Origin of the sequence: Streptomyces sp. 2P-4 (assembly GCF_030167965.1) — a bacterium.
In the GTDB taxonomy this organism is placed as follows: Bacteria; Actinomycetota; Actinomycetes; order Streptomycetales; family Streptomycetaceae; genus Streptomyces; species Streptomyces globosus_A.
The window spans coordinates 168,217-223,407 of sequence record NZ_CP095011.1 but is presented as its reverse complement, the minus strand read 5'-3'; the positions used below and the strand labels follow the sequence as shown (position 1 = coordinate 223,407).

Sequence of the window (55,191 nt, the reverse complement as noted above, 5' to 3'; positions counted from 1 at the left end):
GGCGCGCTCGTCGTCTACCCCGTCTTCTTCTCCTTCGGCCGCAGCCTCTTCGACGCCAGCGGCGACCGGTTCGTCGGGGCCGGGAACTACACGGCGATCCTCCAGGACCCCGCCACCCTCAAGGCCATCCGCAACAGCACCATCTGGGTCGTCGTCGCCCCCACCCTGCTCACCGGGCTCGGCCTGGTGCTGGCGGTCCTCACCGAGAAGGTGCGCTGGGCGACCGCCTTCAAGCTGGTGCTGTTCCTCCCGATGGCCGTCTCCTTCCTCGCCGCCGGGATCATCTTCCGCCTCGCCTACGAGCAGAACCCGGACCGGGGCGTCCTCAACGCCGTCGCCGTCGGCATCCACGACACCTTCGCGGACACCGCCGCCTACCCCACGGCCCGCGCCCGCGAGGGCCTCGGCCTGGCCGGCGCGCCCGGCGGCCCGTACAGCACCGAGCGGACGGTCCGCCCCGGCGGCTCCGTCGGCCTCGGACTCGTCGGGGTCGGCCCGGACGCCCTGCCCGCGGCCGCGCAGCCGGCCTCGGCACCCGCGGACACCCCGGGCGGCGCGGACGCGATCACCGGCACCGTCTACCTCGACTTCGCGCCCGGCGGCGCCGGCACCCCCGGCACCGTCGACCCCGGCGAGAAGGGCCTGCCGGGCATGAAGGTCGAGGCCGTACGCGACGGCGAGGTCGCGGCGACCGCCACCGCCGCCGCCGACGGCACGTTCCGCCTGGCCGGACTCGCCCCCGGCGACTACACCGTCCGCCTCCCCGCGGCCAACTTCGCCGCCCCCTACCAGGGCGTCGACTGGCTGGGCCCGGCCCTGATCACCCCTGCCGTCATCGGCGCCTACCTGTGGGTGTGGACCGGCTTCGCGATGGTCCTCATCGGCGCCGGACTCGCCGCCATCCCCCGGGACGCGCTGGAAGCCGCGCGGATGGACGGCGCCAGTGAGGGACAGATCTTCCGCAAGATCACCGTGCCGCTGCTCGCGCCCGTCCTCACCGTCGTCTTCGTCACCCTCGTGATCAACGTGATGAAGGTCTTCGACCTCGTCTACATCATCGCCCCCGGACCCGTACAGGAAGAGGCGAACGTCCTGGCCACCCGTATGTGGCTGGTCTCCTTCGGCGGCGGCAACGACCAGGGCCTCGGCAGCGCCCTCAGCATCGTCCTCCTCCTGCTGGTCGTCCCCGCAATGGTCTTCAACATCCGGCGGTTCCGAAGGAGTGGAGCATGACCAGCCACGGCACCATCGAGCGACGCCCCTCCCCTCGGGAGGCGGCGGCCGCCCGCCCCGCCCCGGCCCCGGGCCCCTCCCGGCCGCCCCGCCGGAACCGCGTCTCCCGCCTCCTCGGCAGCGGCCTCGTCCAGGGGCTGCTCGTCCTGGTCGCCCTCGTGTGGATCACCCCGCTCGCCGGCCTGTTCCTGTCCTCGATGCGCTCCGAGGAGGACAACGCCTCCGGCGGCTGGTGGACGGCGCTCGCCGACCCGGCCCAGCTGTCCTTCGACAACTACACCGCCCTGCTCGCCGACTCGGGCATCGCGACCGCCTTCGGGAACACCGTGCTGATCTCGGTACCCGCGACCGCCCTGGTCGTCGGCATCGCGGCACTGGCCGGATACGCCTTCGCCTGGCTGGAGTTCCCCGGCCGGGACGGCATCTTCCTCGTGGTCGTCGGCCTGCTCGTCGTCCCCGTACAGGTCGGACTGCTGCCGGTCGCCAAACTCATGGGCGCGGTCGGGCTGTTCGGCACCGTCGCCGGCGTGGTCCTGTTCCACGTCGCCTACGGACTGCCCTTCGCCATCTTCCTGCTGCGCAACTACTTCGCCGAGATCCCGCGCGAGATGCTGGAGGCCGCCAGGATGGACGGCGGCAGCGAGTGGCGGATCTTCTTCCGCCTCGTGCTGCCCCTGGGCCGCCCCGCCCTCGCGAGCCTCGCCATCTTCCAGTTCCTGTGGGTCTGGAACGACATGCTCGTGGCGCTGCTCTTCGCGGACAGCGGATCCCAGCCGCTCACCGTCGCGCTCCAGTCTCAGATCCGCCAGTTCGGCAGCAACATCGGCGTCCTCGCGCCGGGAGCCTTCCTGTCCCTGGTGGTCCCGCTCGTGGTGTTCTTCGCCTTCCAGCGGCACTTCGTCCAAGGGGTGATGGCCGGCTCGGTGAAGTGACGCCCCCGCGGGGCAGGCCGGGCCGTCCGCCCCATACGCAAGGACCGCAACGCCGTGCGTTGCGGTCCTTGCGTATGCGGTGCGCCCGGGCCGGGGCCTGCCGACCCGGGCGGTGCGGGCCCCGGTGGTCAGCCGGCGCCGCCGCTGCCCCCGTTGCCGCCGCGGCCGCTGGTCTGGCAGCCGGCGCCGACGCAGACGCCGCCGTTGCCGCCCTTGCCGCCGTTCCCGCCGTCGCCGCCGGGCGGGGCCGCCCCGCCGTTGCCGCCGTTGCCTCCGTTCACGCTGCCGTGGCAGGAGCCGACGCAGACGCCGCCGTTGCCGCCGTTCGTCCCGTTGGCGCCCGTACCGCCGTCGGTGCCGTTGCCGCCGTTGGCGCTGCCGTTGCAGCGGCCGACGCAGACGCCGCCGTTGCCGCCGTTGGTCCCGTTGACGGTCCCGTTGCAGTTGCCGACGCACACGCCGTCACCGACCCGGACGGTCCCGTTGCCGAGCTTGACGCTGCCGGTGCCCGTCTTGCCCTTGCCGATGACCTGGCCGAGGCCGAGACCGCGGTTGCCCGTCGAGCGGCTGTCACCGGGGGCGGGGGCCGTCGTCCCGGCCTCGGGCGCCTTCACCGGGGCTGCCGAGGCGGCGGGCGCCACGGCGCCGGCACCGATCAGGGCGGTGGAGACGACGAGTCCGAGTCGGAACTTCCAAGAGCGCATGTGCATGGGATTTCTCCTGCCGGTCCTCAGTGCTGTCCGGGCGGCTGTCGGTCGGGGTTCGGTCGGGGGGCGGATTTCCGGGATGTCAGGGGCAGAAGGGAGTGGCGCCGTTCATCAGGGCGATCCAGTTGCCTTCGAGGTAGTGCTTCTTCCAGGTGTCGAGCTGCTGGACGGGGATGTCGTACTGCCGGGCGATGTCCTTCTTGCGGGTGTCGGTGCCGTCGGCGAGGAGGGCCATGACGATGTGGACCTTGTCGGCGGGGTTGAGCTGGTCGGCGGGCTTGTCGGGGAGGGCTTCGAAGCGGAAGCAGCCGGGCTGTCCGGGCTTGCCGGGCTCGCCGGGCCGTCCGGGGGCGCCGCCCTTGCCGCCTTCGCCCCCCTTGCCGCCTTCGCCGCCGGCGGCGCAGTACGGGGGGAGCTGTCCGGCGGTGGCGGGCGTGGCGGGGGGCGGGGCGGCGTGGGCGGAGCAGGCCGTGCCGGTGAGGAAGGCCAGGGAGGCCGCCGCGAGGATGAGGGGGCGGTGCCAGGAGCTGGTGGACATGGGGTTCTCCGCCTCGGGGAAACGGGTGGGTGGGTGGGGGTGGGGCGGGGTGGAGGCCGGGAGGCCTGCACCCCGCGGATCGGGTCGGGCTCGGTTCGGGCGGGGGTCAGAAGATGCTGCCGCCTCCCTTGCCGCCGGCGCCGCCGAGGCCGCCGAAGATGCCGAAGCCGCCGTTGCCGCCCTTGCCGCCCTTGCCGCCCTGGAAGATGCCGAAGCCTCCGGAGCCGCCCTTGCCGCCGTCGCCGCCCTTGAGGACGCCGTCGCCGCCGCCACCGCCGCCGCCGCCGTTGCCGCCGACGGCTCCGGACCCGCCGTTGCCGCCGTTGCCGCCCTTGCCGCCGATGACGCCTTCGCCGCCGCCGCCACCGCCGCCGCCCCCGCCGCCGGAGAGGACGCCGTTGCCGCCGTTGCCGCCGTTGCCGCCCGCGCCGCCGACGCCGGTGACGCTGCCGCCGCCGGAGCCGCCGGAGCCGCCCCCGCCGCCGACCAGGCCGCCGCCGCCGTCCCCGCCGTCGCCTCCGGCGCCTCCGGCGGCCGGCAGTACGGACGCCACCTGGGCGGGCATCGGGGCGGCCGAAGCGGTGGCCGCGGGCAGGAGGACCCCGCCGGTGACGACCGCGGCCGAGGCGACCAGCGTCGCGAGGCGGAGGCCGCGCCGCTTGGGACGCATGCTGCTGGTGTGCGTGGTGTTGCTGTGCGTGGTGCGGTTCATGGGATTCTCCTGCGGTTCGATCCGAAAAATCGGATGGCGTGGGATGCCTTCTCGGTGCGGCCCTTGCGGGGAAGGGGGTGTTTCCCGGCCTTGCGGGGTATTTCCCTTGCTCCGGTGGGGGGGGCGCACAACCAGTAGGCCCGAGACGGCCCGCCCCGGACACGTTCCGGAAACTCGGGGCTTGACACTGCCGCGACGCCGGGCAGAATCCCGCCGCCCCCTCGCCGCCCGGGCCCTCGGCTTGCGGGTGCTTCCACCGAGCCGACGCGGCAGCCTCGGGCGGCAACTCCCCTTGCCGAATGCGCCCGTTGCCGAACAGACTGCCCGGGTCAGGAGATCGGCAAGGACTGGCGGAAGCGGCTGCACGCGATGCTCCACCCCGGGACCCCGGACACCCGGGCCGGCGCCGGGCAGCCTGCGGCGGCGCCTCGAGGCCGGCGGAGGCGAGCGGCCCTTCCGGGACGTCGGGGATGTGCCGGCGGCGGGCGGTCCGGCTTCCGTCCGAGCTGCTCCGGGGCCGCCTGGTCCGGGGTTGCGCCGCAGCCGGGCCGTCCGGCCGCGGGCAGGCAGCACGCCCGCGCAGTGCACGGGGCGGAGGCGCGGCGGATCGCCGCGGCTCTGCTCAGGCGGTGGGGGTCGTGGCCGTGCCGAGGGAGTCGGCGGCCAGGAACTTCGGGGCGCTCTCCTCGTAGAAGACGTCGACCGGGCCGAGCGCGAACCCGGCCGCCCCGACCATCTCCGCCGGGCGGCGGGTCAGGTGGCAGCCCCCGAACAGGCGCTGCTGGAGCGGGTCCAGCCGGCGCTGGCGGCGGCGCACGTGCTCGTCCGCGGCGGGTGCCAGGCCGTGCTCAAGGAAGTGGAGGGTGCCGCCGGGCTTCAGGACGCGCAGCACCTCCCGCAGGGCGGCGTCGGCGTCGGGGATCGTGCACAGCGTCCACGTCGACAGGGCGGAGTCGAAGGTGCCGTCGTCGAAGGGCAGGGACTGCCCGTCCAGGCCGGCCCGCCGCACCGGCACCCGGGAGTTCCCGACGCGCTTGCGGGCCAGCCGCCAGGCGGTGTCCGACGGCTCGACGGCCGCCACCTCGGTCACGGACGGGGGATAGAACGGCACGTTGAGGCCGCTGCCGAAGCCGATCTCCAGTACGCGGCCCGTCAGCCCGGCGCACACCCGGGCGCGCAGCGGCCGGGACGCCTTCGCCCCGCACGCCGCGTTGACGATGCGCGGCAGTACGTGGCCGGTGTAGAAACCCATGGCAACCTCCGCTCCCGCCCCAGGATGGCACCGCGGCCGGCCCGCCGCCGCCGCGACACGGCGGTGCGGCGGCCCGGCCGCGGCTCCTGCTGCTACCGGCCGTCCTGCGGAGCGTCCTGCTGCTGCGGCGGCTCCGGCGCGGTGGCCGGTGCCGCCGGGGGTACCGCGTGGCCGGCGAGGAGGGCCTCCGCGAGGCCTTCGCGGCGGATCCGCTGGTCCGTGTAGAGCAGGCCCGCGACCAGCTGCATGAAGCCGATCTGGAACAGCTGCCCGGCGATCCCGCCGGCCAGGGTCACCAGGACGGCGACGACCAGCACGGTGATCGCGCCTGCCGCGGAGACGCCGTCCTCGGCGAGGGCGATGGCCGGCACGATCACGAACGACCCGATGAGATTGAACGGCAGCTGGATCGCGTAGCCGATGGCGCCCGCCAGCAGGGCGCCGACGAGGGTGATGCCGAAGACCCGCCACCAGTCGCCGCGGACCAGGGCGGTCGAGCGGCGCAGCGCGGCGACCGGGCCGGCGTCCTCCATGACGACGGCGGCCGGTGCCAGCCCGAACCGCACGCTGAGCCAGACGGCCACCGGGAAGGCGGCCAGCATCCCGAGGACGAGGGGCACCAGCAGGGCGCCCGGGGCGGCCTCGGAGGCGGTGGCGACGGCCAGCGGCGCCCACACCGCCACGACGGCCAGCACCGGGAGCCCCGCGATCAGGTAGCCGAGGAACATCGCGCCGGCCATCGCCGGGGCCCGCCGGAAAGCGACCCGCCGCACGGCGGCGAACGTGGTGGGACCGCCGGACACCGCCTCCTTCAGCACGGCCAGACAGGCGGCGGAGATCACCGCCATGCCCAGCATGCCCAGCACGGCGAGCGCCACGAACAGGACGGCGGCGGCCACGAGCAGCGGCATGACGTGCTCACGCGTGGGGGCCTCGCCGTACGGCGCGTCGAAGACGGGCTCCAGGTGCGGGAAGACGGCGGCCACGGAGGCGGCCGCGACGAGGCCCATCGCGAGGAGGAGCACTGCCTGGACGAGCAGTGCGACGCCGGCCATCCGCTTCCAGTGGAGGCGGAGGGTGGAGAACGACCCGGTGACGATGTCGCCGAGGGCGAGCGGCCGCAGGGGTACCACGCCCGGCTGCGGCGGCGGGGGCGGTCCCCAGCCTCCCCAGTGCGGGGTGCCGCCCCCGCTGCCCCCGTATGCTCCCGGCCAACTGCTCTGCGTCATGCACGTGCTCCGTAGCTCGTCCCCGTTGTCAGTGGGGACAACCTATCTCGCAGGTCAGGGGCATGACACCCGGGAATGGGTCGGGGGCGGGCGCACCGGCGGCGCGCGCGGCCGGAACGGCGCGGATGTCCCGGCTGTGCCCGGCCGCCTCCGGCGACCGCCCCCCACGGGGTATACGTCCCTGGGGGCGTCCGGGATCCGCCCGCGACGCCCGCGGAGGGAGTGGTGGCCCGTGGAGCGGACGACCTGCTGCGTGGTGGGCGGCGGCCCGGCCGGGATGGTGCTGGCCCTGCTGCTGGCCCGGGCCGGGGTGGAGGTGACGGTGCTGGAGAAGCACGGGGACTTCCTCAGGGACTTCCGCGGCGACACCGTGCACCCCACGACGCTGTCCCTGCTGGAGGACATCGGGCTCGCCGAGCGGTTCGCCCGGCTCCCGCAGCGGCGCGTGACGACCGTCCAGCTGCCCCTCGGACCGGACCGCACGCTGGTCACCGTGGGCAACATCGGGGCGCTGCACGGAAAGTACAACTACATCGCGATGGTGCCCCAGTGGGACCTGCTCGACCTGCTCGCGGACGAGGCCCGAAAGGAGCCGTCGTTCCGCCTGTGGATGGACACGGAGGCGGAGTCGTTCCTGGTCGAGGGCGGCCGGGTCACGGGCGTCCGCTACCGCACCGCGGACGGCGCGGCCGGCGAACTGCGCGCCCATCTGACGGTGGCCTGCGACGGCCGCGGTTCGCTCGCCCGGACCCTGCCGGAGCTCGGCCTGCAGGACTTCCCCTGCCCCATGGACGCCTGGTGGTTCCGGCTGCCGCGCCGCGAGGACGACCCCAGCGGGCTCGTCGGCGGGCTGGGGGAGCGGTTCTTCAGCGCGCTCATCGACCGCGGCGACTACTGGCAGTGCGCGGCCCTCATCCCGAAGGGCGCCGATGCCCGACTGCGCGCCGAGGGCCTGGACCCGTTCATGGAGCGGTTCACGGGGGCGGTGCCCTGGCTCGCGGACCGGGCGCACGCGGTCGCCTCCTGGGACGGCGTCAAACTCCTCGACGTCCGCCTCGACCGGCTGCGCCGCTGGCACCGCCCGGGGCTGCTGTGCATCGGGGACGCCGCCCACGCCATGTCGCCCGTGTTCGGCATCGGCATCAACCTGGCCGTGCAGGACGCCGTGGCGGCCGCCCGCCACCTGGTGGGGCCGCTGCGCGAGCACCGGGTGGGCCTGTACGACGTACGCCGCGTGCAGCAGCGCCGCCGGCCCACCACCGTGGCCGCGCAGGGCCTCCAGCGTGCCGCCCACGCCAAGGTCATCGGGCCGCTGCTGGCCGGCCGGTCCGCGTTCGACGACCCGCAGCGCGCCGCCCGGCTGGCCTCCCTGCTGACCGAGAGCCGGCTGAACCGGCTCCCGGCGTACTTCCTCGCCTACGGGGCCCTGCGCGAGCGGCCGCCGCGGGAGGCGCTCCGCTGAACGGGGCGCGCCGGAGCCCCTGCCGTCCCCACCGGGCGGTCAGGGGTTCCGGAGGCGCCCGGTCATGCGCCGGTGCGGCCCGCGTTGAGGTCGATCTGGCCGAAGAGGAGGGCGTACCCGGCAGGGAGGCTCCGCAGGATGCGGGCGAGGAGGTCCGGGCCGGCGAGGCGGGCGACGACGGACAGGACGGCGCCGGTGTCCCAGCGGGCGGTGGCGGGGCTGGTGCCGGAGCGGGCGGCGATGTCCTTGACGAAGCCCCATCCGCTCAGCTCCTCGTACGAGGGGACCTGCGCGGTGAAGGCCAGCGCGGCCTGCAGGGGCAGCCGGGCGGCGAGGTCCGCCCGTTCACCGCCGGTCAGCCTGCGGCCGAGCGCGGCCAGCACGCGCTCGACGGTCTCGGCGGCGCGCTCGGTGCCGGAGTAGGCGCCCTCGTACCGCACGGCTTCCAGCATCTGCTCGTAGGTCATGTCCGGGGCCGGCCGGCGGAGGACTGCGGGCTGGTCGAACACGGTGTATGCCTTCCTTTCGGGTCGCGGTGGCTACGGTCCGGAAAGCCGGCCGACACAGGCGCGGGGAGGGTCGGCCGGTCGGGGGAGGGCGGGCGGCGCCGCAGGATTCAGCTGCTCAGCTGCTCAGCTGCTCAGCTGCTTGTGCTCGCCGCCGCCGATCGTGATCTTCCGCGGCTTGGCGCGCTCGGCGATCGGGATGCGCAGGGTCAGGACGCCGGCCTCGTACGCGGCTTCGATGCGCTCGGTGTCCAGGGTGTCCGCCAGCATGATCTGCCGGGTGAAGACGCCGAGGGGCCGCTCGGAGAGTTCCATCTGGGCCCGGTCCGACCGCGGTGCGGGCCGCCGCTCGGCCTTGACCGTCAGCATGTTCCGCTCGACGTCGATGTCGATCGCGTCCCTGGCGACGCCCGGGATGTCGAAGGCGACCACGTACGCGTCGCCGTCCCGGTAGGCGTCCATCGGCATCACGGACGGCTTGGACCACGTGCCCGGACCCGCGAGCTGCTGGGTGAGGCGGTCGATCTCACGGAAGGGGTCGGTGCGCATCAGCATGGGGACACCTCCTGGTTGCTCGGAAACGGCTGCCAGTGCGCTGCGGCCCTGTTGTAGCATGTCGTCGAAACGATGACAACACGGCACTTCGCCGAATGGATGACATGAAAGATGTCAGCGGCCGGATGACGCATGGGGCTGGTGGGGAGCTGGTGCCAGAGGGGCCGGAGCGGCGCGGCCGTGCACGCGGTCGGCGGCATCCGCCGGCCGCGTGCACGTCCCTGCTGAGGGGAGGCCCGGTCAGTGCCGGTGCCTGAGGGCGTCCTTCCCCTTCTCCTTCGCCAGCCGGGCCTTCCCCCGGAGCTGCAGGGCGCCGCCCTTCATGGTGGTGGACCTGTCGCCGATCGCATGCCCGACCTTCCGCATGGTCTTGCCGACGACCTGTTCCGTCTTCGCCTTCATCTTCTCGCGGGCGCTCATGCCGGCCCCCTTCTCCTCGGGTCCCGTGCTCATCCCCGGTCCGCCCCGCGGGTCCGGCCGGCTTCCAGGCGGGGCCAGTCCGCGAGGTCCCGGAGCAGCTGCCGGTCGTGCGTCGCGGCGACGACCGCGGCGCCCGTGCTGCGGACCGCCTCGGTGAGCTCTTCGACCAGTGTTGCCGACAGGTGGTTCGTCGGCTCGTCGAGCAGCAGCACGTGCGGCCGCCCGGCCAGGGCCAGTGCGAGGTCGAGGCGCCGCTGCTGCCCCTGCGACAGCCGCCCGGCCGGGGTGCGCGCCGCATCGGCGTCGAGCAGTCCGAGTGCGGCGAGGGGGACGGCTTCGGCGTCGCGCAGCACCCCGCCCGCCACGAGCCGGCCCACGCGGCGCGCGTACAGCTCGCGGGCGGTGAGCCGCGGGTCCGCCACCGCCGTCTCCTGGGCGACCAGGGCGGTCCGGGTGCCCGCGGCCCTCACGACGCGGCCCCGCGTCGGCTCGACCGCGCCGGCCAGGACGGCCAGCAGCGTCGACTTCCCGGCGCCGTTCGGCCCGGTGACGAGCAGCCGGTCCCCGCCGTCGAGCACGACGTCGACCGGGCCCGCCAGCCGTCCGGCGACGGCCACGCCGTGCGCCCGCAGCCGCGGCGTCCCCCTCCGGCCGCCGAGGTGCGGCCATCGGAGCACCGGCGGGGGCGGCGGCACGTCCACGCGGTGCGCGTCGAGCGCCTCCTGCTGCCGGTTCAGGGCCTGGACGACGCCCGGGGCCCGGGACTGCCGCTGGTGCCGGCCCGTGCCCTTGTCCGGACGCCACCCGGTGGACAGCCGGTCGCGGGCCCGGGAGACGGCCTCCTGCAGCCTGCGGTGCTCGGCCTGCTGCTCCTCGTGGTCCTGCTCCCACCGCTGCCGCTCGCGGCCGCGGGCCTCCTGCCAGGCGTCGTACCCGCCGGCGTACAGGCGGGGCCTGCCGTCGCGCGCCGGGTCGAGGTCGAGAAACCGGTCGGCGACGTCCCGCAGCAGCGCCCGGTCGTGGGTGACGAGTGCGAGGGCGCCGTCGTGCGCGCGGAGCCTGCGGGTGAGGAAGTCCAGCCCGTCGGCGTCGAGGTGGTTCGTGGGCTCGTCGAGGAGCAGGACGTCGTACCGGGCTCCGAGCAGGCAGGCGAGACGGACCCGGTAGCGCTGCCCGACCGACAGCGCCGCGAGCGGCCGTTCGCGGTCGGTGCACGCGCCGAGGGCCTCCAGGGCGGTGTCGACGCGGCGTTCGGCGCCCCAGGCGTCGAGCCGGGTCGCCGCGTCGAGCGCGGCGGCGTACCGGTCCTCCGCGCCGGGGCCGCCGTCGCCGAGGGCGAGGGCAGCCGCGTCCAGGGCCGCGAGCGCGGCGAGAGGCGCGGCCAGCGCCTCGGCGGTCAGCGTCCCGACGGTGTCCGCGCGGCCTGCGGTGAGCTCCTGGCGGGCCAGGCCGATGGTGCCGGCGCGGTGCACGGTGCCCGCGTCGGGCGGGAGCAGTCCGGCCAGGACGTGCAGCAGGGTGGTCTTGCCGCGGCCGTTCTCGCCGACGACGGCGACCCGCGACCGGGCGGAGACGGTGACCGAGACGCCGTCCAGCACGCGGCGGTGCCCGCGCGTGACGGTGACGCCCTCGGCGCGGACGTGCGCACTCCCGCCGGAGCCGGCGGGCAGGGGCAGGGCCAGGGGAAGGGCATGGGGCAGGGGGGTGCGGTGGTTCAACGGATGCTCCGCGGCTCGCGAGGTGGAGCCGGGCAGCGGGCTGCGGCCGCCCGGCGGGAACCGGTACGGCGAGCGCGGGGGTCCGCAAGGGATCAGGGCGCCGCCGTCAGCGGGCGGATCGCACCTTCTGGGACCAGATGCCTGAAGCCATGCCGCCACGGTAGCAACGCCGCGGACCGGATGCCCACGCGTTTTCCCGCCGGGCGGACCGGGGCCGGCCACCGGCGGCCGGGGGTCAGCGCGGCCGGCGGCCGAGGGCGCCGCGCAGGGTGGTCCCGTACCGGGTGCGCAGCCGGCGCAGCTCCCACGCGGACAGGGCGGTGACCGAGAGCGGCGCGCCCGCGAGGAACGCGAACCAGACGGCCTGCGGGGCGTTGACCGGAGGCCCGTCGACGGCCTGGAGCACGGACATCACCAGGACGACCACGGGGGAGAGCAGCGGCGGCAGCACCTCGTGGACGTCGGCGGTGCGGAAGGCGTGGTGGACGCACAGCACCGAGGAGGCGAGGAGGAACGGCAGCAGGAAGAGGCTGCCCAGCTGGAACAGCAGGCCGAGGAGGAAGCCGGTGTCGCCCGCACCGGCGAAGAGGGTGTTCCGCAGGTCGGGGCGGAGCGCGAACCACTGGAGGCCGGCCGTGGCGATCAGGCAGCCCCACGCGGTGAGCGGGCCGCCGAGCCGCCGGCGGTACCGGGCGCGCAGCGGCGGGCGGGCGGCCGCCAGGAAGGCCGCCACCGCGAGCGGGCCCACGACAGCCAGCACGGCCGCACTGATCAGCAGGTCGGTGAGCCTGTCGTCGACGACGGCCTTGGCCTCCTCGCGCAGGGTGAACGCGTAGAACAGCCAGGCGGTGGCGGCGAGTCCGACACCGGTCCGGGCGAGCGCGACCCCGCGGACCACGGGGTCGGCGAGCCGGTCCGCCCGTCCGGGCCGGTGCACGCGGGCGGCGAGGACGAAGGGGGCCGCCAGGACGGTCACGCAGCCGTGGCGGCGGTCGCCCGCCCCGTCGGAGGGCACCCCCGGCCCCGCCGCCCCCGGCCGCACGCCCGTCCGCTGTCCGTACCCGCCCTGCCGTGCCACGTCCTTCTCCCCGCCCCGCCACAGTCAAGATCAACAGCAGCAGACTGTACCTCCCCGTCCGTACGGCGGCCCGAACCGGCCTGTGGCGCACGGGAATTGGCGGGGGTGCGCAGTGACCGGTTTCGGTGCTGCGGGCGACCCGCCCCGTCCGCAACACTGGTCGCGGAAGACTCGGACACCCCGCACGCCCCGTGGCGACGGCGGGCGGAAGGCGGGGATCGCTGCGTGCAGCCTTCACTCAGGAGCGACGTGCGGGCCGCCGTCCCGGACGCCGCGGCCGGCTTCGGCGTCACGGCCGCCGTGTTCGCCGTCCTGTGGTTCAGGATGCGGTCCGGCACCTCCGCCACCACCGCCGTCATGCCGTTCATGGCCGACCCCGGCACCTTCTGGATGTACCTGCTCAGCCAGGCGTTCGGCTGGTCCGCGCTCCTGTGGTCCTGGGGCACGGTCATGCTCGGGCTGCTGCTGTCCGGGCCCGGACCGGGCCGGCTGCCGGTGTCCCGCCGGACGCTGGAGCGGTGGCACCGGACGACCAGCCTCACCACCATGGCGCTGATGGCGGCGCACGCGCTGCTCTTCGCCGCGGAACTCGTCCGCTACGAGACCCGGCTCGGTTGGGCGGCCCGCCTCTGGTCGGCCTTCGCCGACACCTTCGTCCCCGGCTGGTACGACTCGGGGACCGGCCGCACCGCCATCCCGATCGGGCAGGGCGCGCTGTACCTCGCCATCCCCCTGGGCTTGCTCTTCTACGTGCGGCACCGCTTCGGCGCGACCGCCTGGCGGCGCCTGCACCGCCTGACGGTCGCCGTGTACGCGCTGGGCGTCTGGCACACCCTGCTGTACGGGACCAGCGTCTGGTACGGGGAGTGGCCGCGGACGGTGCTCTGGCTGCTGCAACTGCCCGTCGCCGCCCTGCTGCTGGTCCGGCTGCTGCGGCCCGCGCGGCGCGGCGAGCGCCCCGCGCCGCCCGGCCCGGGCGCCCCGGCCGGGCCGCACGGCGCGGCGGGCGGTGCGGGCCGGCGGCCTGGTTGCGGCCGCCGCCGCGGCCGCCGGGATCGCCGCCGCGGCCACCGGCCACGACGGCGGGCGGACCCGGCCGCCCGCGCCGCCGGCCGGGCCGCAGCCCGCGCCGACGGCGCCGCACGTTCACGAACCGGGCTGAGCCGGCAGGAACGTGACCTGCGGCGCCCCCGTCCGCGGATGGACGGCGACCTCGCCCGCCACCCCGTACACCTCGGCCAGCAGCTCCGCGGTGAGCACCTCCGCCGGGGCGCCCGAGGCGGTCACCTCGCCGCCGCACAGGACGTACAGCCGGTCGCAGTAGTAGGCGGCGAGGTTCAGGTCGTGCAGGGCGACGAGCACCGTCGCCGGCAGCCGCCGCAGCAGCCCGAGCACCTCCAACTGGTGCCGGATGTCGAGGTGGTTGGTCGGCTCGTCGAGGACCAGCAGGGACGGCTGCTGGGTCAGCGCCCGGGCGATGAGCACCCGCTGGCGCTCGCCCCCCGACAGCTGCGCGAACGGGCGCTCCGCCAGCCCGGCGGCGTCCACCGCCTCCAGCGACCGGGCGATCAGCCGGGCGTCCTCGGCGGTGTCCCCGTCCAGCAGACGCTTGTGCGGGGTGCGGCCCATGGCGACCACCTCCCGCACCGTCAGGTCGAAGTCGCCGCCCGGCTCCTGGACGACCGCCGCGGTGGTGCGGGCCAGTTCCCGCACCGGCAGCGCCCAGGCGTCGGCGCCGTCCACCAGGACCTGCCCGGACTGCGGGCGCAGCACCCGGTAGACGGCCCGCAGCAGGCTGGACTTGCCGCTGCCGTTCGGCCCGACCAGGCCGACGACCTCGCCGGGCCGGGCGGCGAGGGACACCTCCTGCACCAGCCGGTGGGCGCCGGCGGCGAGGGTGAGCCGCTCCACGGCCAGATCGGCGGCGCTCATGCCGCCCCCCGGTCGCCCCGGCGGCGGGCGTCCCGCCGCATCAGCCACAGGAAGAACGGGCCCCCGCACAGGGCCGTCAGCACGCCGACGGGGATCTCCATCGGAGCGGCGACGGTGCGGGCGGCGATGTCCGCCCAGACCAGGAACACGGCCCCGGCCAGCGCCGCCGTCGGCAGGACCCTGCGGTGGTCGCTGCCGACGAACAGCCGCACGGTGTGCGGCAGGATCAGCCCGACGAACCCGATCGGGCCGGCGGCCGCCACCAGCACCCCGGTGACCAGCGAGAGCAGGATGAACATGCGGGCCCGGAAGCGGGCCACGTCCAGCCCCAGCGTGGTCGCCGACTCCTCGCCGGCCAGCAGCAGGTTCAGCGGCCTGGCCTGGACGAGGAGCACGGTGGTGCCGAGCAGCAGGGCGGCGGCGGGCAGCCACAGGGTGCCCCACTGCACGCCGCCGAGCCCGCCCAGCGTCCACGCGAGGACCGTACGGGCCTGGTTGCCGCGGTCGGCGGTCAGCAGCAGCAGGTCCAGCAGCGCGGTGAGCACCGACGCGAAGGCCACGCCCGAGAGCACCAGCCGCAGCGGCGTGATCCGGCCGCCGGAGCGCGCCGTGGTGTACACGAGCAGCAGCGTCACGAGCGCGCCCGCGAACGCGGCCGCCGACAGCGACACCGCCCCGAACAGCGTGAAGCCGAAGACGATCACGGCGACGGCGCCGAGGGACGCCCCGGAGGACACGCCCAGCAGGTACGGCTCCGCGAGCGGGTTCCGTACGAGGGCCTGCAGCGCGGTGCCCACCACCGCGAGCCCGGCCCCGGTCACGGCGCCGAGGAGGACGCGCGGCGCGCGCACGTCCAGCACGATGTGCTCGCGGGCCCGCGACCACGCCGGCTCGGACCAGTCCGCGCCGAGGGCGTGGCCGACGATGCCCCAGACCTCGCCGGGCGGCACATGCACCGAGCCGATGGCGAGCCCGGCGGTCAGGGACAGCAGCAGCAGGGCGGCCAGGCCCGCGAGGACGAGCGGGAACCGGGCCCGCCCGGCGCGCCCGGCCGGGGCGGGTCCGTCTTCCCCGGCCCGGCCGGGCGGGGACTCCTCCCTCGGCCGGGCCGCGGCGGCGGCCGTCACCGGAAGCGCTCGGGGTGCAGGCCGCGGGCCAGGTCCTCGACCGCGTGCGGCGGGCGCACGCCGACGAGGGTGGCGGTCAGCGGCACCACCACGAAGCGCTTGTTCCGGATCGCGGGCACGTCGGCGAGGGCGGGCTGGGAGAGCAGGAAGTCCTTCTTCTGCTGCACGCTGCCGGCGTCGGCGTAGTCGTAGATGGCGATGACCTCGGGCCTGCGCTCGACGACCTGCTCCCAGGAGACGTCGCCGAAGACCTCGTCGAGGTCGGAGAAGATGTTGCGCCCGCCGGCCAGTCTGATGATCTCGGTGCCGAGGCTCTTGCCTCCGGCGGTGAACGCCGACTTGTCGCCGCTGTCGTACACGAACACGGGCACGGCCGGGGCGCCCTCCACGGCCTTGCCGGTCTTCTCGACGCGCGCCCGCAGGTCCGCGACGAGGGCGTCGGCCCGGTCCCTGACGCCGAAGATGCCGCCGATGGTGCGGATCTCCTCGTAGGCGTCCTCCATGGACACCTGCTTCTTCCCGCAGTACTCGCGGTTGAGGTAGGTGTCGATGCCGGCGTCCGCGAACGCCTTGCGGGAGCGGCCCTCCTTCTCGGCGAAGGCGCTGCCGTAGCCGCCGTACACGAAGTCGGGCTCGGCGTTGACGACGGCCTCGAAGGAGGGCTCCTTCGGCGCCAGCTGCTTGACGGCCTTGAAGTCCTGCTCGTACTGCGGCAGGACCGGGGAGTCGGGGAAGGCGGTGCCCACCATGCGGTCCTTCAGGCCGAGCGCCAGCATCAGCTCGGCCGGGTGCTGGTGGATGGTGACCGCCCGGGCGGGCGGCCTGTCGTAGGTGGTGCGGGTGCCGCAGTTGTCGACGGTGAGCGGGAAGCCCGCCGCCGGCGCGGCCGCGGGCTTGCCGTCCTCCCCGGCCGGATCGGTGCCGCCGCCGCAGCCGGCGGCCAGCACCGAGACCAGGGCGGCGGCCGCCGCCGCGCGCAGGGCGCGGCGGTGCGACGGGCGGGTGGACGGGGGGAACTGCAGGGAGCCGGGCATGCCGACGTACACGTAGAGCCTCCTGGGGAGTCCGCGCTCCTCGGAACGGGCCCGCGACTGGCCAGTTTCCTGACTCCCGGATCGGCGCTCCCCCCGCCTTCCCACGCGTGCGCGCAGTGGCTCATGAGGGGACCGCTCCCCGGTCACAGTGGCGGGACCGTGCCGGAATCGCACCGGCTTCCTGTCTCCCGTCGCGGCGATGACCTGGCGATATTACATTCCGGTCACTTGGGCGTGAAAGGGCGCACGCGCCGGGGCTTGCGCCCTGAGCGTGCGCCCCTCAGCTGACGCCCCTGCCCGCCGGGCCGGTGCCGCGGGCCCGGCCGCCCGGCCACCCGGCCCGGTCAGCGCGGCCGGTACGCCCGTACGATGAGCCGGTCCGCGTCCTCGTCGTACGGGCGGCCGTCGAAGCCCCCGAACACCTCGACCCGTTCGAACCCCGCCGCCACGGCCATCGCACGCAGCTCCACCGCGCTGTACACGAACCACACCAGGCTCGCCCGGGTCACCCGCTCGCCCCGCACCAGCACCCAGTCGCTGCGCAGCCGCGCCCAGTCGTCCAGCACGCTGTCGGTCTGCACGAGCAGGCCGCCGCCCCGCCGGACCACCTTGGGCGGCACCACCCGGCGGGCCAGGATCTCCTTCCCGGCCACGTCCAGCAGCAGGCTGCCGCCCGGCCGCAGGCAGTCGTGCATGGTGCGCATCGCCCGCGCGTTGTCCGCCGGGTCCTCGAAGTAGCCGAAGGACGTGAACATGTTGAGGACCGTGTCGAAGGCGCCCGGGGCCGTGTAGTCCCGCACGTCGGCCCGTACGTACTCCGCCTGCGCGCCCGCTTCGGCGGTGAGCTTCCGGGCCCGTTCCAGCATGGCCGGACTGCGGTCCACGCCGGTGGTGCGGTGGCCGAGGCGGGCCAGCGGGACGGTGAACACCCCCGGCCCGCAGCACAGGTCGAGGACCCGGCCGCCCGGCGGGAAGGAGAGCAGGGGGGAGGTTGCCAGCAGCTCCTCGGCCTGGGAGAAGCGCTCCGGCGGGAACAGGAACTCGTAGAACTCGCTCCAGAAGTCGTCGTCCTGGAATCCACCCGTGTCGGCCATGGCGTGACGGTCTTCCTTCCTCGTGGGCGGGGTTGCCCGCAGGGGTCCGGTCGAGCGGCGGGAAGCGGCGGGGCCGGCCGGTCAGGCACCGCCGCCGCCCGCCGCGGCCTGCTCTCCGTCCGCGAACGGCCGGGTCACGACGCGTACCGTGTTGGCCGCGGCGACCGCGCAGTGCGTCGCGAGCTCCGCCGTCGGGGCCTCGGCGCAGACGATCCCGGCGTAGCCGCGGCTGTCGCCGAGGTGTTCGAGCCGGTCGCCCGGCCGTCTGACCGGGTACCAGGCCGGCGCGCCGGGCAGTCCGGCCAGCCGCTCCAGCCCCTCGGCGCCCGTGAACACCCCGGGCTGCGCCGGGTAGGCGAGGACGAAGGCGAGCGCAGGGCCCGCCGGAGTCCCGGGGCCGGCGTCCATGAGCCGGGGCCGCCGGCCGAGCGCGGCCTCGACCAGGGCCTCGTACACGTTGACGCCGAGGGCCCGGCACAGCGCCTCGCCGACGAGCGCGCCGCCGATCCGCGGGTTGACCTCCACCACCTCGGGCCCCTCGGCCGTCAGCGCGAACTCCACGTGCGCGAACCGGTCGGTGTAGCCGAGGGCCGAGAGCACCCCGCCGAGTACGCGCTCCAACTCCCGGCTCTGCACGGGCGGGAAGGCGACGGGGAAGGCGGTCACCTCCTCCCGGAAGTGCGGCTCGGGGGACATCAGCCGGCTGGAGACGCCCAGCAGCCTGGTGCGGCCCGCCCAGGTGAGGGTCTCCGCGCTGTAGACCGGCCCGGGGAAGAACGGTTCGGCGAACAGCCGGCCGGTCAGCCGGCGGCCCGCCGCCTCGCGGAGCGCCGCGTCCAGCCCCGCCTCGTCGCGGACCAGCCAGACGTTCTGGCTGCCGGTGCCCGCCGTGTCCTTGAGGACGGCGGGCAGGCCGGTCTCCTTCAGCACGGCCGCCCGCAGCCCGTCCGCGTCGGGGGCCTCGGCGGCGGGCGCCCGCGAGAGCCCCGCCCGGTGCAGCAGGGTGCGTACGCGGGCCTTGTCGCGGGTGAGCCGCAGCACCTCGGGCGGCGCGCCGGGCAGGCCGAAGCGGGCCGTCAGCTCGGCGCCGGCCAGGGTCCACGTGTCCGTCGAGCTGATCAGCCCGCGCAGCCCCGGCAGCCGGTGCAGCTCCGCCGCGACGGCGGCGGTGTCGAAGGTGTCGACGGCGACGACGTCCAGCGCACCGGGCTCCAACAGGCCCAGCTCGTGGGCGTAGTAGCCGGCGTCCCGGGTGAGCAGCACGAGCCGCTCGCCGAGCGACTCCGCGGCCCGCACCAGGTGCCCGAGGCCGAAGGTGAGCGATTCCAGGCAGGCCACGGTCATGCGGCACGCCCCGCCCGCGCGCCGGGGCGCCCCTTGCGGTCCCACGCCATCGTCGACCAGGGCATGGCCATCTCCTCGGGGGCTCCGACCTCGAACGGCTTGAGGCAGGCCGGGTCGAGTGCCTCGGCGTGCCGGGAGTGCACGCGGTCCACGTACCGGTGCCCCGTGTCGGCCCCGACCACGAGGTGGAGGTCGTCCGGATGGCGGCGCGCCTCGTGGACGGCGGCCAGGTAGGCGGCGCCGGTGGACAGGCCCGCGAAGACGGCGTGTTCGCGCATCAGCGCCACCGTCCCGGCCATGGCGTGCGTGAAGTCCATCCAGTGCACGGTGTCGTACAGGTGGTGGCGGACGTTGGCGAAGTCGATCGAGGAGCCGATCCCCGCGATGATGGCCTCCGGGTCGTGGTGGTCCTGGCTGCCGAAGGTCACGCTGCCGAACGGCTGGACGCCGACCAGCCGCACGGCCGGGTCGCGCTGCCGCAGGTGCTCCACCAGCCCGCCCGTCGAGGCGCCGGACCCGACCCCGCCGACGACGGTCAGCCGCCCCCGGCCGGCCGGGAGCGCGTCCGCGACGAGGTCGGCGACCTCCCGGTAGCCCAGGTAGTGGACGTCGTCGTGGTACTGCCGCATCCAGTGGACGTCCGGACGCTCGGCGAGGATCTCCCGGACCCGGCGCACGCGCAGCTCCTGGTCGAGCCTGAGGTCCCGCGACGGCGCGACCTGCTCGACCGTGGCCCCCAGGATCTCCAGCTGGGCGCGGGTGGTGGCGTCCACGGTCGTCGAGGCGACGATGTGGCAGCGCATGCCGTGGCGGTGGCACGCCAGGGCCAGGGCGTGGGCGTAGATCCCGCTGGAGCTGTCGACGAGGGTCTGCCCCGGCCGCACCCTGCCCTCCTCCAGCAGGCGCGCGACGGCGGCGAGCGCCGAGTAGACCTTCATGGACTCGAAGCGGACGAGGACGGCGCCCTCCGTCAGGGCGACGAGGGCGGGGGCCTTGAGGGCGTCCGCGATGTGGGGGTGAATCACCCGTATCCTCCTTGGGCGAAGGCGCACTGGTGGCCGAGGGAGCGGAAGAAGGCGGAGAGTTGCTCCCGGGCGGGGAAGCCGATCCGGCCGGTGAACAGGTAGCCGACCAGCGATCCGGTGTGGGCGACGAAGACGCCGTCCGCGCCGAACTCCTCCCGGTGGGCGAGGACGGCGTCGAAGGAACGTTTCGGCAGAGCCTCCTGGGACAGCACGGCACTGCTGGTCGACGCCCGGGCCACGGCGGCAGGGTCCCCGGCGGCGAACCCCTTGAGCAACTCGTCCAGGGACCGCTCGTACTCCTGAGCGCGCCGCCGGTACTGCCGCAGCAGCAGCGCGGTGACCGCCGAGGTGTCCACGGTGCCCGGCTCCACGGCGTAGGCGGTGTGGAAGCCGATGCCGGTGCCCAGCCTGCGCACCAGCCGGTGGCGTCCGCTCAGGTACAGCGCGAACTCGTCGAGGAAGACGCTGTCCGACCGCTCGATCGCCGACAGGACGCCGGCGGCCGCCCGGGGGTCGAAGGGCAGCGAGAACACCCGGCTCAGGCAGCGCAGCACGGCCACGATGTCCGCCGTCGAACTCGCCATCCCCACGCCCGTGGGCAGGTCGGAGTGCACGGTCCAGCGGCCCTCCGGCAGGCGCAGCCCGTACCGCTCGGCGAACAGGAGGGCCGCGCGGGCCGCCTTCGGGCCGAGCTGCGGCGCCCCCGGCGCGGGCTCCGCCCCGGGCGTGAAGTACACGCGGGAGTACCGGTGCACGGGAAACGACACGAGGGCGATGTCCGGGTCGGCGGAGGGGCGCAGCGGCCCCTGCCAGAGCTCGCCGAGCGTTCCGTGGCACACGCCGGCGAAGGTCCCGTCGGCCCTGGTCAAGAACGGCCCCCTCCTCGTCGCCCGGCCCCGGGGAGGCGGGCGCGAAGAGGAGGGCCGTGCCGCGCCGCGTGCGCGCCTGCCCGTCCGTCCCGCCGACCCGGCCCTCGAGGTCACCGTGAACAGCGCGTGCGTGCCGCACGCGCGCAGTGGCAGGTCTTCGGACTCGTGGGCGCGGGCCCGCAGGCCCTCTCCTACCGGCCGCCGCTTCCCGGGCCCCGTACGGAGACCAGTGCCGATGACGGCTTTCGTTCCCACACACCGCTGCGGGTCAGTCCCGGAATCGCACCGGGTTCCCTCTTGCGACGCGCCACCGCAGCGGTGACGCGAACCAACTGCCCGGCCAGCGTAGGCAGCCGTGCGCGGGCCGCGACAGGGCGCCTGCGGCCGGCTGGCGTGAAGTACGCCGTTCCCGCGGGGGCGCCCAGTCGGCGGGACCGCGGGGCCGGCGCCGCAGCGGGTGCCCGCCCGCCGCGCCCGACCAGCACCGCCCGGCCCGCCGGCGCGCCTCTCCGAGGCACTGCCGCAGGGGGCGCCGCGAGGTGCGGAAGCCGCCCCGCCGGGGGAAGTTGTCCGGAACGTCCCCCGGCGCGAGCCAGCCGTTCCGCGAAGGCGCCCACGGGCCGCCGCCGGGCGCCCTCGGGGCGCAGCCGGCCCGCCGTCCTTACCAGCGGCACCCCGAGCGCGGCAATCCGCTGCACGAACTCCTCGTCCGCCGGCGTGCACACCCGCGCCTCGGCCTCCGGCCCCTCGGACGGCGCGCGCTCCGCGCGAAAAGACGCCCGGAGCGTGTGACCTGTCGGTGTGGCAGCCGCGCTGCGGGCGCCGTGCGCGGTAGGTCTGGGTGTCGCCGCCCGGAGCCGGGCGGCCGCCCGCAGTTCGCAGCAGGAGGCAAGATGGCCAAGGGCACGGTCAAGTGGTTCAGCGCGGAGAAGGGGTTCGGGTTCATCGCCCAGGACGGCGGAGGACCGGACGTCTTCGCCCACTACTCGGGGATCACCGGAAACGGCTACCGCGAGCTCCTCGAGGGTGAGCAGGTCAGCTTCGACATCACCCAGTCGGACCGGGGCCTGCAAGCGGAGAACATCATCCGCCACTGACGGCCCGCCGGCACCGGCCGGCAGACCTTCCTGGTCACAGCACTAGGCGGGTCGTTCCGTGGGTAGGGGCCTGCCGTGGACAGCGAGCACCGTGCCCTGCAAGCGGCCCGCCTCATCGAGGAGATCCTCCAGGCGGCGCACCGCGGCGACGACCGCCGCATCGACACCCTCCTCGCCCGCCTGGCCCAGGTCGGCAAGATCCGGGACCTCTTCGCCCTGCGCGAGCGGCTCTACGGGCTGAGGCCCGCCCTGCCGCCCGCCCGGCCCCCGGCGGCCCGCGGCGCGCTCCCCGCGCGCTGATCCGCCGGGGAACCGCCGGACCGCGGCCGCCCCCCGACGCCGGTGGGGCGGGTTCCGCATGGGTGTGCGGCGACGGGGCAGGCGGCGGAGGAGTCCGGACACCCGGTCCGGACCGCCGTCCGGAAGGGCAGACCCCATGGGACACGGTGGAGACGTGGTGCGGGAGCTGACCGCCGACCACGACGAGGTGAAGGAGTTCTTCCGCCGGCTGGAGACCGCCGCGGAGGGCGGTGAGCGGCGGCGGATCGCCGACCAGCTGACCATCGAACTCGTCCGGCACTCGGTCGCGGAGGAGCAGTACCTCTATCCGGCCGTGCGCGAGCACCTCGACGGCGGCGACGCCATCGCCGACAAGGAGATCGCCGACCACTCCCGCGTCGAGGAGATGCTGAAGGAGCTGGAGGAAGCGGACCCGGACGGGGCGCGCTTCGCCGACTGCGTGGACGCCCTGCGGACCGAGGTCCTCGCGCACATCCGGGACGAGGAGGAGAACCTCTTCCCGACGCTGCGGCACAACTGCTCCCAGGAGGCGCTCGACGAGCTCGGCGACCGCATCCGCCGGGCGAAGAAGACCGCCCCGACCCGCCCGCACCCCGGGAGCCCCTCCACACCCCCCGCGAACAAGCTCCTCGCGCCGGGCATGGGCATGGTGGACCGCGTCCGGGACTTCGTCACCGGCAGGGGCAGGTCGGACTGACCCGCAGCGCCGCGAGGACTCCCTCCGGCCGGGCCGCGGATTCCGCGCAGCCGCCGGACGCATCGCCGCCCGCCCCCAGCCGCCGCTTGCGGCCGGGGCGGGCGGCGGCTGGGCCGCCGGCCCTCAGCCGGCGCCGGAGCGCCGCCACACGCGGTGCCCGGGCAGCATCCGGGCCAGCCGGTCGAACGCCTCCGTGCCGTCCGACCCGAGGGCGATCCCCTCCGCGCCGGCCGGTACGCCCGCGGCCTCCAGCAGCCGGACCGCGCCGTCCCAGCCGCCCAGGGCCTTGCCGTGCCGGTACGCCTCGCCCAGCAGCAGCACCATCCGCGGGTCGGCGCCGTCGGCCTGCGGCAGCGCCGCCCTCGCGTCGCCGCCCCCGGCCGCGTCCGCCGCCGGGGCCGGGACCCCGGCGAAGAGCAGGGCGTCGTACTCCACCGAGCGGGCCGTGGCGAAGGTGCGCTGGACGGCCAGCGCGTCCCCGTCGGAGCCGACCGTCCCGCCTGACGGCCCGATGACCAGCGGCAGCATGCCCGCCGCGACGGCGGCGTCGCGGACGGCCCGCACCTGGGAGAGGTCCCCCGTCCCGTCCGTGACGATCCCGACGGTACGGCCGTCGACCGGCCACGCGCCGCCCACCTGGGACAGCGCCGGGCTGGGCTCCGGGTCGGCGAGCGGGACCGCGGCCTCCGGCGCGGGCAGGCCCAGGCCCTCGGCGACCCTCGCGCACAGCACCGGGTCGATGTTGGCCAGCACGCCCAGCTGCCGCTCCTTGGCGGTCTGCTCGTAGCACTTGCCCAGCTCGAAGGTGTACGCGGCGACGATGTGCTCGCGCTCCGGCTCCGACATGCTCAGCCAGAACTGCCGCGGCTGCGTGAAGTGGTCCGCGTACGACAGCGGCGCCTCGCGGACCTTGCTCGCGGCCGGCACGGCGACGGGCGTCTCCACGTACGCCCCCGTCTGCGCGCCCGCGAGGAACGGGCAGCCGCCGTGGTACGGGGCCACCCCGGTGTGCACGGCGGTCTGGTGCATGCCGTCGCGCAGCATGTCGTTGACGGCCGTGTGCGGCCGGTTGATCGGGAGCTGCGCGAAGTTCGGGCCGCCCAGCCGGGTGATCTGCGTGTCGAGGTAGGAGAAGAGCCGCCCGGCGAGCAGCGGGTCGTCCGTGACGTCGATGCCGGGCACGAGGTGGCCGACGTGGAAGGCGACCTGCTCGGTCTCGGCGAAGAAGTTCTTCGTGTTGGCCGTCAGCGTCAGCAGCCCGATCGGCTGCACCGGCGACAGCTCCTCCGGGACGAGCTTGGTGGAGTCCAGCAGGTCGATCCCCTCGAACGCCTGCTCCGGCGTGTCGGGGAAGACCTGCACGCCCAGCTCCCACTGGGGGAACGCGCCCGCCTCGATCGCGTCGAAGAGGTCCCGGCGGTGGAAGTCCGGGTCGACGCCGCCGAGCAGCTGCGCCTCCTCCCACACCAGGGAGTGCACGCCCAGCTTCGGCTTCCAGTGGAACTTCACCAGCGCCGTCCCGCCCGAGGCGCTGACCATCCGGAAGGTGTGGACGCCGAAGCCCTCCATCATCCGGTACGAGCGGGGGATGCCGCGGTCCGACATGTTCCACAGCGTGTGGTGGGCGGCCTCGGTGTGCAGGGAGACGAAGTCCCAGAACGTGTCGTGGGCGCTCTGCGCCTGCGGGATCTCCCGGTCCGGGTGCGGCTTGCCGGCGTGGATGACGTCGGGGAACTTGACCGCGTCCTGGATGAAGAACACCGGGATGTTGTTCCCGACGAGGTCGAAGGTTCCCTCGTCGGTGGAGAACTTCGTCGCGAAGCCCCGGGTGTCGCGGACGGTGTCCGCCGACCCGCGGGACCCCAGCACGGTCGAGAAGCGCACGAAGACGGGCGTCTCGACGTCCTTGGCGAGGAAGCCGGCCTTGCAGATCTCCGTGGCCGTGCCGTAGCCGAGGAAGACGCCGTGGGCGCCCGCGCCGCGGGCGTGCACCACCCGCTCGGGGATCCGCTCGTGGTCGAAGTGCATCACCTTCTCGCGCAGGTGGTGGTCCTGCAGCAGGACCGGGCCGCGCGGCCCGGCCTTCAGCGAGTGGTCCGTGTCGTACAGCCGGGTCCCCTGCGCGGTCGTCAGCCAGGGCCCGCCCTGGGCCCGCCGGTCCTGGCCGGAGCCGGTGGGCTGCCCGGTCGGGCCGACCGTCTCGGGCCCCTCCTGGTCGGGCTTCGGCGGCAGCGGGCCGCCGGGCTCGGACGGCTCGGGCACCTGCGGCGCGACCGGCCCCGGCCTGCCGGGCACGGGGCCGCCGGCGGCGTGCGCGGGATTCTGCTCTGCCATGGAGTGCTCCAGACGTAGCGGTGCATTCGGGCGGCCGCCGGGAAGTACCCCGGCGGCCCGGGTCCCCGGGCGCCTGCCCCGGCAGACCGCCCCGATGCGTCCCGCAGCCGCCCGACCGGCCGCCCGGCCGGCGCGCCGGCCCGTACGGCTGCCCGGGGCCCCACGCCCGCCGCCTGCCGCGCCGGGCGTAGCCCGCCTGGCCCAGCGCAGTGCCCCCGTCCGCCGCAGCGACCGCCCCGACACGGCCGGACCGGCCCGCGCCTGCGGGCGTGCACGAGGTGCGGGTGGTTGACTGGCCCGGGCCCGGCACCGCCCGTTCGGGACGCGGCCGCGCCGGGCGTGCATCCGTACGGCCCGTTCCACCGGAAGAGTCGGTGTGCAGGTGGTCGCAACGTCCGGAAGGGGGCCCATGGCGGGCATGCAGGCGCAGGCGGGCGGCAGACGCACCGCGGACGGGGGCGCGGCCGGCGCCCCGGTGACGGAGGCCGACGCGGCCGCGGCCGGAGCCGTGGAGGACGCCCTCCGCGCCCACGTAGCCGAACGGCTCGCCGAAGCGCACGCGACGGACCCGGCGTTCGCCGAGGACGTCGCCGGGCGCGTACGGGACCTCGTGCTGCGCGGCGGCAAGCGGCTGCGGGCCCGCCTGCTGTGGTGGGGATGGCGCGCCTGCGGCGGACCCGCCGACGGCCCCCTCGCCGACCGGGCCCGCGACCTGGCCGCCGCCCTCGAACTGCTCCAGGTGTGCGCCGTCGTCCACGACGACGTCATGGACCACTCGCCCGTCCGCCGCGGCGGCCCCTCCGCCCACGCCGACTTCGCCCTGCACCACACCCGCTCCGGCCTGCGCGGCTCCGCCGACGCCTACGGCACCGCCGCCGCCATCCTCGTCGGCGACCTCGCCCTCGCCTGGGCCGACGACCTCGCCGCCGCCACCGCGCTGGCCGTCCCCGACGGCCCCCGGATCCACCGCGAATGGCGGGCCCTGCGCGCCGAGATGGCCGCCGGCCAGTACCTCGACCTGCGGGCGGCCGCCACCGGCGCCACAGGGCTCGGCGAGGCCGTCCGGATCGCCCGCCTCAAGAGTGCCCTCTACACCGTGGAGCGACCGCTCGCGCTCGGGGCGGCGCTGGCCGGCGCCCCCGAGCGGACCACCTCCGTCCTGCGCTCCGCGGGCCGCTGCGCCGGGCTCGCCTTCCAACTGCGCGACGACCTCCTCGGCGTGTTCGGGGACCCCCGCGACACCGGCAAGCCCGCCGAGGACCTCCACGCCGGCAAACTCACCTACCTGCGGGCCCTCGCCGTCCGGCTGGCCGCCCGCTCCGGCGACACCGCCGCCCTGCACGCGCTCACCGCTCCGGCACCGGCCCCCGGACCGCACGCCGGCACGGCCGGTGCCCGCGCCGCGGACGCCCGCGAGGCCCTCGAACGCACCGGCGCCCGCGAGGTCGTCGAGGCCAGGATCGCCCGCCTCGTCCGCACCGGCGAGCGCCGCCTCGCCGAACTCCCCTCCGAACCGGACGCCGTCGCCGCGCTCGCCGGACTGCTCGCCCAGGCCGCCGGAGTCGACACGGCGGCCACCACCGCGGGAGGCCGCCGATGAGGACCGTCCCCGGCCGTACGGACCACGTCGTCGTGGTCGGAGCCGGCCTGTCCGGCCTGTCCGCCGCACTCCACCTGCTCGGCGGCGGCCGCCGCGTCACCGTCGTCGAACGCGAGGACGGACCCGGCGGCCGTGCAGGCCGCACCCGCCTCGGCGGCTACCTCCTCGACACCGGCCCCACCGTCCTGACCATGCCGCACCTCGCCGACGAGGCGTTCGCCGCCGTCGGCGACTCCCTCGCCGCGCGCGTCGGGCTGACCCCGCTCCACCCCGCCTACCGCGCCCGGTTCGCCGACGGCACCGCCCTCGACGTCCACACCGACGCCGACGCGATGGAGGAGGAGGTCCGCGCCTTCGCCGGACCGCGCGAGGCCGCCGGCTACCGCAGCCTGCGCGCCTGGCTGACCTCCCTGTACCGCGCCCAGATGCGCCGCTTCATCGACACCAACTTCGACTCCCCGCTCCAACTCCTCCACCCCGACCTGGCCCGGCTCGCGGCCCTGCGCGGCTTCGGACGGCTCGACGCGCAGATCGGCCGCCACCTGTCCGACCCCCGGCTGCGCCGCGTGTTCTCCTTCCAGTCGCTGTACGCGGGCGTGCCGCCCGCCCGCGCCCTCGCCGCGTACGCCGTCATCGCCTACATGGACACCGTGGCCGGCGTGTACTTCCCCAAGGGCGGCATGCACGCACTGCCGGCCGCCATGGCCGACGCCGCCCGCGCCGCCGGCGCCGACTTCCGCTACGGCACCGGCGCGGAGGGCCTGCGCACCTCCGCCGGCCGGGTCACCGCGGTACGGCTCGCGGACGGCGGGGAGATCCCCTGCGACGCCGTCGTCCTCACCCCCGACCTGCCCGTCGCCTACCGGCTGCTGGGCCGCCGGCCGCGCCGCCCGCTCCGCCTGCGGCACGCCCCGTCCGCGGTGGTCCTCCACGCGGGCACCCGCCGCACCTGGCCCGGCCTCGGCCACCACACCATCTCCTTCGGCGCCGCCTGGAAGCGCACCTTCGAGGAAATCACCCGGACCGGCCGCCTCATGAGCGACCCGTCCCTCCTCATCACCCGCCCCACCGCCCACGACCCCGCGCTCGCCCCGCCGGGCCGCCACCTGCACTACGTGCTCGCGCCCTGCCCGAACACCGCGACCGGCCCCTCTGCCGCCGCATGGCGGGACCTCGGGCCCCGCTACCGCGACAGCCTCGTGCGGGAGCTGGAACGCCGCGGCCTGGACGGCTTCGACGCCGTGACCGAGGAGGAACTGCTGGTCACCCCGGCCGACTGGACCGCTCTCGGGCACGCCGCCGGCACGCCGTTCTCCGCCGCCCACACCTTCGCCCAGACCGGCCCGTTCCGCCCCGCCAACCTCGTCAGCGGCATCGAGAACGCCGTCCTCGCCGGATGCGGAACCACCCCCGGAGTCGGCGTCCCCACCGTGCTGATCAGCGGCAAGCTCGCCGCCCGGCGCATCCTCGGACCCGGGCGGGGGCGCCGCCCGTGACCCGGCGCGAACTCGACGCCGCCGGCATCGCCGACCCGCAGCTGCGCGCCGCCTACCGGCACTGCCGCAGGCTCAACGCCCGGCACGGGCGGACCTACTTCCTCGCGACCCGGCTCCTGCCCGTGCCCCGCCGCCCCGCCGTGCACGCCCTCTACGGCTTCGCACGCTGGGCCGACGACATCGTCGACGACCTGGCCTGCGGGACCCCGCCGCACGTCCGCGACGCCCGGCTCGCCCGGCTCGCGGACGCCCTCGACGACGGCCTGCGCACCGGCCGCAGCAGCGAGCCCGTCGTCCACGCGCTCGCCCACACCGCCGACCGGTACACGATCCCCGCCGGGCACTTCACCGACTTCATGGCCGCCATGCGCGACGACCTCACCGTCACCGACTACCCCACCTATGCCGACCTGCGCCGCTACATGCACGGCTCGGCCGCCGTCATCGGACTCCAGATGCTGCCCGTGCTCGGCACCGTCGCCCCGCGCGAGGAGGCCGCGCCGCACGCCGCCGCGCTGGGCGTCGCCTTCCAACTCACCAACTTCATCCGCGACGTCGGCGAGGACCTCGACCGCGGCCGGGTCTACCTGCCGGCCGACCTCCTCGCCGCACACGGCGCGGACCGCGCCCTCCTGGAGTGGAGCCGGGCCACCGGCCGGCCCGACCCGCGGATCCGCGCCGCCCTGGAAGCCGCCGCGGCCCTCACGCGCGGCGTCTACCGGGAGGCGGAACCGGGCATCGCCATGCTCGACCCGCGCTCCCGCCCCTGCATCAGGACCGCGTACCGGCTGTACGGCGCCATCCTCGACGCCGTCGCGGCCGACGGGTACGCCGTCGTCCACCGCAGGGCGGTCGTGCCGCGGCGGCAGCGGGCCCGCGAGGCGGCGGCCGGACTCGCCGGGGTCGTCGCGGCACGGCTGCGCGCCCGCCGGGCGCCCGCGCCGCGGGAGGCAGCCGCCGTGCGGGGAGAGGGAGGGACGGCATGACGGATGCAGGAGGGGCACGGCGCAGGGGGCGCGGACTGCCGCTGCGGGCGGGCCGGCGCGTGCGCTGGGAACGGCAGGCGCCCACCTGGCGCGAGGCCAGGCCGGCCCTCATCGCCGACGCCCTCAAACGCGCGGCGGCGATGCCGTCGGGCAACTGGTACGTGCTCGGCGCCTCACGGGCCGTCGGCGCCGGCGGCCGGCCGTTCGGCCGGACCATCGCGGGAACCGAGGTCGTCGCCTGGCGCGACGCCTCGGGCGCGCTGCGGGCCGGACCGGGCGCCTGCCCGCACCTGGGGGCCCCGCTGCGCGACAGCCGCGTCGTGTGCGGCGTGCTCGTCTGCCACTGGCACGGACTCGCCCTGCGCGGCGGCGAACCGTTCGCAGGCTGGGAGCCGCTGCCGGTGCACGACGACGGCGTCCTCGCCTGGGTCCGCCTCGACGCGGTGGGCGGCGAACCGCCGCTGGACCGGCCGGTCCTCCCGCCGCGGCCGGAACACGGCGCGGTCGACGCCGTGTTCGAGACGGTGGGCCGGTGCGAGCCCGAGGACGTCGTGGCGAACCGGCTCGACCCCTGGCACGGATCCTGGTTCCACCCGTACTCCTTCACCGACCTCACCGTCGTCGGGATCCCGGACGGGCGCGCGGACAGGGACGCCTTCACCGTGGACGTCTCCTTCAAGGTCGCCGGCCGGCTCGTCGTCCCCGTCCGGGCCGAGTTCACCGCGCCGGAGCCGCGGACCGTCGTCATGCACATCACCGAGGGCGAGGGCGTCTCGTCGGTGGTCGAGACGCACGCGACGCCACTGGGGGCCGGCGCGGACGGCCGGCCCCGCACGGCGGTGACCGAAGCCGTGGTGGCCGCCTCGGACCGCCGCGGCTTCGCCGCCGCCAGAGCCCTCGCCCCGGCCCTGCGCCCGCTGATCCGCTGGACCGCGGGCCGCCTCTGGCGCGACGACCTCGCCTATGCCGAACGCCGCTACCGCCTCCGCTCCACGGGCCGCTTCCCCGGCTGACCCGCGGCGCCGGGAGTTCAGGGCCCGGCCGTCAGGGAGGCGAGGGTCCTCAGGAGCGGGGAGCGGCCCCTGCGGGGGACCGTCCACAGCGGGTGCCCGCGGACACCCCACCTGTGCAGGAGGGTGTTGGCCGCCTGCATGCCCGTCGTCGCCGCGCGCTCCATGAGGGCGACGGGCAGGTCGCTGCGGACCAGGTCGCCCGCCGCCACCACGGCCGGGTGCGGGGTGCGCACCCCCGGGCGGGCCGCGTAGCCGCCGACGGGAAACAGCGGGCAGTCCGCGTGCCACTCGTGGCGGGAGTCCACGACACGGGCCGCGGCCGTCTCCGGGTAGACCTCGTGCAGCCGGTCCAGCAGGCCCCGCTCCACACCGGCGCGGTCGCCGGCCGAGGGCCCGTCCACGGCGTACGCGTGGAGTTCCACGACGCTGCCGCCGGTGCGGCCGGCCCACCGGGCGGCCTCGCCCTCCCAGCGTTCCAGGACGCTGACGTTGTCCAGCCCGCCGTACCCGCTCGTGCCGAGGAACCCCGGCCGGTCCCGGCGGACGGGCCGGTCCAGCCACAGCCGCGACACGAGGAACGGCGGCGCGGTCCGCTGGGCGGCGATCCCCGCCCGCCACGCCGCGTCGCCCAGGCCGGGGGAGCCGGCCACCAGCGACCGCAGGCCCGCGACGTCCAGGGCGAGGACCACCGCGTCGTGGCGGGCGCCCGCGCTGCCGGACTCGACGCCGAGCGTCCCGTCGGCGTGCGGGACGACCGCGTCGACCGGCGCACCGGTGCGGATGTCCGCGCCCAGGCGGTCGAGGTAGCGGCCGAGCGGCTCCCACAGCGCCTGCGGGAACGGCTCGTCGGGCAGGTCGAACAGCAGCCCCTCGGAGGAGCCGAGGAAGTAGATGTGGAACATCAGCAGCAGCTCGGCCGCCGACAGCTCCCCCGGATCGGCGAAGAAACTGCGCGAGAACACCTCGAAGGCCAGGTGGTGGGCGGCCTCCGGGAAGTTGACGGCAGCGAGGAAGTCGCGGGCGCTGACCCCGTCGTACCGCTCGTACACCTGCGGCACCTGCACGTCGAGCAGCGGCAGCGCCGCCCGCGGGTTGAGCCCGGCGAGGTCGCGCCAGCCGAACGTGGGGCTGAGCGCGACGAAGCCGAGGGCGCTCCACGGCGGCGTACGGGGGACCCGGGCGAAGCTGTCGGTCAGCCCGCCCCGGTGGCGCAGGGGGTAGTCGGGTACGGGCGTGAGCGTGGAGAGGGCCGGGTCGGCCCGGCGCAGCAGGCCGCGCAGGTTGTAGTACTGCCGGAAGAACGCGTGGAACCCGCGGCTCATCGTCACCGTCGAGCCGTCCGCGAGCTGCGTGGGCCAGCCGGCGAGCCGTCCGCCCAGCACCGGCCGGCCCTCGTACAGCGTGACGCGCACGCCGCGTTCCGCGAGGGCGGTGGCGGCGGCGAGGCCGGCGATGCCTCCGCCGACCACCGCGGCGCGCGGGGCGTCCGCCCCGGTGAAGCGGGGTCTGCCGGGCGGCGGCAGCAGGATCTCGGCGCGGCGGTCCCGGCCGCGGCGGGGCGCGCGGGGCGCGCCGGGGGAGGGGCGTACGGCGGTCGCGGCCCTCATGCGGCGGGCCCCTTCCGGGACGGCGCGGGCCGGCTGCCGAGCAGCGTGTGGACGATGCCGGTCTGCCAGCCGGCCACCGGCAGCACCCGTACGCCGGTGAACCCCGCCGCCGCCATCCGCTCCGCGAACCTCGGGGCCGTGTCGAACGCCCGTACGCTGCCGTGCAGATGGCGGTACAGGCCCCGGTTGCCCGTGAGCGTGCCGGCCGGGACGACGACGGCCCGGCACACCGCGGACCAGAGCGCCCGGTGCACGGGGGACCCGCTGAGGGTGTAGTCGTGCACCGCGAGCCTGCCGCCGTCGCGCAGCAGCGCCCGTACGGAGGCCAGTACGGCGTCGGGGTCGGACACGTTTCGGAAGAGGTAGCCGGCGAAGACCGCGTCGAACGGGCCGGTGACCCCGGCGTCGGCGAGCCGCTCCACCGGGGCGTGCACGAAACGCACCCCCGCCGGCCAGGGCTTGGCCGCGGCCCGCCGCAGCATCCCGGCGGACGCGTCGACTGCGGTGATCCGGGCGTTCGGGGCGGCGCGCAGCAGTGCCGCGGTGGAGGCGCCGGTCCCGCAGCCGGCGTCCAGGAGGTGCAGGCCGGCCCCGCCGGCGGGCAGGCGGAGCCGGCGGGCCGAGCGCCGGAGGTCGGCGTGGTAGCCGGCGTTCAGGCCGGTGAGCCGGTCGTACGTGCCGGCCGCCCGGTCGAAGGCGCGGGCGAGGTCAGTGCCCCGCAGCAGGGTCGTCGTCTGGTTCATCGGGCCTCGTTTCACGGGGGGCGGCGGGTGCGTGCCGGCGGGGCAGGAAGGGCAGTTCGGCAACGGTGCGGAGCATGGGCGCGACGGGGGTGGCGCACCCGACGAGGAGGTCCTCCCACAGGGCCGTCGTCCCGTCGAGGAAGCGCAGCACCCGTTCGGCGGGAACCCTGCGGAAGAGGTCGGTGAAGAAGCGGGGGCCGTCGATCCGGCCGGCGTCCAGGGCGCGGAGGACGACGGCGTCCATCGCCAGGGCCCGGCGGCGGTGCGGCGCGGGCAGCCGGGGGGCCCGCCCGTCGCGCAGCGCTGCGGCGACGGCCCGGGTCTGCCGCTGCACCGCGGAGAAGGTGTAGCCGGTCGAGGGCCGGGTGGCGCCGCCGGCCGCGCCGATCAGGTGGACGCGCGCCCCGGCACGGCGCGGGTAGCGCGCATCGGTCATCGGGATCACCCCCGACTCCTCGGCCCGCACCTCGAACGGCCCCAGCCGCAGCACGTCACGCGTGTAGTGCTCCAGCGCGGCGGTGTAGGCGTCGCGGGCGAGCGGGGCCCGGGAGAACTCGGTGTACTCGACGAGCGCCTCCGCCGGCCCGAGCGGCAGCACGTAGCCGAAGGCGAGCCCGCGGGCCGGCTGCGGGACCCGGAAGTCCATCAGCTCGACCGTGTCCGGGTCGAAGGCGGGGCGGGCGGTGCGCACGAACCAGCCGCGGAAGTGCTGGAGCAGCACGGTCCGGGCCGGCGGGAGCGCGGGCAGCGGACGCGAGTCGAACAGGTGCCGGCCGCGCACGGCGATGCGGCGGCCGTCGGCCCCGGTGCACACGGCCACCGCGCCGCCGGGCGTGTCGTGCACGGCCTCCGCGGTCGCCGCCACGAGCCGGACGCCGGGCAGGCCGGCCAGCCGGGAGCGCACGGACGCCTCGAACGCGTCCGACCGCAGCATCCGGTACCGCAGCGCCCGCAGTTCGCCGTCGACGACACCGCCGTCGCGGTCCCGGACCCGCAGCCGCGCCCAGGACGCCGCCTCGGCCTCGGGATGCTCGGCCGGGCCGGCCTGCCAGAAGCACCAGGTGCGGTCGCCGGGGCGCAGCGCCTGCCGGGGCGTCTCCACGACGGCGACGGCCGGCTCCCGCCGGGCGCCGGGCAGGGTGAGCGCGTGGGCGAGCGACAGCCCCGCCGCCCCGCCGCCGACGATCACCACGTCCACGTCGACCTCCGGCCCGCACCCCACGCCCCGCCTCCCTTCCCGCGCCCATGCCGTCGGCCCCACTTCGCCGCGCACCGGCGCGGCGGATGCACCCGCTCCGGCCGGGTCGGGCGGCCGCGCAGCCGGGCGCCGAGGCGCACCGCACTTCTACCGCGCCGGACCGCCGCCGCCGCGCACGCCACGCGGTACCGGCCGGGGCGGATGGCCGGCGGCGGGCGGGGCAGGCGCGCGGTGTCGGGCCCGGCGTACCGGAGGTGGTGCAGGTGGGCGGTGGAAGGGCGTCGCTGCGGGGGCGGGTCGTCGTCGTCACCGGGGGCTCCAGCGGCATCGGGCGGGCCACCGCGCCGGCCTGTGCCCGGCGGAGGGCGTGCGTCGTGGTGGTGGCCGCCCGCAGTGCCGGGCAGGTGGAGGAGGTCGCCGAGTCGTGCCGGCGCCGCGGCGGCCCCGCGCTCGCCGTGCCCGTCGACGTGGCCGACGAGCAGGCCGTCGCCGGCCTCGCGCGGGCCGCCGTGGAGCGGTTCGGGCGGATCGACGCATGGGTCAACGCCGCCGGGGTCGGCATCCTGGGCCGCTTCGACCAGGTACCGGTGGCGGAGGTGCGCCGGCTCCTCGACGTCAACGCCGTCGGCGCCCTGAACGGCGCCCGCGCGGCCGTCCCGGTCATGCGCCCCCAGGGCGGAGGCGTCCTCGCCGACGTCGCCTCCCTCCTCGGCACGGCGGTCGCAGCCCCGTACATGGGCGCCTACGCCATGTCGAAGGCCGCACTGGCCGCCTTCGACGACGTGCTGCGGCGCGAGCCGGCCCTGCAGGGCGAGAGCCGGATCGCCGTCTGCACCGTCCTGCCCACGGGCGTCGACACCCCGTTCTTCCGGAACGCCGCCAACCACAGCCGGGTGCCGGTGGGCCCGTACGCCCGCTCGATGGCTGCCGCCCACGCGCTCGCCCCGGGCCTGCTGCGGCGGGGCATCGCCCGGCGCACCGACCGGGCCTACCTGGACCGCGGCAGGCCGAGGCTCCCGCAGGCGGGGAACCTGCACACGCCGACCGGCGCCCGCGCCGCGCTGCACGGCGGGCGCCACGGCGGTGCCCGCACCGCCGCCCGCCGGGCAGCCGCGGCAGCCGCCGCGGTGCTCGCCGTACGCGCCGCCCTGCGCGGACGCCCGGCCCCGCGGTGAGGCACGCGGCCGTGTGGGCCCGCCCCCGCGGGGTAGGCGCGACGGGCCACCCGCCTTCAGGAAGGGGAGAGCCATGGCTGTCCAGCACCGGCTGGTGCACTGCCCGCCCGAGCGCGTCTGGGGCGTCCTGTGCGACGGCGACCGGTACGCGGAGTGGGTTGTCGGCACCTACGACTCCCGGCAGGAGGACGACCGCTGGCCGCAGGAGGGCTCCGCCCTCCGCTACGTGGTGAAGGCCGGCCCGTGGACCTTCGAGGGCCGCACGGTCGTCCGCATCCACGAGCCGCCCCGCCGCCTCGAACTGGAGGCCAGGGCGGGGTCCCACACCAGCGCCCGGATCGCCATCGAACTGGTGCCGTGGGGCGACGAGACCGTCGTCGTCCTCGACGAGCACCCCCTGCGCGGCAGGGGCTGGACCTTCCACCACGCGGCCGTCGACGCCGTCTCCCAGATCCGCCACCGCGGCATGCTCTCCCGCCTGGCCCGCACCTGCGAGGAACGGGCCGGGGGCGCCGGGGCGGAAGCCGCCGGGGCCGGGTCCCATGCCTGACCCCGACGCGGTCGTCATCGGCGCCGGCCCCAACGGGCTCGTCGCCGCCAACCTCCTGGCCGACGCCGGCTGGCGGGTCGTCGTCTGCGAGGCCGCTCCCGAACCGGGCGGCGCCGTCCGAAGCGACCGGGGCCTGGATCCCTCGTACGTGCACGACCTGTTCAGCGCCTTCTACCCGCTCGCCGCCGCCTCCCCGGTCATCCGCCGCCTGGGCCTGGAGCGCCACGGGCTGCGCTGGAGCCGGGCTCCCGCCGCCGTCGCCCACCCCCTCACCGACGGCCGGTGCGCCGTCCTCGGCAGCGGGGCGGCGGACACGGCAGCGTCCCTGGAGCGTTTCGCCCCCGGGGACGGGGCCGCCTGGCACCGCATGTACGGTATGTGGGACCTGGTCCGCGACGACCTCCTCGACTGCCTCTTCACCCCCTTCCCCCCGGCCCGCGCCGGCCTCCGCCTCGCCGCCCGCCTCGGCTACACCAGGGCCCTGCACCTGGCGCGCACCCTGCTGCTGCCGGCCCGCCGCTTCGGCGAGGAGGAGTTCGACGGCGAGGGCGGCCGCCTCCTCATCGCCGGGAACGCGCTGCACGCCGACCTCGGCCCCGAGTCGGCCCTCGGCGGCGGCTTCGGCTGGCTGATGTGCATGCTCGGCCAGACGTACGGGTTCCCCGTGCCGCAGGGCGGCGCGCAGGCCCTCACCGGGGCCCTGGTGGGCCGGCTGGCGGCCCGCGGCGGCGTACTGCACTGCGGGAGGGCCGTCACCGAGGTGCTCGTGCACCGCGGGCGTGCCGCCGCCGTCCGCACCGCCGACGGCACCCTCATCCGCGCCCGGCGGGCCGTCCTGGCGGACGTCCCCGCCCCCCTCCTGTACGAGCGGCTGCTCGCCCCCGAGAACGTCCCCGACCGTATCCGGGCCGCGCTGCGGCGCTTCCAATGGGACTTCGCCACCTTCAAGGTCGACTGGGCGCTGTCGCGTCCCATCCCCTGGCGGGCGGAGGGCCCGGCCTCAGCCGGCACCGTCCACCTGGCCGACGGCCTGGACGAGCTGACGCTCTGGTCCGCGCAGATCGCCATGCACCGGGTGCCGGGCGACCCGTTCACCGTCCTCGGCCAGATGACGACGGCGGACGCCGCCCGCTCGCCCGCGGGCACGGAGTCGGCGTGGGCGTACACGCACGTCCCGCAGTCGGCCACCGGCGACGCGGGAAGCGACGGCATCACCGGCCGGTGGGACGAGCGCGAGAAGGATGCGTTCGCCCGGCGGATCGAGGACCAGGTGGAGCGCTACGCGCCCGGCTTCCGGGACGCGGTCCGCGGCCGCCGGATCCTCGCCCCGCCCGACCTGGAACGCCTCAACCCCGCCCTCGTCGGCGGCTCGGTCAACCAGGGGACGACCAGCCTGCACCAGCAGCTGGTGTTCCGGCCCCTGCCCGGCACCGGACGCCCCGCCACCCCGGTCCGCGGCCTGTACCTCGCCTCGGCGACCGCGCACCCGGGCGGCGGCGTGCACGGCGCGCCCGGCGCCAACGCCGCCCGCACCGCCCTCCGGGCCCTGCGCCCGCTGCGCGGGCCGCGCCGGCGCCCCCGCACCTCCTGACGCACGGCCCGGCGGCCTGCCCTCACAGGGTGTCGGGGTCCTTCCGCTCCAGCGGCTCCAGTGCGGGCCCCTGGAGGACCGCCCCGTCGACCGCGAAGCGCGAGCCGTGGCAGGGGCACTCCCAGGTGCGCTCGGCGTTGTTGAACCCGACCAGGCAGCCCATGTGGGTGCACACCGCCGACACGGCATGCAGCCGGCCCCCGGCGTCCCGGTGCACGGCGTACGGCCGGCCGCCGGACCGGATGACGGTGCCCTCGCCGGGCTCCAGTTCGGCGACGGGGCCGCGGCTGCCGTCGCCGAGGCTCCGCAGCCGGTCCTGCACCAGGTGCCGGCCCACCTCCCACTGCGCCTTCAGGTAGGCGGGCGCCTCGCGGACCACCGGGCCGATCCGGCCGGGGTCGTAGAGCCCCGCCCACGGCTCCGGCGCGCCGGCGGCGATCGAGGCGATGAGCCGTCCGGCGAGGACGCCGCCGGTCATGCCCCAGCCGCCGAAGCCGGTGGCCACGTACACCCGCTCGCCTGCGGCGGGCAGCGGCCCGATCAGCGGCACCGTGTCGGTCGGCGTGTTGTCCTGCGCCGCCCAGCGGTGGGTGACCTCCAGGCCGGGGAAGTGCTCCGCAGCCCAGGACGCCAACTGCCGGTAGCACTCGCCGACGTCCGTCTCCGAGCCCGGGGTGAAGGCCTCGCCGGTGACGATGAGCAGCCGCTCGCCCTCCCGGCCGGACGGCGCCGTCCGCACCGACCGGGTGCCGCCCTCCCGGGTGATGTACATGCCCTGAGGGTCCGCCGCGGCGGGCACCACGCCCGCGACGACGAGGTCGCGGTGCTGGTCGAGCCGGGTGGCCAGCAGCGCGTGGTCGAACAGCGGGTGGTGCGCGGCGACGACCACGGTGTCGGCGGTGACGACCGCCCCGGACTCCGTGGCCAGGTGGTGCGGCGTCCCCCGGCCGAGCCCGGTGACCCGCGTGTGCTCGAAGATGCGGCCGCCGTGCGCGACGAGGTCCTCGGCCAGCCCGCGCAGGTACGCGAGCGGGTGGAACTGGGCCTGCCCGGCGGCCCGTACCGCGCCCGCCACCGGGTACGGCAGCCCGGTCTCCGTCACGAACGACACGTCGAGGCCGGCCGCGCGGGCCGCATCGGCCTCGGCCCGCAGCTCCGCCACGCCCTCCTCTCCCGTGCAGTAGGTGTATGCGGCACGGTCTTCGAGGGAGCAGTCGATGCCCAGCGCGGCGGCCGTCTCCCGCACGTGCGCCAGAGCGGCGCTGTGGGACCGCGCGTACAGGGCCGCGGCCTCCTCGCCGCGGCTGTCCAGCAGCTTCCCGTAGACCGACGGGTGCAGGGCGGTGAGCTTGCCTGTGGTGTGCCCCGTCACCCCTCCGGCGGTCCGCAGCGCCTCCAGCACCACCACGCGGTGCCCGGCCCGGGCCAGCTCCCAGGCCGTGCTCAGCCCGGCGATGCCGCTGCCGATGACGGCCACGTCCGTCTCCAGCCTCCCTTCGAGGGCGGGGCGCGGCGGCAGCGGCGCGCTCTGCGTCCAGTACGAGTCCCATTCCGGAGCGGAGTCAGCGTTCATGCGCGGCGGCTGCCCCGGAACGGCCGCCGCAATCACGCCTGCCCCCGCCGACCGGGGTTGCACCGGGCGCGGGGCGGGCAGCCGCCGGCCATGAGCACCACGGGACCCGCGGACGCGGCGGCAGCCGGCCCGGCCGGGGACGGCCCGCCGGGACCGGCGGACCCGGAGGCCCTCGCCGCCTGGGTGGCCGACCCGTCCGTGTCGCCCGGCCCACGGCCGGCCGCACCGGGCCTCCGGCACCCTGGAAACCGCCGGACGACAGGTCCCGGGTGACCGTGCTCCGGGGTGCCCGTGCCGGTCGCCTGTGCCCTCCGCGGGCGGCCGCCGGCGGAGAACACCGTCCGTCAGACCGGGTACAGCCGTTCCAGGACGCGCTCCTCGTACCGGACGCGGGCCTGGGAGAAGTCGTACGGCCTCCTGCCGACGGCCTCCTGCCGACGGCCTCCCTTGTGCTCGTCGCCGTGCTCGCCGCCCACTGGACCACATGCCGCCACGTCACATGCAAACCCCGCCGCCGCGGACGTGCCGGCCGCTCCGGGCGGACCGGCCGCCGGCCGGTCTCCGCATCCGGCCGCGGTCGGCCGGCCTGACCGGCCTCCCGCGCAACGGCTCCTGCCCGGCCCGCACGCCGGCCCGCCCGCGTCCGCCGCCGGCACCGCACCGACCTGCCCTGTCGACCGGCGATTCCCCGGCCGGCGCAGCCTCACGGCAGCGCCCCTGGAACCGCACCCGCCCCCATCCGGCCCCCGCGCCGGCCCGTCACCCCGCGGGCGCCCAGGCGGCGTGCAGCCGCCCCTCGAACCGCAGCGCCCCGGCGAGGTCCGCTGCGAGCACCGCATAGCGCCAGGCGGCCCCCTCCACAGGCGCCCCCGCGTACAGCACGACCCCCTCGCAGCGCGCCGGATCGTAAGCGAGCCCCTCCGCCCGGAGCCGGGCCACCGCCGCATCGAAGCGGAGGCCGGGCTCCGCCCGCACCCGGCCCGTCGCCCAGGCCCGCTCCCCGTACCCGGCCGCCGCGGCGAGGCGGGCCGCCATCGCCTGCGGCGTCGTCGTCGCCGTACGCCGGACGTTGCTCTCCCCGGCGTACGGGACGCCGTCCGCCGACACCATCGCGTCCAGGCCGAACGGCCCCGCGTACCCGCGCTCGGCGAGGTACCGGCCCAGCGCCCCGCCCCATTCCTCCAGCACCGCCCCCAGTCCGGCGGACGCCTCCGGCAGCGGCGCCGCATAGCCCGCGAACGCGCCCTCCACAGTGCGCATCTCGCCCGTGAACACGGTGCGCGGCCCGTCCGGGCCCGTCTCCATCTGGACGCTCACCGAGCGGACCGCGTCGATCCGCTCCTCGACCACCCAGAGCCCCTGCTCCCCGCCGACCGCGGCCAGGCCGCGGTCGGCCGCGGCCCGGCCGCCGCCGACAGGAAGAGCATGCCGTGGCCCCCAGCCGACCGGTCGGGCTTGACCACCACCTCGCCGTGCGCGCGCAGCATCTCCGCCACCGCCTCGGCCGCCCCGCCGCGCCGGCACACCCGGCCGTCCGGCATCCGCATCCCCAGCACGCGGCCCGCCTCACGGAATCCGGCCTTCGTGTTGAGCAGCCTCGTCACCCCGAGCGCCGCCTCGGCGTCGTCCGCCGTCGCGTACGGGTGGACGGACGCGCCGAGCCCGCGCGCCAGGGCCACCGCGGAGGCGTCCAGGGCGGTCGGCAGGACCGCCGCCGGCTGCCGCAGGCCCGCGGCGCTGACCGCCGCGACGGCGGGATGCGGCCCGGGCCGCGCGGCCGCCGCCCCGAAAGCCCCGGGATCGGCGACCACGGCGAGCGACGCCCGGGGGACGCCCGTCAGGGCGCAGGCGTACGCGAGGAACTCCTCGCCGATCTCCACCGGGGACACCAGCACGTCCCCGGGACGCAGCAGCCACACCTCGCGCGGGGCCTGCTCCGCCCAGGCGCGCAGCGCGCCGCCCTCGGCGGGGTCGACCGCGAGGTCGGAGACGAGGTTGGCGTAGTGCACCAGGGAGCCGGTCATCGCGCCCCGCCCGGCGGCTGCGGCCCCGGCCGAGGAGGCCGCGGCGCGGTGGGGCCCGCCCGCACAGGCCCTGCCCGGCGGAGCCCTGCCCGTGCGAGGCCGATGCCGCCCGGCGCGCCCGTGACCAGGGCGAGAGGCCTGGCGCCGGTCATCGGGAGCACCCCCTCCGCATCCGCGGGACTGGTTGTTCCCCATGTGCCCCGGAACGCCGGGCCGATGCCGCCGAAGCGGCGGAAACCGGCGTGCGCCCGGCCGCTGCGACGGGGCAGGCTGCGGACCCCGGCGGCGCGGGCCATGATGGCGGCGTGCCCGCCCCCCGGCGCCTCGCCCCCGCCCCCGCGGCCGCGCCCGGCCGCCTCGCCTCCGCGCCCACGCCGCGCACCGCCGTGGCGTGGCTGCCCCCGGCCGCCCTCTGGCCCGCCATCCAGGCGGTCCGCGCGGAGCACGACCCGCAGATCCGCCGGTGGCCGCCGCACGTGAACCTGCTCTTCGGCTTCGTCCCCGAGGAGGAATTCCCCGCCGCCCTGCCGCTGCTCGCCGCCGCGGCCGCCGAGTGCGAGCCGTTCGATGCGCGGCTGTGCGGAGTCCGCTCCTTCCGGCACCGCGCCTACTCCACCGTGTGGCTCGACCCGGCCGCGGCCGGCACCGCGCCCTGGACCCGCCTACGGGCCGCACTGGCCGAGCCCTTCCCAGCCTGCACGGACCGCTTCCCCCGCTTCACCCCGCACCTGTCGCTCGGCCGCACCCGCTCGCCGCAGTCGCTGGCCGCCGAGTGCGCCGCCCGGATCGGCGTGCTCCACGCCCGTGTGGACGGCATCGCGGTGCTCTCCCGCCGCGGCGACGGGCCGATGCGGACGCGCGCCGTGATCGCCCTCGGCGCCGGGCCCGCAGGGGACCGGCCCGAACCGGGAGGCCGCGACCGGACGTGACCCGGCCGGCCGTCAGCGCAGGTCGAACCGCATCAGGACGCGCGGATGCCCGGCCAGGACGGAGGAGGTGTCCGCCCGGTACACGAACCCGGCGCGCTCGAAGTTCTTCCGCAGACCGGCGTACGCCATCGTCAGATCGACCTTGGCGTCGCCACTGTCCAGCGGGTACGCCTCGACGACCGGAGCGCCCTGCGCCCGCGCGAACTGCACCGCACCCGCGATCAGCGCATGCGAGACGCCCTGCCCGCGGTGCCCGGGCCGCACGCGGATGCACCACAGGGACCACACCGGCACGTCGTCCACGTGCGGAATGGTGCGGCTGCGCGCGAAGGCGGTGTCCGAGCGCGGCGCCACGGCGGCCCACCCCACCGGGACCTCGCCGTCGTACGCGAGCACGCCGGGCGGCGGCCCCGTCCGGCACAGCTCGGACACGTACGCGCCGCGGGCCGGACCGCGGAGCTCGTTGTTCAGCTTGGACGGGATCCGATAGCTCAGGCACCAGCAGACGTTGGCACCGGGCGACTTCGGACCGAGCAGCGCCCGCACGTCCTCGAACACGGACGCAGGACGGACATCGAGAGACATGCCGCCACCCTGCCACGCCGGCCGGCGCCCGGCACGGGCCGCTGCGAACTGTGCACCGCGGGCTGCTACGTTGGCCGTTCGCTCCGGACGCCCGTCCGGGGCCCGGGCGGGGGAGACACGGGCAGTGCGGGGCACAGGGGGCAAGGCGGCCAAAGCGGCCGTTCTGTTGGCGGGACTGGCGGGACTGGCGGCCTGCGGGCCCGCGGAGTCGAAGGGCGCCTCCGCGGCGGGGGCTTCGCAGGCGTCCTCGGCGGGAACGCCCGCGCCGAGTGCGGACGCCGCCTCCGCGGCCCCGCCGGCGGGGTCCGCCGGAGCGGCCGGCAGCCCGTGCACGCTGCCCGTCGCCTTCGACCTGGCGCAGGACTGGAAGCCGAAGGCCGTCACGCACGCCGGCGACGAGGAGTTCGCCGCCCTGTTCAAGCAGGGGGGAACGACCCTGGCCTGCGAGATCGACGCCAAGCCGGCCGGGCACCTCGGCTTCCTGCGCGTCTGGGTCGCCGACACGCCCACCGCGGCCGGCGACGCCCGCCGCGTGCTGGAGGCCTTCATGGCCGGGGAGAAGGCCAAGGGCGCACCCGCCTACGCCGACCTGCGGGCCGGGACCGGCGACAGCAGCCTCCCGGCGGTCGAGGCCCGGTACGAGACGGCACCGCTCGACGAGCCGAAGAAGGAGCGCGCCCTGGCGGTGGTCACCCCCGGCGGCAAGGCCGTCGTCCTCCAGCTGGGCGGTTTCGACACCGCGGAGCACGACGCGATGCTGCCCGCCTACCGGATGGCCGTCCGGTCGCTCCGGCCGACCGGCTGACCCGCCCCGGCCGCCGCTCCCGACACGGCCTCAGGCCCGCCTGCGGCCCGGGGCCCCGTATGCCGCCGGCCCAGGGCCGGCCCGGGGCCACAAGCGGAGTCACACGGTGTCCGGGGTCCGCACCACGCACAGGGCCCAGATGACGGCGGTGTACATGGCGATGGCCACGAGCGACCACAGCGGGTAGTACGGCAGGGACAGGAAGTTGATGATGACCAGGATGCCCGCGAGGACGACCCCGCCGACCCGCGCCCACCGCGACGGCTTCATCAGGCCGAGGCCGATGGCGACGGCGAGGAGGCCGAAGACCAGGTGCAGCCATCCCCAGGCCGTCAGGTCGAACTTGAACAGGTAGTTGGGCGTGCTGACGAAGACCTCGTTCCGCGCGATGGCCATCAGGCCGCGGAAGAAGTCGAGGATGCCGAAGACGATCAGCATCACGGACGCGAAGACGACCAGACCGCTCGCGAAGGGGTGGTACCCCTCCCGGCCCGTCTGCGTGGTTGTCATGGCTTCGACTCCGATCGTGGGCGTTCCCCGAGTGCCGGCACCCGCGAGGGGTGCCGGAACCGACTGTGCGGCACGGACGGCCCGGGCGGATCACCCGCGGGAGGTGAGCCGTGCGTACCAGGCGGACCCGGCCGCCCACTGCCCGAGGGCCAGCCCGGCGACGGCCACCACGAACGCCGCGACGAGCCAGGTCAGCAGGGTGAAGACCGGGCCGAGCATGCCGAACTCCTCGTACCCGCGCCTCATCGCGACCGGCATGACGAGCCCCGACGCGTACGCGAAGAGGACCATTCCCGTCCCGGTGAGCAGCGCGCCCGGCAGCAGCGGAAGCCAGCCGATCCGCGCGCACAGCATCAGGTGCTGCGTCCACCACCACAGCAGGACGGACACCGCCAGCGACAGCAGGAAGCCGGGCGCCGGCCCCCACCCGAAGCCGCGGCGCAGCGGCGCCTGAGCGAACAGCACCACCAGCCACACGGCAAGCCAGGCAACCCAGCGCCACGCCACGCTGAGGATGCTCGCCTTCGGCAGGCGCCAGCACCGTTCGCACACGGCCTGCAGGGCCCGGCTCACCGCCGTCGCCGACAGCATCGCCACGACGATCCCCACGGCTCCCGACGCGTCGCGCACCGTACCGCTCGCGCCGTACGCGGTGCGCACCTCCTGGAGGGTGTCGCCGCTGATGCCGAGGACCGCGGTCAGCGACTCGGACATCAGCTCCTTCATCGGCGGCGGCGCGAACGCCGCCACCACGAGGAGGAGGGGGATCGCGGCCAGGAAGGTCTGGGCGGCCAGCCGGAACGCGCTGTCCAGCGGGTTCACCTCCATGAGGCGGCCGGTGAACCGCCGCAGCCGCGCCCGCGCCGCGGGCAGCCTCATCCCGGGCGCAGGCCGGATCCGTGCCCCGTCCCGTTCCCGCCCGTACCGCGGCGGGAATCACCCGTGGCCGCGGCGAGGATGCCCAGGACGACCAGGAGGAGGACGACGATGCCGAACACGAGGGCCACCACTCCCGGTGTCGGGTAGTTCCACAGCAGCAGCGCGAGCGCGCCGCCGGCGATGACCAGGCCGGTCGTCCACGCCCGGTGCTCCTGCAGCCAGTGGCCCGTGGAGCCCGTGCGCATGCCCAGGTGTTCCAGGGCCCGGCCGGCCGCGCCGGTGGAGCGGACCCCGGTCCGGCGGACGAGCCGGGCGCCGCGCCCGGGCCCGTACAGGTAGGCGGCCAGCGCGGTCACCACGGACAGGACGAGGAGCGTGCGCGTGCTCAGCCGCAGGAAGCGTACGAACGTGTCGTACACGGCGGCTGCGGCGTCCGGCGGGAGGGTCGCCGGGGGGACCGAGTCGAGGTAGATCCGCCGGGCCACGGCCAGGCCGACGAGCAGCAGGAGCATCATCACGAACACCCCGACGGCGGTGGCCATCAGCCACACCCGGTGCGCGGGAGCGGCCCACACACCCAGGGCGGCCAGCACGAGCACGGCGACGGGCAGCCACACGCCGAGGGTGTTCAGCAGCCGCATCGCGTCCTGGGCCTCGTTGAGCTTGTCGACCTGGAGCAGCGGCACCTGCTTGTTCACCTCGGGTATGGCGGAGGCCTTCCCGAAGCCGGACTCGACGAGGCGCTGCTTGAGCTCGTCGGTCAGCGTGCCGATGTCCAGCACGATGGTGTCCCCGCTGGCCTGGACGGCGCTCGACCCCTCACCGGTCAGCACCTTCTCCACCGCGGCCTGGGCCCGCCGGTTGGCCTCCGTCCACACCGTCTCGAACTGGTCGCTGGTGACGACCTTCGACACGACGGCGCGGACCGCGGAGGTCAGGGCGCTCCTCAGCGGGCCTTCCAGCGCGTCGGACCTCTCCACCACGGCGGGCGGGGCGTCCGCCTGCTCCAGGGCCCGCTGAAGGGCCTCGGTGACGGCCTTGACGTCGACGTTCGCGACCACCGCGTTCGTCAGCTTGTCGGTGACCGCGTTCTGTACGGCCGGTTCCTGCGCGAGCGGGGCGACCGTCTGCACGTACCGGTCCTGGTCGGAGACCGTGTTGTGCAGCCAGGCCGCGATGACGCCGACCGGCGACAGCAGCAGCGCCAGCAGGAGCAGGACCGTCGCGCCGGTGTAGCGCAGCCGCCGGTGGCGTACCGCGGCGGACTTCCGCAAGCGTTCGTACTCCGCGCGCTCCTGCGGGGTCAGCGGGCGTTCCGCGGCGGGGGTCCCGCCCTCGTCGGGGCCCGGTGCGGTGGGGTCCATGCTTCCTCCTCACTGCCGCCCGGCGCGCCGGTGTTCGCAGGCGGGCAGCCCCGGCGACGGCACGGTCGGACCTCCACCGTGCCCATCGCGCACGGCCGCCTGCCTCACCCGTCCCAGGTGAGGCAGGCGGCCGGACACGGCGGCGCGGGCGGGCAGGTCAGGGCGAGGCCGGCGCCTCCGCCGTGCTGCCGGGCCGCTCTGCGGGCAGCCGGCGGCTGAAGGGCAGGCAGACCAGGGTGATGCCCCCGACGGCGAGGATCGCCGTCTTCAGGCCCCCGAGCTGCGCCTGCGCGTACTCGTCGACGAACGCGTCCGCCTCCGCAGGGGGCACTCCGGCGTCCTCCGCCGCCGCGCGCACCTGGTCGGTGGACAGGAAGCTGATGCCCTGGTCGATCGCGATACCGGTCTGCTCGCGCACCGCATCGGAGATGTCCGGGTTGTCCTCGATCTGCCGGACGAAGACGGCGGAGAGCGCGACGACGAGCACCGACCCGATGAGGGCGGTGCCGAGCGAGGATCCCAGGTTCTGCGCGGTGTACTGCAGGCCCCCGGCCTCGCTGCGCCGGTCCTCCGCGACGCTCGACTGCACGACGTTGCCCAGCTGGGAGGCGAGCAGGCCCATGCCGAGGCCCAGGACGGCCATAGCGCCGGCGAAGGACGCGTCGTCGAGGTCCGGCCGGATCGCCGCCAGCAGCCAGAGGATGGCGGCGAGCAGGACGAGCATGGCGACCCTCACCACGGTGCGCGGGGAGGCCACCCGGCCGAGCAGCGGGCCGCTCATCGCGGAGAGGAACATCATGACGGACACCGGCAGCAGCCGCAGGCCCGTCTCGAAGGCGTTGAGCCCCTGCACGATCTGCAGGTACAGCGGGATGACGAAGAACAGCCCCAGCAGGATCAGGTTCTGACCCAGCAGCATCGCGAGCCCCGCCCGCAGCGGAGGGACGCCGAACAGGGAGAAGTCGACGAGCGCGTCCCGGCCCCCGGCCTCGCGCCGCCGCTCCCACATCCGGAACAGCCACAGCAGGCCGCCGCCGGCGGCGACGACGAAGAGGGTGGGGGAGAAGCCGAAGACGGTGAACGGCGCGTCGCGCGGCTCCAGCCACCCCCACGTGCCGCTCTGCAGGATGCCCAGCACCACCCCGCCCAGCCCGAGCGCGGACAGCACCGCGCCCACCCCGTCCAGCCGGGGCGGCCGGGCGGGCCGGGGCGGCTCCGTCACCCACCGCACCACGCACAGCATCGCGACCACGAGCACGACCTCGCCAGCGAAGACGACGCGCCACGTCAGATACGTCGTCACCCAGCCGCCCAGCAGCGGCCCGATCGCGATGCCCGCCCCGGCCAGCCCGCCGATCACCCCGTAGGCGACGGCCCGGTCACGGCCCTGGTAGGCGCCCGCCACAAGGGCCGCCAGGGCGGGCAGGACCAGGGCGGCGCCCAGGCCCTCGATCACCGACCAGCCGATCGTCAGGACCCACAGCTCCGGCGAGACCGCCGTGATGGCCGAGCCCACCGCGTAGATGCACAGCCCCACGGTGAAGGCGCGGCGGCGGCCCACCATGTCGCCGATCTTCCCGCCCGTGATCATCAACGCCGCCATCACCAGCGTGTACAGGGTGATCACGGCCTGGATGGCGGTGACGTCGGTGTCGAAGTCCTCCACCAGCGCGCTGATGGAGACGTTCATGACCGAGGTGTCCAGCACCATCAGGAACTGCGCGGCGCCCAGCACCAGCAGAGCCCGCCATCGCCGCACTGCGCACCTCCCGGACCGGGACCGCCCCCGGAGCGTGACGGTCACCACCTGCCCACACGGTACGGACCCCCCGGGCGCGGGCCGCGCATTTGCCGACGCATGTCACCTGGCCGGGCCCGGCCGCGCCGGACGGGAGCACGCGGGCGAGCGCTCCGGCGGGGGCGGGATCCCGCGTACGGGCCGCCGCGGGCCGGGCCGGGCGATACCGTAAGGGGGCCAGCCAGTTGAACTCCCAGGAGCTCCCGATGAGCGAACAGCCGGCCCCCGCCGCCCGGCAGCAGCTGGATCCCGCAGCCGCCGACGCGGTGCGCGCGTACGCCGCCCGCACCCGGGCCGGCGCCGACCGGTTCGCCGCCGCCCTGGAGGACATCGCCGCCAACGGGCTCCCCGCGCCGGAGGACTGCACGCCCTGGGAGGACCTCCGCGAGGCGCACCTGGCCCGCCTGGCCGCCCAGAGGCCGGCCGTCGCCTGACCCGGCGGCCCGCGACTCCGCGTGGGACCGGCGGGCGGGCCCGCCGACCGCCGGTCAGCCGCCGTCCGAGGGCAGCCAGCAACCGTGCAGGCCCAGCGGGACCCGTACGGGGATCCGCGCCCGGGCCACCGGCCCGGACTCGGGTTCCCCGGCCGCGAAGACGAGGAACCAGCTCGTGCCGTCGGTGCGGTCGGTGGCGAACGTCAGCCAGTACCCGCGGTCCTCGGACCCGCTGCCCGGCTCGGGCGCGAAGACGGGCTCGCCGACCGCGAGGTCGCCCGCCGCCCACACCTGCGAGGAGCCGGTGGCGGTGTCGTACCAGCGCACCGCGTCGTACTCGCCGGTCAGCAGGTCCGCCCGGCCCGTCCCGGAGGCGAATGCGGCGCGGCGGTGGGGCCGGCCGAGGAGTCGGTCGTCGATGCGCGGGAACTCCACCCGGCAGTCGTCCAGCAGCGCGCGGGACAGGGTGCCGGAGGCCGGGTCGATGCGGGCGCGGGCCGGCCCGCCGGTCACCTCCGCCGCACCGTCCCCGCCCTTGTCGCCGCTGCCCAGGGTCAGCCGGCTCCACTCCACGTAGTCCAGGACCACCGCGGCGTCCGCCCCGGCGCCGTCGTCGTACGCGTTGACGGTGTGCCACAGCCAGAAGGCCTCGCCCTCCGCCCACCGCACCGGCCCGCCGTCCCTCGGCACCAGCGCCACGCGCGTGCCCCGCTCGGGCCGCCACGCGAGGAAGGAGCCCCCGGCCGCGGCGGCACGCAGGTCGAAGAAGGCGGGCGCGAGGACCAGGACCACGTATCGGGCGGTCAGAGCCATGTCATGGATCATCACCGGCTGGTCCGCGCCGTCGACGGGAGTCGGCCCGCGGGTGACGGCGCCGTCGCGGCCGATGACCGACCAGGTCAGGTACGGGGGCTCCAGGGCGTAGCAGAAGACCACCATCTCGCCCGTCACGGGATCGGTCTTGGGGTGGGCGGTGATCCCCGCAGGCAGGGCCCCGCCGAAGTCCTCGCGGCCGAGCGTCGCCAGCTCCGCGTCGATACGGTACGGGCACGCCGACTCGGCGAGGGCCAGCATCCGCCCCGCGTGCCGGACGACGTTGATGTCCGGCAGGTCCTTGAAGGTGCCGGCGAGCAGCGGCCCGACCTGGTCCGCATCCGGTGTGATCATCGATTCGAGCCCGCCCCACAGGGCCCGCCCGGCCCTCTCCTCGGCCGCCATCGCCGGGGTGCGGACGAAGCGGTTGCGGTAGCGGGCGCGGCCGCCGGAGAGGCGGACGCCGTGCAGCATGCCGTCGCCGTCGACGGGGTACAGGTACGACCCGATCGGCGTGAAGCGCGGATTGGGCCCGTTGCGCAGGTACAGGCCGTCGAGGGCGTCCGGGATCCGGCCGCTCACCTCCAGCTCCTCGACGTCGACCTCCTCGCTGACGGGGGCGAAGGGGCCCAGCAGGTGCGGGACGCGGGTGGGGTCGAAGCGGGGCGGCGACTGCGTGTTCACGGCTACCTCCGGCCTCGCCCGCGGCACCGGCGCGGTCGGGAGGGAGGAATCCCGCCGGCCCGCGGACGCGTGTGTCGCCTTCCAGTCAAACGCGGACCGCCCGGGCGTGCCAGGCGCACACGCCACGGAGCCGCGGGGAGGCCGGCCCGTAAAGGGAGTGCGGAGACGCCGACCCCTCGGTGATCATCAAGTCCGCGCGGCCGCGGACCGGCCGCGGCATGACCGTCCGCACACCGCGGCGGCCGACGAGCTCGCAGGAGAACAATGCACTTCCGCTCTGCCACCGAGGCCGACCTCGACCGCGTCGCGGCGGTGACCGTCGGGGACCCCGTCGGCTCGATATCCGCCGACCGCTACCGCGACGAGCTCGCCCAGGGCATGTACCGGCCCGAATGGTCCTGGATCGCCGAGGACGGCGACGGCATCGTCGGACGGGCGCTGTGGTGGGGGCGGCCCGACAGCGGACACCCCGTGGCCCTGGACTGCCTGCACGTCGACGCCTCCGTACCGGACCGGGCCGCCCTCGCGGCCGGGCTGCTCACGGCGGGCCTGGAAGCCTTCGCGGCCCAGGGCGCGCCGGCGACCCCGCTGTACAACCTGGCGCTGCCCGCCGACTGGCGCGACCGGCCGGACGTCACCGCCGCCGTGTCCTGGCGGACCGCCGCCGCGCACGCCGCCGGCCTGACCGACGAGGTGGAGCGGCTGCGCCTCGAATGGACCCCGCAGAGCGGGACGCCGGTGCCCGCGGGGCGGCTGGTCTTCCACGAGGGGACCGACGAGGAGTTCCTCGACGCCTTCCGGCGTATCGCGGAGGGCAGCCTGGACGACGAGACCCGCCGCAGCCTCGCCCGCGAGGGGGCCGAGGCGACCGCCCGCGGCGACATGGAGTTCTACCTGTCCTGCCCGGGGGAGCGCTCGTGGTGGCGCCTGGCCCGCACCCCCGGCGGCGAACTCGTCGGGCCCGCCGTGCCGTCCGCGACCCCGTACCACCGCAACGTCGGCTACCTCGGCGTCGTGCCGGAGATGCGCGGCCGGGGCCACGTCGACGAGATCCTCGCCTGGATCACCCGGTTCCAGGCCGAGGCCGGCGCACAGCGCGTCACCGCCACCACGGACACCGGGAACACGCCAATGGCGGCCGCCTTCGCCCGCGCCGGATACCGGACCGCGGAGATCCGCCTGATCCACTCGGCGCCGGCCCGCTGACGGCGGAGCCCGCCACGCGGCCCCCACGGGGGCCGCCTCCCGTCCCCGGAACCCGCGGAGGCTCAGCGGGCCTCGCCGCCTGCTCCGCCCGAGCCGCCCCGTTTCGTCCGGAAGGACCGGGCAAGACGCATGGCGAGCCCGCCCGGCCGACCCGCCGCCGGGGGGCGGCCCCCGCGCCCACGACCAGGGGAGGATCCATGGACCACGCGCGTGCTCCGGCACTGGAAGCCCTGGAGGAGTCCGCCGAGTGGCTGCGCGCCCGCCGGCACGTCGACGCGGGCGGCTCCGACGCCTGCCGGATCAGCGCGTCGATCACCCACGCCGACGACGACACCACCGAGGAGGTGCTGCTCGCCGCGCTCCGGGCTCTGGCCGGCCACGCGGACTCCGTGGAACGGCAGCCGCCCGTCCGCCTGCCCGACCCCTCCGACCTGGAGCTCGAACAGGCCGTGCTTCCGCGCGACGCGTTCTCCGGCCCGGCGGAGCACGTCCCCGCCGCACGGGCAGCGGGGCGGATTTCGGCCGAGCTGCTCAGCCCGTACCCGCCGGGCGTCCCGGCCGTCGCCCCCGGCGAGGTGATCACCGGGGAGGTCGTCGACCACCTGCAGAGCGGCGCCGCCCACGGCGTGATCGTCCCCGACGCCGCCGACACCTCCCTGCGCACGCTGCGTGTCGCCGCGGACACCCGGGCGGCCGCATAGGGCGCCCCGAAGAGGCCTCCGGCACCCCCAAGGCCGCTGACGTGGCGAAATCCGACCCCTTCCGCAGGGAAATCCGGAGCCGGACCGCTTAGCCGCGCGGATGCGGGGCAGTGGCGCGGAAAGCGTCCGCCGTCAGCAGAAAGGGCCTCACCATGCTTCGCTCCGCAGCAGTTGCCGAGTCCGTCCGCCCGGCCGACCTCGACGAGGCGGTACGGGGAGCGGACCCGGGAGCCGGTGGAGCCGCCGGCTCCCTCGACCTGCTGCTGCCCGACACCCCGCCGCGCGAGATGGCGCCGGCCGACGCGCGCGAGCTGTCGAAGCTCTTCCTCGTCCGGCTCCGCGCGCTGGAGGAGGGCACCAGCGAGTACCAGTACGTGCGCGGAACCCTCATCGAGATGAACATCTCGCTGGTCCACTACGCCGCGCGCAGGTTCCGCAACCGCACCGGCCAGGGCCGGGTGGAGCTGGACGACATCGTGCAGGTCGGCACCATCGGGCTCATCAAGGCGATCGACCGCTTCGACCCGGACCGCGGGGTCGAGTTCACGACGCTCGCCCTGCCGTTCATCGTGGGCGAGATCAAGCGGTACTTCCGCGACGCCACCTGGGCCGTGCACGTGCCGAGGCGGCTCCAGGAGCTGCGCACGGAGATCGCCAAGAGCCAGGAGGCGCTCTCCGACCTCCTCGGCCGCTCCCCGACGGTCGCGGAGATCGCCGGCGACCTCGGCATCGGCGAGGAGGACGTGATCGAGGGCATGGTCGCCGCCAACGGCTACAGCTCGGAGTCCCTCGACGCCGCCGCGGACTCCGAGGCACAGCCCGGCTCCGCCCGCCCGGGCCGGCGTACCCTCGCCGACACGCTCGGCGAGACCGACCCCGCCATGGAGCTCTTCGAGGACTTCACCACCCTCGCCCCGCTCCTCGCCCGCCTGGACGACCGGGACCGCCGCATCCTGGCCATGCGGTTCGGCAGCGAGATGACCCAGGCCGCGATCGGCGCCGAGCTCGGCATATCGCAGATGCAGGTCTCCCGCCTGCTCTCGCGGATCCTCACCCGCCTGCGGGAGGGCATGCTCGCCTCCTGACCGCCCCCGCGGGCACCTCCCGGCGCACCGGCGCGGTACACGGCGTACCGTGCCGGTGCGCCGGCCTGTGCGGCGGCTATACGGAGTCTGCGGGGCGGCGCCGCGTACCGGCGGGAGGAGCCCCGCAGGGCCGGGACACGAGAAAGGGCCGACGGGCGGAGTGCGCCCACCGGCCCGCCGCTTCGGCGGCAGCGTGCTCGTACGGTCTGACTGCCGGATGCCCTGGCCGCCTGTCCCGCACGGCTCAGGGGCGGCCGGGCGCCAGCCGGGCGACGTCGAACTCCGCCCAGATCGCCTTGCCCATGCCGTGCCGCTCGGCGCCCCAGCGGTCGGACGTCCGCTGGACTATGAACAGCCCGTGCCCGCCGGGCAGGGCCGGCTGGTGCGGGCGCCGCGGCGCCGGCAGCGTCGGATCGCCGTCGCTGACCTCGACCCGCAGCCTCGACTCCGTGGCGTGCAGGACCAGTTCCAGCGGCCCGCCTGCGTGCAGCATGGCGTTGGCGACGAGTTCGGCCACGACGAGGACGATGTCCTCCACGACCCCCTGGTCCACCCCGTACGAGGTGTCGGACCACGACCAGTCGTCGAGCGCCTGCGAGGTGAATCCGCGGGCGCGCGCCACCGGCTTGGGGAGTCCGGCCAGCGGCAGGCGGCGCCGCTGGCCGCCCGGCGGCAGCATGCTCTCCTCGGGCCGGCCGTCGTCAAGGGTGCCCGGGCTGGTCGTCATGTGCGGGTACCCCTCCGAATCAGGCGTGCCGTGCTGGCCGTGTTGGCGGTTCGTCCGGTCGGATGCCCCGGCACGCCCGGATCATTCCCCCCGGGTGCGCGTACGAACGGGCCGGTCATACCGCGAGGGCCGCGTCGACCGAGTCGTGGATGGAGAACACGGCTCGCGCACCGGTCAGTTCGAGGACGCGCATGACCGTCGGGGCGACCGCGGCGAGGCGGAAGTCGATGCCCGCCTCCAGGGCCGCCGAGCGTGTCCTGAGCAGCAGGTTCAGGCCGGAGGAGTCGCAGAACCCGACCTCCTCGAGGTCGACCACCAGCACGGGCGGCCCCTGCCCCAGCAGCCCCGACAGCGACTCCTGCGCGGGTGCGAGCGTCTCGATGTCGAGGTCCCCTGCCACACGGCAGACCGCTTCGCGGCCCTGCGTGTGGCGGACCTGCACCGTCAGCGGTGCCTCCTGCGGGTGTCCGGTCGTCATACCGGCTCCCTGCTCGTTCTCGGCTGGCATGGGTGTCGTTCCTCCAGAGAGTGCCCCTCGACTTTACGCAAGCCGCCCCCGCACGGCCAAGCCCCGGCCGCAGCATGCGGGCGGCAGGGGGCGTCACAGGGCGCGGCCATACGGGTTCCTCCGTCGGGACGGCGGGCGGTCCGCCCCCGGATACCCCCGAACGGGCGAACGATGCGCGCCCGCGGCGGAAAATCCTGCGAAGCGGCGAACATCACGCGGCGTCCGGCCGCCCGCCGGGCTCCCGCTCCCGGACGAACACCCCGACGAGGCACGTGTCGTCGTCGGTGTCCGCACGGCTGTAGCGCAGCAGGTGGTCCAGGTGGTCCTCCAGGCCCGCGGGGCCGCCGTCCACGTGTCCGGCCTTCTCCGACAGCGAGATCAGACTGGTCAGCGACGCCTGGAGCGACTGGTCGCGGCGCTCGATCAGCCCGTCCGTGTACAGGACGAGCAGGTCGCCCGGGCACAGGTGGATCTCGGTCTCCTCGTATTCGGCCTGGTCCAGAACGCCCAGCAGGATCCCGCCGAGTTGGGGCAGCGTCTCCGCCTGGCCGCCCCGCAGCAGGACGGGCGGCAGGTGGCCGGCGCGCGCCCAGCGCAGCCGCCGCGTGGCCGGGTCGTACAGCCCGCACACCGCGGTGGCCGTGAGGTTCTCGGTCAGCTGGTGGGTGATGCTGTTGAGCCACGTCAGCAGCTGCGCAGGGCCGGCCCCCGTGGCGGCGAGCCCTCGCAGGGCATTGCGCAGGGCCACCATGCCCGTCGCGGCCTCGATACCGTGGCCGGCGACGTCCCCCACGCACAGCAGGATCTCCCCGGACGGCAGGGTGAGGGTGTCGTACCAGTCGCCGCCGACGAGGTGGTCCTTCTCGGCGGGCCGGTAGCGGACGGCGACGTGCAGGTCGCCCAGGTGCACCGGGCCGCGGGCCGGCGGCATGATCGCGTGCTGGAGCTGGCGGGCGAGGCGGCTGCGCTCGGCGGCCTCCTGCTCGGTCTGCGCGAGCTGGTCGCGGGTGGCCGCCAGGGCCACCTCGGTCCAGTGCTGGGCGGAGATGTCCTGGTAGGCGCCGCGGACGACGCTGAGCCGGCTGTCCGGATCGTGGACGGGCTCGGCGACCACCCGGATGTGGCGGGCGACGCCGTCGGGGCGCTGGAGGCGGAACGCCGTCGAGGCCGGACGCCGGTGGTGCAGCAGGGTGCGCAGGAAGCGGCCGATGGTGTGCCGGTCGTCGGGGTGGGCGTGGTCGGCAAGCTGCTCCAGCGGGATGGGCAGCGCGGTGGGCGGCAGGCCGTGCAGCTCGTACACCGCCTCGTTCCAGGCGATCTGCCGGGTGTGCAGGTTCTCCTCGAACCCGCCGATGCGGCCGAGCCGCTGGGCGTGCTGGAGCAGCCGGGCGACGCGCGGCGTGCCGTCGTCG

At 76.0% G+C, this 55,191-nt stretch carries 53 protein-coding genes, 1 pseudogene and 2 riboswitches (2 of these 56 cut by a window edge); of the genes and pseudogenes, 20 read left to right on the top strand and 34 right to left on the bottom strand.

Going from position 1 to position 55,191, the window contains the following annotated elements:
- Both MUK52_RS01065 and MUK52_RS01060 read left to right on the top strand, forming a co-directional pair.
- Positions 1-1,233: the 3' portion of an ABC transporter permease gene (locus MUK52_RS01065; RefSeq protein ID WP_284574180.1), read on the top strand. Its footprint begins 120 nt before the window's first position; the window shows 1,233 of its 1,353 coding nt (coding positions 121-1,353); the start codon falls outside the window, past its left edge; the stop codon is at positions 1,231-1,233.
- Positions 1,230-2,165, top strand: a complete 936-nt coding sequence (locus MUK52_RS01060; protein WP_114055713.1) for a carbohydrate ABC transporter permease — start codon at positions 1,230-1,232, stop codon at positions 2,163-2,165. The genes MUK52_RS01065 and MUK52_RS01060 overlap by 4 nt, the downstream gene beginning before the upstream one ends.
- A 128-nt stretch (positions 2,166-2,293) precedes the next feature.
- On the opposite strand, the gene MUK52_RS01055 is transcribed toward MUK52_RS01060, so the two are convergent.
- The 5 genes from MUK52_RS01055 to MUK52_RS01035 all read right to left on the bottom strand — a co-directional run bounded on the left by MUK52_RS01055 (position 2,294) and on the right by MUK52_RS01035 (position 6,507).
- Complete coding sequence (locus MUK52_RS01055; protein ID WP_284574177.1) at positions 2,294-2,875, bottom strand: hypothetical protein; 582 nt, start codon at positions 2,873-2,875, stop codon at positions 2,294-2,296.
- A 79-nt stretch (positions 2,876-2,954) separates the two neighbouring features.
- Complete coding sequence (locus tag MUK52_RS01050) at positions 2,955-3,410, bottom strand: helix-turn-helix domain-containing protein (RefSeq protein WP_284574175.1); 456 nt, start codon at positions 3,408-3,410, stop codon at positions 2,955-2,957.
- 106 nt (positions 3,411-3,516) lie between these two features.
- Positions 3,517-4,122 (bottom strand): hypothetical protein, encoded by a 606-nt coding sequence (locus tag MUK52_RS01045; protein ID WP_284574173.1) that lies wholly within the window; start codon positions 4,120-4,122, stop codon positions 3,517-3,519.
- 622 nt (positions 4,123-4,744) lie between these two features.
- Complete coding sequence (locus MUK52_RS01040; protein ID WP_284574171.1) at positions 4,745-5,374, bottom strand: class I SAM-dependent methyltransferase; 630 nt, start codon at positions 5,372-5,374, stop codon at positions 4,745-4,747.
- A gap of 92 nt (positions 5,375-5,466) precedes the next feature.
- A complete protein-coding gene (locus MUK52_RS01035; RefSeq protein WP_284574167.1) occupies positions 5,467-6,507 on the bottom strand; it encodes a DUF7847 domain-containing protein in 1,041 nt (346 codons plus the stop codon).
- Positions 6,508-6,835: 328 nt separating this feature from the next.
- On the opposite strand from MUK52_RS01035, the gene MUK52_RS01030 reads away from it, so the two are divergent.
- Positions 6,836-8,065, top strand: coding sequence for an FAD-dependent oxidoreductase (locus tag MUK52_RS01030; RefSeq protein ID WP_284574165.1), 1,230 nt, complete (start codon positions 6,836-6,838; stop codon positions 8,063-8,065).
- A 62-nt stretch (positions 8,066-8,127) separates the two neighbouring features.
- Here the strand turns inward: MUK52_RS01030 and MUK52_RS01025 are convergent, their stop codons facing one another.
- The 5 genes from MUK52_RS01025 to MUK52_RS01005 all read right to left on the bottom strand — a co-directional run bounded on the left by MUK52_RS01025 (position 8,128) and on the right by MUK52_RS01005 (position 12,342).
- Positions 8,128-8,574: a DUF2267 domain-containing protein gene (locus MUK52_RS01025; protein ID WP_502963529.1), complete on the bottom strand. Its 447-nt coding sequence runs from the start codon at positions 8,572-8,574 to the stop codon at positions 8,128-8,130.
- A gap of 123 nt (positions 8,575-8,697) precedes the next feature.
- The gene (locus MUK52_RS01020) at positions 8,698-9,126 is read right to left on the bottom strand and encodes an Hsp20/alpha crystallin family protein (protein ID WP_114055719.1); all 429 of its coding nucleotides are present in this window, start codon (positions 9,124-9,126) and stop codon (positions 8,698-8,700) included.
- A 240-nt stretch (positions 9,127-9,366) separates the two neighbouring features.
- Positions 9,367-9,579 (bottom strand): CsbD family protein, encoded by a 213-nt coding sequence (locus MUK52_RS01015; protein WP_284574162.1) that lies wholly within the window; start codon positions 9,577-9,579, stop codon positions 9,367-9,369.
- Entirely contained in the window at positions 9,576-11,264 is a 1,689-nt protein-coding gene (locus MUK52_RS01010) for an ABC-F family ATP-binding cassette domain-containing protein (protein WP_284574160.1), read from the bottom strand. The genes MUK52_RS01015 and MUK52_RS01010 overlap by 4 nt, the downstream gene beginning before the upstream one ends.
- A gap of 235 nt (positions 11,265-11,499) precedes the next feature.
- A complete protein-coding gene (locus MUK52_RS01005; RefSeq protein ID WP_284574159.1) occupies positions 11,500-12,342 on the bottom strand; it encodes a hypothetical protein in 843 nt (280 codons plus the stop codon).
- A 324-nt stretch (positions 12,343-12,666) separates the two neighbouring features.
- Here MUK52_RS01005 and MUK52_RS01000 point away from each other — a divergent pair.
- Positions 12,667-13,504: pseudogene (locus MUK52_RS01000) on the top strand (ferric reductase-like transmembrane domain-containing protein).
- On the opposite strand, the gene MUK52_RS00995 reads toward MUK52_RS01000, so the two are convergent.
- The 7 genes from MUK52_RS00995 to MUK52_RS00965 form a co-directional block, all read right to left on the bottom strand.
- On the bottom strand, positions 13,489-14,274 hold the full coding sequence (locus MUK52_RS00995) for an ABC transporter ATP-binding protein (RefSeq protein ID WP_284574158.1): 786 nt from the start codon (positions 14,272-14,274) through the stop codon (positions 13,489-13,491). The pseudogene MUK52_RS01000 and the gene MUK52_RS00995 sit on opposite strands and share 16 nt — an antisense overlap.
- Positions 14,271-15,401 carry a FecCD family ABC transporter permease gene (locus MUK52_RS00990; protein ID WP_284574157.1) on the bottom strand — a complete coding sequence of 377 codons (1,131 nt, stop codon included), beginning with the start codon at positions 15,399-15,401 and terminating at the stop codon, positions 14,271-14,273. The genes MUK52_RS00995 and MUK52_RS00990 overlap by 4 nt, the downstream gene beginning before the upstream one ends.
- The gene (locus tag MUK52_RS00985; protein ID WP_114058674.1) at positions 15,398-16,435 is read right to left on the bottom strand and encodes an ABC transporter substrate-binding protein; all 1,038 of its coding nucleotides are present in this window, start codon (positions 16,433-16,435) and stop codon (positions 15,398-15,400) included. The genes MUK52_RS00990 and MUK52_RS00985 overlap by 4 nt, the downstream gene beginning before the upstream one ends.
- A 42-nt stretch (positions 16,436-16,477) precedes the next feature.
- Positions 16,478-16,658, bottom strand: a riboswitch (cobalamin riboswitch).
- A gap of 121 nt (positions 16,659-16,779) precedes the next feature.
- A complete protein-coding gene (locus MUK52_RS00980; protein ID WP_114055723.1) occupies positions 16,780-17,529 on the bottom strand; it encodes a class I SAM-dependent methyltransferase in 750 nt (249 codons plus the stop codon).
- Between the two features lie 81 nt (positions 17,530-17,610).
- The gene (locus MUK52_RS00975; RefSeq protein WP_284574156.1) at positions 17,611-18,873 is read right to left on the bottom strand and encodes an ATP-grasp domain-containing protein; all 1,263 of its coding nucleotides are present in this window, start codon (positions 18,871-18,873) and stop codon (positions 17,611-17,613) included.
- On the bottom strand, positions 18,870-19,898 hold the full coding sequence (locus tag MUK52_RS00970; protein ID WP_284574155.1) for a cysteine synthase family protein: 1,029 nt from the start codon (positions 19,896-19,898) through the stop codon (positions 18,870-18,872). Before MUK52_RS00970 ends, MUK52_RS00975 begins: the two co-directional genes overlap by 4 nt.
- Complete coding sequence (locus tag MUK52_RS00965; protein WP_284574154.1) at positions 19,895-20,767, bottom strand: GHMP family kinase ATP-binding protein; 873 nt, start codon at positions 20,765-20,767, stop codon at positions 19,895-19,897. Before MUK52_RS00965 ends, MUK52_RS00970 begins: the two co-directional genes overlap by 4 nt.
- Before the next feature lie 131 nt (positions 20,768-20,898).
- A riboswitch (cobalamin riboswitch) is annotated at positions 20,899-21,116 on the bottom strand.
- Between the two features lie 544 nt (positions 21,117-21,660).
- On the opposite strand from MUK52_RS00965, the gene MUK52_RS00960 reads away from it, so the two are divergent.
- From MUK52_RS00960 to MUK52_RS00950, 3 genes are all read left to right on the top strand, one after another.
- Complete coding sequence (locus MUK52_RS00960; RefSeq protein ID WP_114055726.1) at positions 21,661-21,864, top strand: cold-shock protein; 204 nt, start codon at positions 21,661-21,663, stop codon at positions 21,862-21,864.
- A gap of 75 nt (positions 21,865-21,939) precedes the next feature.
- Positions 21,940-22,164: a hypothetical protein gene (locus MUK52_RS00955; RefSeq protein WP_114055727.1), complete on the top strand. Its 225-nt coding sequence runs from the start codon at positions 21,940-21,942 to the stop codon at positions 22,162-22,164.
- 136 nt (positions 22,165-22,300) lie between these two features.
- On the top strand, positions 22,301-22,861 hold the full coding sequence (locus MUK52_RS00950; protein WP_114055728.1) for a hemerythrin domain-containing protein: 561 nt from the start codon (positions 22,301-22,303) through the stop codon (positions 22,859-22,861).
- A gap of 123 nt (positions 22,862-22,984) precedes the next feature.
- On the opposite strand, the gene MUK52_RS00945 is transcribed toward MUK52_RS00950, so the two are convergent.
- Positions 22,985-25,195, bottom strand: coding sequence for a catalase (locus MUK52_RS00945; RefSeq protein WP_284574153.1), 2,211 nt, complete (start codon positions 25,193-25,195; stop codon positions 22,985-22,987).
- A 409-nt stretch (positions 25,196-25,604) separates the two neighbouring features.
- Here MUK52_RS00945 and MUK52_RS00940 point away from each other — a divergent pair, with 409 nt between their 5' ends.
- Genes MUK52_RS00940 through MUK52_RS00925 form a run of 4 tightly spaced genes read left to right on the top strand, consistent with a single transcriptional unit; the run spans position 25,605 to position 30,290 of the window.
- A complete protein-coding gene (locus MUK52_RS00940; RefSeq protein ID WP_114055730.1) occupies positions 25,605-26,795 on the top strand; it encodes a polyprenyl synthetase family protein in 1,191 nt (396 codons plus the stop codon).
- The gene (gene crtI, locus MUK52_RS00935; protein WP_284574152.1) at positions 26,792-28,291 is read left to right on the top strand and encodes a phytoene desaturase family protein; all 1,500 of its coding nucleotides are present in this window, start codon (positions 26,792-26,794) and stop codon (positions 28,289-28,291) included. The genes MUK52_RS00940 and crtI overlap by 4 nt, the downstream gene beginning before the upstream one ends.
- Positions 28,288-29,277 carry a phytoene/squalene synthase family protein gene (locus MUK52_RS00930; RefSeq protein ID WP_284574151.1) on the top strand — a complete coding sequence of 330 codons (990 nt, stop codon included), beginning with the start codon at positions 28,288-28,290 and terminating at the stop codon, positions 29,275-29,277. The genes crtI and MUK52_RS00930 overlap by 4 nt, the downstream gene beginning before the upstream one ends.
- Positions 29,274-30,290, top strand: coding sequence for a DUF5914 domain-containing protein (locus MUK52_RS00925; protein ID WP_114055733.1), 1,017 nt, complete (start codon positions 29,274-29,276; stop codon positions 30,288-30,290). Before MUK52_RS00930 ends, MUK52_RS00925 begins: the two co-directional genes overlap by 4 nt.
- A 17-nt stretch (positions 30,291-30,307) precedes the next feature.
- Here MUK52_RS00925 and MUK52_RS00920 read toward each other — a convergent pair whose 3' ends face one another.
- Genes MUK52_RS00920 through MUK52_RS00910 form a run of 3 tightly spaced genes read right to left on the bottom strand, consistent with a single transcriptional unit; the run spans position 30,308 to position 33,862 of the window.
- Positions 30,308-31,897 carry an FAD-dependent oxidoreductase gene (locus tag MUK52_RS00920; RefSeq protein ID WP_284574150.1) on the bottom strand — a complete coding sequence of 530 codons (1,590 nt, stop codon included), beginning with the start codon at positions 31,895-31,897 and terminating at the stop codon, positions 30,308-30,310.
- A complete protein-coding gene (locus tag MUK52_RS00915; protein WP_284574149.1) occupies positions 31,894-32,640 on the bottom strand; it encodes a class I SAM-dependent methyltransferase in 747 nt (248 codons plus the stop codon). The genes MUK52_RS00920 and MUK52_RS00915 overlap by 4 nt, the downstream gene beginning before the upstream one ends.
- Positions 32,606-33,862, bottom strand: a complete 1,257-nt coding sequence (locus tag MUK52_RS00910) for a lycopene cyclase family protein (protein WP_284574148.1) — start codon at positions 33,860-33,862, stop codon at positions 32,606-32,608. Before MUK52_RS00910 ends, MUK52_RS00915 begins: the two co-directional genes overlap by 35 nt.
- A 239-nt stretch (positions 33,863-34,101) precedes the next feature.
- On the opposite strand from MUK52_RS00910, the gene MUK52_RS00905 reads away from it, so the two are divergent.
- The 3 genes from MUK52_RS00905 (at position 34,102) to MUK52_RS00895 (ending at position 37,154) form a co-directional block, all read left to right on the top strand.
- The gene (locus tag MUK52_RS00905) at positions 34,102-35,013 is read left to right on the top strand and encodes an SDR family NAD(P)-dependent oxidoreductase (protein WP_284574147.1); all 912 of its coding nucleotides are present in this window, start codon (positions 34,102-34,104) and stop codon (positions 35,011-35,013) included.
- Positions 35,014-35,086: 73 nt separating this feature from the next.
- Positions 35,087-35,563 carry an SRPBCC domain-containing protein gene (locus MUK52_RS00900; protein WP_114055739.1) on the top strand — a complete coding sequence of 159 codons (477 nt, stop codon included), beginning with the start codon at positions 35,087-35,089 and terminating at the stop codon, positions 35,561-35,563.
- On the top strand, positions 35,556-37,154 hold the full coding sequence (locus MUK52_RS00895) for a phytoene desaturase family protein (protein ID WP_284574146.1): 1,599 nt from the start codon (positions 35,556-35,558) through the stop codon (positions 37,152-37,154). The genes MUK52_RS00900 and MUK52_RS00895 overlap by 8 nt, the downstream gene beginning before the upstream one ends.
- Positions 37,155-37,176: 22 nt before the next feature.
- On the opposite strand, the gene MUK52_RS00890 is transcribed toward MUK52_RS00895, so the two are convergent.
- From MUK52_RS00890 to MUK52_RS00875, 4 genes are all read right to left on the bottom strand, one after another.
- Positions 37,177-38,727, bottom strand: coding sequence for an FAD-dependent oxidoreductase (locus tag MUK52_RS00890; RefSeq protein WP_284574145.1), 1,551 nt, complete (start codon positions 38,725-38,727; stop codon positions 37,177-37,179).
- Between the two features lie 344 nt (positions 38,728-39,071).
- The gene (locus MUK52_RS00885; protein WP_284574144.1) at positions 39,072-39,203 is read right to left on the bottom strand and encodes a hypothetical protein; all 132 of its coding nucleotides are present in this window, start codon (positions 39,201-39,203) and stop codon (positions 39,072-39,074) included.
- 283 nt (positions 39,204-39,486) lie between these two features.
- Positions 39,487-40,077: a peptide ligase PGM1-related protein gene (locus MUK52_RS00880; protein WP_284574143.1), complete on the bottom strand. Its 591-nt coding sequence runs from the start codon at positions 40,075-40,077 to the stop codon at positions 39,487-39,489.
- Complete coding sequence (locus MUK52_RS00875; protein ID WP_284574141.1) at positions 40,041-40,751, bottom strand: preATP grasp domain-containing protein; 711 nt, start codon at positions 40,749-40,751, stop codon at positions 40,041-40,043. The genes MUK52_RS00880 and MUK52_RS00875 overlap by 37 nt, the downstream gene beginning before the upstream one ends.
- Positions 40,752-41,056: 305 nt before the next feature.
- Here MUK52_RS00875 and MUK52_RS00870 point away from each other — a divergent pair, with 305 nt between their 5' ends.
- Positions 41,057-41,680: a 2'-5' RNA ligase family protein gene (locus MUK52_RS00870; protein WP_284574139.1), complete on the top strand. Its 624-nt coding sequence runs from the start codon at positions 41,057-41,059 to the stop codon at positions 41,678-41,680.
- Between the two features lie 12 nt (positions 41,681-41,692).
- Here MUK52_RS00870 and MUK52_RS00865 read toward each other — a convergent pair whose 3' ends face one another.
- Positions 41,693-42,265, bottom strand: a complete 573-nt coding sequence (locus MUK52_RS00865) for a GNAT family N-acetyltransferase (protein ID WP_114055743.1) — start codon at positions 42,263-42,265, stop codon at positions 41,693-41,695.
- Between the two features lie 166 nt (positions 42,266-42,431).
- On the opposite strand from MUK52_RS00865, the gene MUK52_RS00860 reads away from it, so the two are divergent.
- A complete protein-coding gene (locus MUK52_RS00860) occupies positions 42,432-43,070 on the top strand; it encodes a lipoprotein (RefSeq protein WP_246042544.1) in 639 nt (212 codons plus the stop codon).
- 99 nt (positions 43,071-43,169) lie between these two features.
- On the opposite strand, the gene MUK52_RS00855 is transcribed toward MUK52_RS00860, so the two are convergent.
- From MUK52_RS00855 to MUK52_RS00840, 4 genes are all read right to left on the bottom strand, one after another.
- The gene (locus MUK52_RS00855) at positions 43,170-43,580 is read right to left on the bottom strand and encodes a DUF7144 family membrane protein (RefSeq protein ID WP_114055745.1); all 411 of its coding nucleotides are present in this window, start codon (positions 43,578-43,580) and stop codon (positions 43,170-43,172) included.
- A 90-nt stretch (positions 43,581-43,670) separates the two neighbouring features.
- Positions 43,671-44,459 (bottom strand): YhjD/YihY/BrkB family envelope integrity protein, encoded by a 789-nt coding sequence (locus MUK52_RS00850; protein ID WP_114055746.1) that lies wholly within the window; start codon positions 44,457-44,459, stop codon positions 43,671-43,673.
- A complete protein-coding gene (locus MUK52_RS00845; protein WP_246042545.1) occupies positions 44,456-45,823 on the bottom strand; it encodes a hypothetical protein in 1,368 nt (455 codons plus the stop codon). The genes MUK52_RS00850 and MUK52_RS00845 overlap by 4 nt, the downstream gene beginning before the upstream one ends.
- Positions 45,824-45,980: 157 nt before the next feature.
- Positions 45,981-47,582, bottom strand: a complete 1,602-nt coding sequence (locus tag MUK52_RS00840; protein ID WP_284574135.1) for an MFS transporter — start codon at positions 47,580-47,582, stop codon at positions 45,981-45,983.
- A gap of 245 nt (positions 47,583-47,827) precedes the next feature.
- On the opposite strand from MUK52_RS00840, the gene MUK52_RS00835 reads away from it, so the two are divergent.
- Positions 47,828-48,055, top strand: coding sequence for a hypothetical protein (locus tag MUK52_RS00835; RefSeq protein ID WP_114055748.1), 228 nt, complete (start codon positions 47,828-47,830; stop codon positions 48,053-48,055).
- A gap of 54 nt (positions 48,056-48,109) precedes the next feature.
- On the opposite strand, the gene MUK52_RS00830 is transcribed toward MUK52_RS00835, so the two are convergent.
- Positions 48,110-49,552: a carotenoid oxygenase family protein gene (locus MUK52_RS00830; RefSeq protein ID WP_284574130.1), complete on the bottom strand. Its 1,443-nt coding sequence runs from the start codon at positions 49,550-49,552 to the stop codon at positions 48,110-48,112.
- 264 nt (positions 49,553-49,816) lie between these two features.
- Here MUK52_RS00830 and MUK52_RS00825 point away from each other — a divergent pair, with 264 nt between their 5' ends.
- The 3 genes from MUK52_RS00825 (at position 49,817) to MUK52_RS00815 (ending at position 52,544) form a co-directional block, all read left to right on the top strand.
- Positions 49,817-50,758 (top strand): GNAT family N-acetyltransferase, encoded by a 942-nt coding sequence (locus tag MUK52_RS00825; protein WP_284574127.1) that lies wholly within the window; start codon positions 49,817-49,819, stop codon positions 50,756-50,758.
- A gap of 197 nt (positions 50,759-50,955) precedes the next feature.
- A complete protein-coding gene (locus tag MUK52_RS00820; protein ID WP_284574125.1) occupies positions 50,956-51,459 on the top strand; it encodes an Orn/Lys/Arg family decarboxylase in 504 nt (167 codons plus the stop codon).
- Positions 51,460-51,611: 152 nt separating this feature from the next.
- Positions 51,612-52,544, top strand: a complete 933-nt coding sequence (locus tag MUK52_RS00815) for a SigB/SigF/SigG family RNA polymerase sigma factor (RefSeq protein WP_502963528.1) — start codon at positions 51,612-51,614, stop codon at positions 52,542-52,544.
- A gap of 244 nt (positions 52,545-52,788) precedes the next feature.
- Here the strand turns inward: MUK52_RS00815 and MUK52_RS00810 are convergent, their stop codons facing one another.
- The 3 genes from MUK52_RS00810 to MUK52_RS00800 all read right to left on the bottom strand — a co-directional run.
- Positions 52,789-53,271: an ATP-binding protein gene (locus MUK52_RS00810; RefSeq protein ID WP_284574123.1), complete on the bottom strand. Its 483-nt coding sequence runs from the start codon at positions 53,269-53,271 to the stop codon at positions 52,789-52,791.
- A 115-nt stretch (positions 53,272-53,386) separates the two neighbouring features.
- Entirely contained in the window at positions 53,387-53,779 is a 393-nt protein-coding gene (locus MUK52_RS00805; RefSeq protein WP_284574121.1) for an STAS domain-containing protein, read from the bottom strand.
- Between the two features lie 211 nt (positions 53,780-53,990).
- Positions 53,991-55,191, bottom strand: the final stretch of a protein-coding gene (locus MUK52_RS00800) for a SpoIIE family protein phosphatase (RefSeq protein ID WP_246042546.1). 1,322 nt of this gene lie beyond the right edge of the window; only the last 1,201 of its 2,523 coding nucleotides appear in the window; its start codon lies beyond the right edge, outside the window; the stop codon is at positions 53,991-53,993.

What these genes read in the sequence shown, in the direction of transcription:
- MUK52_RS01050 (WP_284574175.1), bottom strand. Translation starts at nt 3,410, where the DNA reads ATGTCCACCAGCTCCTGGCACCGCCCCCTCATCCTCGCGGCGGCCTCC.
- MUK52_RS00940 (WP_114055730.1), top strand. Translation starts at nt 25,605, where the DNA reads ATGGCGGGCATGCAGGCGCAGGCGGGCGGCAGACGCACCGCGGACGGG.
- MUK52_RS00890 (WP_284574145.1), bottom strand. Translation starts at nt 38,727, where the DNA reads ATGAACGCTGACTCCGCTCCGGAATGGGACTCGTACTGGACGCAGAGC.
- MUK52_RS00845 (WP_246042545.1), bottom strand. Translation starts at nt 45,823, where the DNA reads ATGGACCCCACCGCACCGGGCCCCGACGAGGGCGGGACCCCCGCCGCG.
- crtI (WP_284574152.1), top strand. Translation starts at nt 26,792, where the DNA reads ATGAGGACCGTCCCCGGCCGTACGGACCACGTCGTCGTGGTCGGAGCC.
- MUK52_RS00900 (WP_114055739.1), top strand. Translation starts at nt 35,087, where the DNA reads ATGGCTGTCCAGCACCGGCTGGTGCACTGCCCGCCCGAGCGCGTCTGG.
- MUK52_RS01045 (WP_284574173.1), bottom strand. Translation starts at nt 4,122, where the DNA reads ATGAACCGCACCACGCACAGCAACACCACGCACACCAGCAGCATGCGT.
- MUK52_RS01015 (WP_284574162.1), bottom strand. Translation starts at nt 9,579, where the DNA reads ATGAGCACGGGACCCGAGGAGAAGGGGGCCGGCATGAGCGCCCGCGAG.
- MUK52_RS00985 (WP_114058674.1), bottom strand. Translation starts at nt 16,435, where the DNA reads ATGCCCGGCTCCCTGCAGTTCCCCCCGTCCACCCGCCCGTCGCACCGC.
- MUK52_RS00915 (WP_284574149.1), bottom strand. Translation starts at nt 32,640, where the DNA reads ATGAACCAGACGACGACCCTGCTGCGGGGCACTGACCTCGCCCGCGCC.
- MUK52_RS00980 (WP_114055723.1), bottom strand. Translation starts at nt 17,529, where the DNA reads ATGGCCGACACGGGTGGATTCCAGGACGACGACTTCTGGAGCGAGTTC.
- MUK52_RS00810 (WP_284574123.1), bottom strand. Translation starts at nt 53,271, where the DNA reads ATGACGACCAGCCCGGGCACCCTTGACGACGGCCGGCCCGAGGAGAGC.
- MUK52_RS00945 (WP_284574153.1), bottom strand. Translation starts at nt 25,195, where the DNA reads ATGGCAGAGCAGAATCCCGCGCACGCCGCCGGCGGCCCCGTGCCCGGC.
- MUK52_RS00865 (WP_114055743.1), bottom strand. Translation starts at nt 42,265, where the DNA reads ATGTCTCTCGATGTCCGTCCTGCGTCCGTGTTCGAGGACGTGCGGGCG.
- MUK52_RS00975 (WP_284574156.1), bottom strand. Translation starts at nt 18,873, where the DNA reads ATGACCGTGGCCTGCCTGGAATCGCTCACCTTCGGCCTCGGGCACCTG.
- MUK52_RS00920 (WP_284574150.1), bottom strand. Translation starts at nt 31,897, where the DNA reads ATGAGGGCCGCGACCGCCGTACGCCCCTCCCCCGGCGCGCCCCGCGCG.
- MUK52_RS00805 (WP_284574121.1), bottom strand. Translation starts at nt 53,779, where the DNA reads ATGCCAGCCGAGAACGAGCAGGGAGCCGGTATGACGACCGGACACCCG.
- MUK52_RS00850 (WP_114055746.1), bottom strand. Translation starts at nt 44,459, where the DNA reads ATGAGGCTGCCCGCGGCGCGGGCGCGGCTGCGGCGGTTCACCGGCCGC.
- MUK52_RS01060 (WP_114055713.1), top strand. Translation starts at nt 1,230, where the DNA reads ATGACCAGCCACGGCACCATCGAGCGACGCCCCTCCCCTCGGGAGGCG.
- MUK52_RS00855 (WP_114055745.1), bottom strand. Translation starts at nt 43,580, where the DNA reads ATGACAACCACGCAGACGGGCCGGGAGGGGTACCACCCCTTCGCGAGC.
- MUK52_RS00960 (WP_114055726.1), top strand. Translation starts at nt 21,661, where the DNA reads ATGGCCAAGGGCACGGTCAAGTGGTTCAGCGCGGAGAAGGGGTTCGGG.
- MUK52_RS01040 (WP_284574171.1), bottom strand. Translation starts at nt 5,374, where the DNA reads ATGGGTTTCTACACCGGCCACGTACTGCCGCGCATCGTCAACGCGGCG.
- MUK52_RS00820 (WP_284574125.1), top strand. Translation starts at nt 50,956, where the DNA reads ATGGACCACGCGCGTGCTCCGGCACTGGAAGCCCTGGAGGAGTCCGCC.
- MUK52_RS00895 (WP_284574146.1), top strand. Translation starts at nt 35,556, where the DNA reads ATGCCTGACCCCGACGCGGTCGTCATCGGCGCCGGCCCCAACGGGCTC.
- MUK52_RS00825 (WP_284574127.1), top strand. Translation starts at nt 49,817, where the DNA reads ATGCACTTCCGCTCTGCCACCGAGGCCGACCTCGACCGCGTCGCGGCG.
- MUK52_RS01055 (WP_284574177.1), bottom strand. Translation starts at nt 2,875, where the DNA reads ATGCACATGCGCTCTTGGAAGTTCCGACTCGGACTCGTCGTCTCCACC.
- MUK52_RS00950 (WP_114055728.1), top strand. Translation starts at nt 22,301, where the DNA reads ATGGGACACGGTGGAGACGTGGTGCGGGAGCTGACCGCCGACCACGAC.
- MUK52_RS00835 (WP_114055748.1), top strand. Translation starts at nt 47,828, where the DNA reads ATGAGCGAACAGCCGGCCCCCGCCGCCCGGCAGCAGCTGGATCCCGCA.
- MUK52_RS00875 (WP_284574141.1), bottom strand. Translation starts at nt 40,751, where the DNA reads ATGACCGGCTCCCTGGTGCACTACGCCAACCTCGTCTCCGACCTCGCG.
- MUK52_RS00995 (WP_284574158.1), bottom strand. Translation starts at nt 14,274, where the DNA reads ATGAGCGCCGCCGATCTGGCCGTGGAGCGGCTCACCCTCGCCGCCGGC.
- MUK52_RS01020 (WP_114055719.1), bottom strand. Translation starts at nt 9,126, where the DNA reads ATGCTGATGCGCACCGACCCCTTCCGTGAGATCGACCGCCTCACCCAG.
- MUK52_RS00815 (WP_502963528.1), top strand. Translation starts at nt 51,612, where the DNA reads ATGCTTCGCTCCGCAGCAGTTGCCGAGTCCGTCCGCCCGGCCGACCTC.
- MUK52_RS00925 (WP_114055733.1), top strand. Translation starts at nt 29,274, where the DNA reads ATGACGGATGCAGGAGGGGCACGGCGCAGGGGGCGCGGACTGCCGCTG.